Here is a 57671-nt window from a genome sequence, read left to right as displayed (position 1 = left end):
TGGAGTGGCCGAGGCGGCAGCTGGCGCCTGCGGCCAGGATCAACGCCGCATGCACCTGCGCCATCACCTGCCGCCCTCGGCCAATCGCGGAGCTGCCGCCAGCGCATCGCGATGCGCTCGCCGCGGCCTGTCGCCCGCCTGCGCGACCGCGCTCAGCCGCGGCGGCGTCGCACGGCTGGCCTGCAGTTGCGCGGCGATGCTCAGCGCAATCGCCTCCGCGCCGCTGCCTCCCAGGCGCAACCCGATCGGCGAATGCAGGCGCGGCGACAACTGCGCGCGTTGCGTCGGACTCAGCAAACGGAACAGGTCCTCACGCCGCCGCACCGGCCCCAGCAGGCCGAGGAACGGGATCGCGCTGCCAGCGAGCGCATCCAGCGCTTCGCGATCCAGTTCGAAATTGTGGTGCATCACCAGCGCCGCATCGCTGTCGGCGCAGTCGGCCAGCGCGCGTGTCGGCGTGCATTCAAGGGCGCGGTCGGCCAGCGCAGCCAACGCAGCCCAGCGCGGCCGCTGCTCGACCAGGGTGGTCATCCAGCCCAACTGGCGCAGCAAGGGCAGCAGCATGGGGGTTTCCGGGCCGGCACCGAAGACGCTGACCCGCGGCGGTGGCGGCACATGCACTTCGCCGACGCGCGGCGCCGCCGCAGAAACGGTGCGCCACGGCAAGCGCCACCGCAACGGCTGCCCGGCCACGCTGGCGACAAAATCGCCATCGGCCTCCAGCGCCAGGGTCAAGCCACCGCGCCCCTGCAGCCAGGCCTGGGCCAGCCCGTCGAAGCCCGGCAAGGCGAGCAGCGGCAGCAAGGCCAGGTGCAGGCGGCCCCGGCAACCGGCGGACGAACCCGACAGCAGGTCTTCGTCCTCGCGCGTATCGATCTCCATCCACAGCGGCATGCCGGCGACGGCGGCCTCCGCGGCGCACCGCGCGATCTCCGGCTCCAGGCAACCGCCGCTGAGCCAACCCTGCTGCGCACCATCCGGACCGAACAAGGCCATCGCCCCGGCATGCGCGTAGGTGGAGCCTTCGCGGGCCATCGCCACGGCGAGGACCGCGGGCGTGCCGGTGCGGCAGGCGTCGAGGGCGTCATGGAGACAGTGTCGGGTAGCGGACATGCGGCGGCAGGGGCGACGTGAGAAACCCGAGCCTAAGCGGCAGCCTGTGGTCGCGAGGTGACCCTGGTCGCGGTGTGTGGGCGTCGGGTTCGCGACCACGGCAGCGCAAGAGGGCGGCAACCAGTCCACGCCTGCGACCGGCGATGCGCGGCATCCTGCCGAAGTCCGGCGCTGCGCCAGATGCCGTTGGTGCGACATTGCGCCGCCCGCAGGTCACACACCCGCGCCTGCAACGCCCCGCTACAGCAAATGGAAGCGTTCGAAGCGCTGCAACGCCGCGTCGATCGTCGCCTGCAGCGCCGGGCGTCGCGGTTCCAGCCAGGTCCATTGCTGGACCAGCAGGCGACCGGCGCGACGGTCCATCTTCAGGTCGAGCGCGGCGACGATGCGGTCGCCGACCAGCACCGGCAGCGCGAAGTAGCCCAATACCCGCTGCGGCGCCGGCACGTAGGCCTCGAAGCGATGCGTGTAGCCGAAGAACTGCTGCAGCCGCTTGCGCTGGATCACCAGCGGATCGAACGGCGACAGCAACTGCGCCCGCGTCGGATCCGGCGTCGGCGGCGTTCTGTCCAGCAGCTCCGGCTCGGCCCACAGGGCGACGCCCTCCTGGCCCTGCAGATGCACCGGGCGCAGGCGCTTGCGCGCCACTTCCGCGGCGATCAACGCGCGCACCGCCGGCTTGGCGGCGGTCTCGCCATAGCAGACCGAGTCCATGCCGACGATCGCTTGCGCGCGCAGCGCACGCTGCAGCAGGTAGCGCGCGTACTGCGCCTCGCTGACCGGGCGCGGCCGCTGCCGCCAGCCGAAATGCCGCGCGGCCAGCTCATAGGTCTTGAGCATGCCGCTGCGCTGGCTGACCACCAGGTCGCCGCTGAAGAAGCCGTACTGCAACGCGGCCCGCGACGGCTTGCGGCTGCCCCACGGATGGGTCTTCTCGACCAGCACCTCGTCGTCGATGTCGCGGATCGACAACGGTCCCTCGCTGCGGATGCGCCGCAGCAAGCGCGCGTAATCCTGCACATCCACCGTGCCCCTGGCGTCGGCCTGTGCGCGTCGACGCGCCATCTGCGCCACGTACATGCGGTAGTCGGCGACCGGCACGTACGCCAAGGCATGCGTCCAGTACTCGAACAGCGACTTGTCCTGCGATTGCGCCTGCTCCAGGTCCTGTTCGCGGTAGTCGGGAATACGCGTATGCAGCACGTGGTGGTGGCTGCGCGCGATCACGTGGATGGTGTCGATCTGTACATAGCCCAGGTGCGCGGTGGCCTGCCGCACCGCCTCCGCACCACGACCGAATGGCGCCGGCGTGCTCAGCCGCTGCGCGTGCAGCCACAGCGCGCGTGCCCGGGCGGGCCCGAGTGGAACAGAAGCGACGGGAGTGCGCATCGAACGACCTTCCTGGCAACGCGGCAGCGCCCATCAGGATAGCAACCGGATTGCGCAACGCGGACCGCGATGCGTCCATTGCGACGCGTTTCGTCGGCACCCGCCGCGCTTCGTCCGCCGCGGCCGCCACCGGTCCGATCGCGCAGGCGCGGCGACGCCGCGCTGTCGACACTGCGCGCAATCGCCACCGCTGCTCACGCCGCCATGCCCTCGATCGCCGCCATGCCTCGCCATCCCACTCCCGCCGCGCCCCACTTGGCGCAGTCGCACGCCGGGCAAGGCTGGGCAACACGCCTGCTGCGCGGTGCGGCGGCGCTGTGGATGAGCATCGCCATCGGCGGTCAGCTCGCCTTCGCCGCCTACGTCGCCGGCTTCTACGGACGCACCGCGCTAGCCGGCACTCCCGAGCGCTGGAACCAGGTGATGGCGCGTGGTCATGTCGCCGGCGACAGCGTCTTCAATGCGGTGCTGGCGCTGCACCTGGGCCTGGCCGTGGCGATCGTGCTCGGCGGCGCAGTGCAGCTGCTGCAGGCGTTGCGGCGCAAGCGTCCCGCCCTGCATCGCTGGAACGGACGCCTCTACCTGGTCTGCGCCGTCGTCCTCAGCCTGGGCGGGCTGGCGATGATCTGGATCCGCGGCGGCGTCGCCGGCGATCTGGGACAGCATCTGGGCACCAGCACCAATGCGGTATTGATCCTGCTGTGCGTGGCCATGGCCTGGCATCACGCCCGCCGCGGCCAGTGGCCGGCGCATCGGCGCTGGGCGCTGCGCCTGTTCCTGGCGGTCAGCGGCGTGTGGTTCTTCCGGATCGGGTTGATGGGCTGGCTGGCGCTCAATCAGGCGCCGGTCGGCTTCGATCCGGACCGTTTCGTCGGCCCGACGCTGACCGCACTGGCGTTCGCGCAGACATTGCTGCCATTGGCCGTGCTGGAACTGTATCTACGCGCACTCGATAGCCGCCGCAGCGGTCCGCAGTGGCTGGCCGCGGTGGTGCTCGCCGCGATGAGCGCGGCCACCCTGGTCGGCACCCTCGCTGCGGTCATGGGCATGTGGTGGCCAGTGCTGCGGCAAGCCTGAGCGGCTGCCGCGCCGAACGTCGGCGCTCCGGTATGCTCGCAGCCATGTCGCCTCCGTCCCCGCTCTCAACACCGCCGCGCATAGCCGCGCTGCTGACCTGGGCGCGCATCGTGCCGGTGTTCGTGGTCTCCGGGGTGCTTGGTCTGCTGATGAGTCTGAGCTGGGACGCTCCCGTGCCGGTGCTGGTCCGCAGCTTCGTGCTGGGCGCCGCCGCGCTGGGCGCCTACACGCTGTTGGAGCGCTGGCCGCGACGCCTGCCGCGCTGGCTGGCGCGCTGGGTGCTGCAGGTGTTCGGCGTCGCGTTGGCGATCCCGACGACGACCCTGCTGATCTACCTGGGTTCCACCCAGGCCGGTGCGCCGCCGTTCTGGCAGGACCCGGATCGGCTGGCCGGCTTCGCCACGCTGACCATCGTCGGCGTGCTGATCGCGCCATGGATGGCCCTGGCCGCCCTGGTACGGCAGAAGGACGCTCTGGCCCGGCACCAGGCGCTGGCATTCGCGCTGGAGCGCAGCGAACTGGAGCGCGAGGCGCTGGACGCGCGCCTGCAGCTGTTGCAGCGCCAGGTCGCCCCGCATTTTCTGTTCAATACCCTGGCCAACGTACAGGCGCTGATCGATGTCGGTTCGCCGCGGGCCGCGGAGCTGATGCGCAGCCTGATCGCCTACCTGCACGCCGCGGTGCCGCGCCTGCACGAGGCGACCAGCACGCTGGGCGACGAACTGGCGCTGGCCCGCGCTTACCTGGAACTGATGCACATGCGCATGCCCGACCGGCTGCACTACGCCATCGATGCCGAGGACGCCGTGCAGGGAGTGCGCTGCCCGACCCTCGCCGTGCTGACCCTGGTCGAGAACGCGGTCAAGCACGGCATCGACCCGACCGAAGACGGCGGCAGCATCGCCATTCGCGCCTGGCGCAGCGGCGAGCGTTGCCATCTGCGGGTGGAGGACAGCGGCGCCGGCGAGGACCACGGCCGCGGTGGGCTGGGCACCGGGCTGCGCACCTTGCGCGACCGCCTCGCGCTCGGCTTCGGCGACACCGCGCAACTGCAGTTGCGTCCACGCCTGCCGCACGGCACCTGCGCCGATCTCAGCCTGCCGATGACGGCACTGCCCCGATGATCGCGCCCACCGCGCTGATCGCCGACGACGAACCGCTGCTGCGCGAGGCCCTGCGGCGGCAGCTGGCACGTCTGTGGCCCGAGTTGCGGATCGTCGCCGAGGCGCGCAACGGCCGCGAGGCGGTGCGCCTGTTCGAGGAACACGCACCGCAGATCTGCCTGCTCGACATCCAGATGCCGGGCCTGTCCGGGGTGCAGGCCGCGCAGCAGATCGGCCGCCGCGCGCATCTGGTGTTCGTCACCGCCTACACCGACTACGCGGTGCAGGCCTTTGCCGAAGGTGCGCTCGACTACCTGGTCAAGCCGGTGCAGGACGCGCGCCTGGCCGATACCGTCGCACGGCTGCAACAGCGCCTGCAGGCCGCGCAACCGGCGGCCGACCTCACCGAGCAACTGCTGCGCCTGGCTGAGCGGCTGCGCCCACCCGAACGCCCCGTCCCGCTGCGCTGGCTGCAGGCGCAGAGCGGCAGCAGCGTGCGTCTGATCGCCGTGGAGGCCATCGACTACCTGCGCTCGGACAGCAAGTACACCAGCGTGGCCTGGCGCGACCCGGATGGACAGGCATGCACCTCGATCGTGGCCACGCCGCTCAGGGACCTGGCCGCGCAACTGGATCCGGATGACTTCCAGCAGGTGCACCGCGCGGTGGTGGTCAACCGCCGCGCAATCCTGCATGTGGTGCGTGGCGACAACGACACCGCACGGATCCACCTGCGCGGCCGCGCCGAAACGCTGCCGGTCAGCCGCAGCTATCTGCCTTTGTTTCGGGCGATGTAGCGACATCTTCCGCGCCGACCCGGCGCCACACCACGCGTCCAGGTGATGGCGTGCATGCCTGCATTCCGCTTCGCGCGGCCGCGGCGGCACATCGGTTGCACGGACCACGCGGCCGTCGATGTGCTGGAGCAATTCGTAAACGCTTTGCCCAGGCCGGCAGCGCGTTTCGGCTGAAATCCCACGTCATCGCGCCGCGATCGGCACAGTACCGGAACACATGCGAACTGCGTCATTTTCGGGGCGTGCGTTGCGCTTGCGACGGAAATCCAGATGCGGGTAGTTTGCGCCGCGCCTGGCGATCGACCGCAATCCGATCCGATCGCGAACGCCAGCATGCAACGCCTCGATCGGCACTGCGCAGGTGATGCCTGGCATGCATGCGGCAAGCGCCATGGACCGTCCCCCACCTCCCCTGGATCCGCCACATGACACCATTCCGCACACGACCGGCCACTGTCCTGCTGTCGGCACTCGCGCTCGGCCTGGCCGCAGGCAACGCCGCGGCCGCCGCGAGCGCAGCCGACGATCCGCTGTTCCGCTATCAGTGGTACCTGGACAATCAGGGCCAGGACGTCATCGGCGACACCCGGCCCACGCCGGGCATCGACCTGGATGTGGACATCCTGCATGAACTGAACATCCGCGGCGCAGGCACCAGGATCGGCGTGATCGACGGCGGGTTGGACATCCGCCACGAAGACCTGGCCGCCAACATCATTCCCAACGGCTCGCACAATTTCCTGGACGGTTCGCACGATCCCAAGCCGAGCGATGCGGACGACGCGCATGGCACGGCCGTGGCCGGCATCGCCGCCGCGGTGGGCTGGAACGGCAAAGGCGGACGCGGCGTCGCCCCGCAAGCGTCGCTGGCCGGCTTCAACTTCCTGCAGTCGGACCAGAGCGACGACAAGCTTCGCAACGCATGGGGAAACGGCGCTGAGGCCAGGACGTTGGACATATTCAACAACAGCTGGGGCATCGTCTCCAATTTCTATCCCAACGTCTCGGTCGAAGATCAGTACGCCTGGGAGAAACTCATGCGTGCCGGACGCAACGGCAAGGGCGCCATCTACGTCAAGGCGGCCGGCAACGACTTCGACAGCTTCATCTACGCGGACGTGCAGGGCACGCTGGCCGATCATTGCCCGGATCTGCCCAAGCGCTACAACGTCGCCTGCAGCCTGGCCAACGTCGACCCGAAGAACGATCTGATCACCACCATCGTGGTCGGTGCCGTCAATGCGAGAGGCGTGCGCAGCTCGTACTCGTCGCCCGGCTCGGCGGTCTGGGTCAGCGGCTTTGGCGGCGAATACGGGCAGCAGAAGCGCTACCAGCAGTCCCGGTCGGCCCCGACCGCCAGCGACCCCCACTACGATCCGGCGATGGTGACCACCGATCTCAGCGGTTGCGCCGCCGGCTACAACCGCGACGGGGTACCGGTGGAGAACGCACTCGACGGCAGCAAGTCCCCGATCGACGCTTCGTGCAACTACACCGCGGGCATGAACGGCACGTCCTCTGCCACACCAACCGTGGCGGGTGTGACGGCGCTGATGCTCGGTGTGAATCCGCACCTGACCTGGCGCGACGTCAAGTACATCCTGGCCACGACCGCGCGGCAGATCGACAGTGGGCAGCCCAAGGCGCTCTACAACGGCAGCGTGATCGATCCCGGCTGGATCACCAACGCCGCAGGCCATCGCTTCAGCAACTGGTACGGCTTCGGCCTGGTGGATGCGGCCGCGGCCGTGGAAGCGGCCACGCACTTCACGGCGCTGCCGCCGCTGCAGGACACCGACTACCAGGTCTACAGCGGTGCGGCCAGCACCATCGGCGGTGTCGCATCGCCAGCCAGGCTGACCGTCAACATCAAACAACAGATGAAAGTCGAGGCGGTGCAACTGTATTTCGACGGCACCCACAAGGATCCCAGCCGTCTGCGCGTGGTCCTGATCTCCCCGCAGGGCACCCGCAGCTACGTCATGACCCCGTTCTCGGCCTTGAACAAGGACGTCTACACCCAGGGCATGTCGATCCCACTGACCGCCAGCAATGCCTTCCTGGACGAAGCGGCGGCCGGACCCTGGACGCTGGAGGTCGCCGACATGCTCGACGCGCATGGCAAGGAACAACTGCAGCACTTCGAACTCCGCGTGGTGGGCCACTGACATGAAGACCGATACGCTCTTTCTTTTCGCCGCGCTCGCACTGACCGCGGCCGCGCCCGCTTCGGCCCAATACGCCGATGCCCAGGTACTGCACCAGGCGGCAAGCGGCAAACGCTTCCAGGTCGGCCGCAGCACCTACCGTCTGCTGTCCGATGCCACGGTGCGCACCGCGCCGCAGATGGCAGGCAACGGCACGCAACGCGCCCAGGTCGCTGCGGCCGATGGCGGCGGCACCGTCGCCGCCCGGATCGGACCGTATGCCATCGTGGTCGGTGGCAACGCCCGCGCCGGCACCGCAGCAGCGGCATCGTCCCATGCGGTGGACGACGCCGCGCTGCGCGCCGCGGTCGACGAGCGCAGCGGCCAACCGGTAGTGGTCACCGGCAAGCTCAAGCTGTTCGGCACCACACCGGACGTGGCCCGAGCGCTGGCGCGCCGCAGCGGCGGCAACCTGGTGTATGCCTCGGACATCGATGGCAGTGCCATGATCGACTACGGCTCGGCCGACGCGGCGATGGCGGCGTGCAGACAACTGCAGGGAGCGCTTGGCACGCGCGAGGTCTCCATGGAGATCGTGCAGGGCTTCAATCGCGCACTGTGACGTTCATGCGCGCCGCCCAGCCACGCTGGGCGGTCGCGTGCAGCGGACGCCGCGCCCCTGCACAACTAGGCGTCCGTTGAACCAGTGGGCGGGACGCATGGCGCGCCTGGGCCAGCGCGGGCTTCGGCATGCGCCGTGCCCGCCCCGCGACCGCGCACCACAGCAGCACGTCACGGCGGACAGGACGTGCCCGCGTTGCGGTGATAGCAGGCATTGCCGACCGCAACCCATCCCGCTCCGAGCTGGGTCGCGTCCTGCGCGCTCATGTTGCAGGTGTACTGGGTCAGCGTGCCCGCCGCACTGCAGAAGGCGCCGCCCGGCCAGGTCTTGACGCTGGGGTCGTACCAGATCGTGGTGCTGATGGTCTTGCCCTGGGTGATATGCCCCATGTACACCGAGGTCAGCGTCCAGTGGCTCGGATCGCGGTCCAGGTTGATGGGATTGCCCTGCGCATCGCGCACCGGCTTGGTATGCCCCTTGCCGATGACCTGTAGCAGCCTGGGCAGGAAATCGACGTCGTTGGAGGTCGCCGTGCCGGCGAGATTCCACTGCCCGCCCATGTTGCGGATGTCGTCGTCCAGGCAGAACGCGAGGCTGGGCGTGTCTTCGTACCCCTGCGGGCACCACGGCGTGGACGGATCCTGCGCCGGGGTCGCGCCGGTACGGCCCAGGTTGATCTGATAGAACAGGGTCTGGCCCTGCGTATTGCCGAGAATGAAGCTGAAGGCATACCCGGTGTAGCTGGGCGCCGTCCCGCCGCAGCGGACATCGTCCTCGTAGGTCCTGCTCAACCCGACGCGGACACGAATGGCGCCGAGACTGGACAGCGGCGCGCTGGGCGTGAAGCCCAGCAGGGCGTTACTGCCCCAGAACGCCGGATCGGCGGTCACCAGGAACAAATCCTTCTCGCCATCGTACGGGTTCGGATTGCCCGGATCCGAGCCGGCGCACGTGTTGTTCGCCTGCGCCAGTTCGTAGGCGTTGGCGTGACCCGCGTACACCGGGTAGTACTTCACCCGCGCACGCACGCTCTCGGCTTGCCAGCCCTGCCCCGAGCCGCTGACGACCGGCTGCAAGGTGTCCGAATCGTTCGGATTGGCGCCCCATTGCGCCAGGGCATACGCGGTGGGCTGCTGCGGCCCGGACGTCCCGAGGATCTTGCCGTTGTCGTCGTTGAAGATCAGCGACGCGGGCAGCGGTCGCATGAGTTCGGTAGGGGGATCGGCCATCGCCTGCGCGATCGGCAGCAGCGTCGATGACAACATCCAGCACAGCACGCGCACGTTCTTGTCCATGTGCATCCTCCATTGCGCCTGATCCTGCGGCAGGAAGCCGGCACACCGCCGGCACCGCGCGGGACTGCGCCCGCGCCGCGCCATTATCGTCCTGCATCCGGCAACCGGCGGCGCCGAGCGTAGACAAGCGCAGCTGGACCGCTTCGACCGCGTGCAACTGGAAGACATTCGCCGTCTCGCGCATGCAACGCGCCAGCACCAACGACGCCGACCGCCTGCGCAAGTACCTGGCGCGGTTCGGCCTGGACTGGGAGCAGGTGCGCGAGGGCGGGCGCGCCGTGCCTCAGGATTGAGCAAACGCGTCCACCGGCCTCAGGCAATACGGCGCGCGGCGCGGCTCGACAAGAAAGGACCACAACGAGGCAGGCGAACACCACCCGCAGACTGGACCACCCTGCCGGTGGCGCCGCGGCAACGTCCGACCGCTCGCGCGGCGGACACGCTCAGATCAATCGAACGCGCTACCTAGTCGACATGCCAGGCCAGGCAACGCGAGCCTGACTCAGCCCGCGCACTTCGCGCACAGACCGTGCACTTCCAGGGTCTGCGCCTGCGGCTGGAAGCCCAGCGCCTTGGCGCGCTGCTCCAGTTGCGCGACCACGTCGCGGTCCTCCAGTTCCACCGCGCTGTGGCAGCGGTCGCAGATCAGGAACGGCACCGAGTGCTGGGCACTGCTCGGGTGGTGGCAGGCGACGAAGGCGTTGACCGATTCGAGCTTGTGCACGAAGCCGTTGGCCATCAGGAAATCCAGCGCGCGGTACACGGTGGGCGGCGCGTCGGCGCCCACGCCCTTGCCCTCGCGCACCCATTCCAGCAGGTCGTAGGCCTTGACCGGGCGCCCGGCCTCGGCGATCAGCCGCAGCACGTTGGCGCGGATCGGGGTCAGGCGCAGACCGCGCTCGCGGCTCACCCGCTCCACCACCTTGACGAAGTCGGCAGCGTCGTGGACGTGGTGATGCGGCTCGGTGCAGGCGGTCTTCTTGCTGGACATGGCGGTCTCCGGGGAATCAGCTTCCCGCTGGGATCTTGATGAGCGCGGCATCGATACGTTTCAAGGCCTCCTCGCGACCGGCCAGGTAGACGGTCTGCGAGATGTCCGGGCTGACCTGGGTGCCGGTGATGGCCACGCGCAATGGCTGCGCCACCTTGCCCATGCCGATCTCCAGGGCGGCGGCGGTGTCATGCAGCGCGGCGGCGACGCCGTCCAGGCTCCACTGCGGCAACGCGGCCAGCAGTTCCCGGGCCTTGCCCAGCGCCAGTTCGGCGCCCGGCTTGAAATGCTTGGCCACCGCCGCCTCATCGTAGCTGGTCAGCGGGCGATACCAGACCTCGGCCTTCTCGGCCATTTCCTTCAGGGTCTGCACGCGCTCGCGCAGCGCCACCACCACCTCGGCCGCGGCCGGGCCGGCGGCCGGGTCGATGCCGAGCTTGCGCAACTGGAATTCCAGCTGCGGCGCGATCGTGGTCGGGTCGTCGCTCTTGAGGTAGTGCTGGTTGACCCAGCCGAGCTTGGCCATGTCCAGGCGCGCGGCCTTGGAGTTGACGTCCTTGACGTCGAACAGGTCGATCAGCTCCTGGCGTCCGAACAGCTCCTGGTCGCCGTGCGACCAGCCCAGCCGCGCCAGGTAGTTGATCAGCGCATGCGGCAGGTAGCCGGCGTCCTTGTACTGCATCACGTCGGCCGCGCCGGTGCGCTTGGACAGCTTGGCGCCCTGCTCGTCGAGGATCATCGGCATGTGCGCGAACTTCGGCACCGGCGCGCCCAGCGCCTGGTAGATGTTGATCTGCCGTGGGGTGTTGTTGATGTGGTCGTCGCCGCGGATCACCTCGGTGATGCCCATGTCCCAGTCGTCCACCACCACCGCGAAGTTGTAGGTGGGGTAGCCGTCGGGGCGGAAGATCACCATGTCGTCCAGTTCGCTGTTGGCGATCTCGATGCGACCCTTGATCAGGTCGTCGAACGCCACCACGCCCTCGGTCGGGTTCTTGAAGCGGATCACCCGATTGGGATCGTCGCGGTGCGGCAGGTTCAGTTCGCGCGCGGCGCCGTTGTAGCGCGGCTTTTCCTGCCGCGCCATCGCCGCCTCGCGCATCGCGTCCAGTTCCTCGCGGGTCTCGTAGGCGTAGTAGGCCTTGCCCTGCGCCAGCAACTGCTCGGCCACCTCGCGGTAGCGATCCAGGCGCCGGGTCTGGTAGATCGGGCCTTCGTCGTAGTCCAGGCCCAACCACTCCATCGCCTCCAGGATCGCGTCGATCGCCGCCTGGGTGCTGCGCTCGCGGTCGGTGTCCTCGATCCGCAGCACGAATTCGCCGCCGCGGTGGCGCGCCTCCAGCCAGCAGTACAGCGCAGTGCGCGCGCCGCCGATGTGCAGGTAACCGGTGGGACTGGGGGCGAAACGGGTGCGGCAGGCCATGGAACGCTCGAAACGACGGGAATCGGGCGATTTTACCTTGCTGGGGCGGCGCCTGCCTGGCGCCGGGAGTGGGGATTGGGGATTCGGGATTGGTACAAGCGGCGTATCGCCGAGGAAACAGGTCTTGGCAAGCCCGTCGCTGCCGATGACAGGCGCCTGCCCTCTACGCGAAGCCGCTCAGTTCCGCGCGTACCACGGCCGGTGCAAGCTGGCCGCGCCAGTCGCGGTCGTTGGCCACCTGCGCGTTGGCGCGGCTGGCCTCGAGCGTGGCGACATCCAGCTCGGCGATCGCCCAGACCTGCTCGCCGTGGGTCTGCGCGAGAATGCCGTCGGCGGGGAAGCCGGCGTCCATCGGCGCGTACAGCGTCGCCTCGCCGGTGTTCACGTCCAGCGCCGGGCTCCATTCGGCGATGCCGGCGGTCACCGACTGGGCCACGAAGATGCGGTTCTCCAATGCCCGCGCCAGGCACCCCACGCGCACGCGGGTGGCACCGGCCTCGGTGTCGGTGCAACTGGGCACCACCAGCAGGCGTGCGCCGGCCTCGTACTGGGCGCGGACCGGCAACGGGAACTCGCTGTCGTAGCAGACCGCCACGCCGGCGCGCACGCCCTCTGCGTCGAACACCTTCAGCGCCTCGCCGCCGTCGATCAGCCCGGTGGCCTTTTCGAAGCCGGTCAGCTGCAGCTTGTCCTGCCAGCCATGGCCACCATCGGGGGTGAACCAATAGGCGCGATTGCGGTAGCGTCCCTGGCCCAGGTCGAGCAGGAAGCTGCCGGCGACCACGTGCAGGCGATGGCGCCGCGCCAGGTCGGCGAACAAGGCCAGGTACGGCGCATGCAACGCCTGGATCGCAACAAGCGACGCCGGCAGCCGCGATGACACCGCCGGGCCGAAGGTCGCGGCCAGTTCCAGCGACAGGTACTCGGGCAGTACCGCCAACTGCGCGCCGGCCTGCGCGGCCTCGCCGAGCAGCATGGCCTGCTTGTCGGCGAAGGCGGCGAAATTGGCAGGCGCGCCGATCGGATACTTGGCGACGGCGACTTTCATGCGGCAGGCTCCAGCGCGCGGGTCCAGAAACCCAGGGTATGCGGTGTTTCGCCGCGGCCGACCTCGTTCCACGGCAGGTGCATGCGCAACGCCGGCTGCGGCTGGTAGCCGCGCTTGCGCCAGAACGCGTCGTTGCCGCGATAGTCCGGCGGCCGCCGCGGATCGTCGGGTGCCCGCTCCACCGAACAGAATGCGGTCAATTTGAAGCGACCGAGCGCGCGCGCATGCGCCTCGCGCTCGTCGAAGAAGGCGTGGCCGATGCCGCGACCGCGGTACTGCGGCAACAACACCGACTCGCCGAAATAGAACACCTCGGCCGGGTCGATGCCACTGCCGGCGAAGGCCGCGGCGAACGCCTCGGCATCGTCCAGCAGCGGCAACCCGGTGGACGCACCGACCACCTGCTCGCCGTCGCACGCCAGCACGAACACGCTGTCCGGCGAGGCGGCATAAGCGGCCAGGTAGTCGCGCTCGTAGCCCAGGTCGCCGTCGTAGAGGTACGGCCAGTCGCGGAACACCGCGATGCGCAGCTGCGCGACCGCGTCCAGGAACGGCACGATCCCGGCGCCGCGCAGGCGCTGAATGGAGAGCGGAGAGTGCATCCGTGCACTCTACCGCAAGCGTTTCCCTGGCGCTGCCTGCCTGGCGGTGCCCTCGCGTACGCGTCCTTGCCGCTTCCCTGCGTGGGCGTCCTGCCCGTCCTGTGATGTACGCGCTTCCTCGCGCTGCCTGGCTCGCGATGCCCTTGCGCGCATCCTTGCCACGTCTCTCTGCGTAGGCGTCCTGCCCGTCCTGTGATGCGAGCGTTTTCTACCACTGCCTGTCTGCCGGGCGATGCGCTTGCGGATGCGTCCTTGCCGCCTCCCTGCGTGGGCGTCCCGCCCGTCCTGTGAAAGGTGGTGGCGTCCTGCCACCACCAGCGTTCCTGTCGTTGATGACCGATGACGATCCGGTCCCACCGTAGCGGCGATCGATGCGGACGCCCTGCCTCAGCGCCACCAGCGACACAGCAGGGCGGCCTGTGCCGGCAGCACCAGCAAGCGTGCGCGGCCCTGCGCCTCCCAGGTAACGAAGCCCGGCGCGGGCGGGTGCCCGCCCTGCTCCACGTCCATCGCCCAGGCCGGATCGCGGCGTACCGCGCGCCAGGGGCAGTAGCGCCACGGCGCAGCGTCGCCGGGCAAGGCCGCGCGCGCCTGCAGCGCGCTGGCCAGGAACGCCGCCGCGTCGCCGGCCAGGGCGGCGCGGCTGCGCTCGCTCAGGCGCAACCAAAGGGCGCCGCCCCGGTCGGCGGCGGTGACCAGCGCGGCCTGTGCGCTGCGCGCCAGGCTCGCCGGCAAATTGCCGTGATGCAGGCCATGGGTCTCCAGCGCTGCAGGCAGCAGCGCCTGCAGGCGACGATGCAGATGACGGTGCGCGACCATGTCCGGTGCTCCTTCCGACGGCTCAGCGCAGCGAAGCGCCGAGTTCGTACCAGTCGATCCGGCGGGTGATCCACATGATCGCGCCGAGGATGCCGAACAGCAGCAGCGAGCCCATCAGCAAGGCGTTGTCCTCCGAGGCCAACAGGCCGTACAGCGCCCCGTACAACACGGTGAGCATGGCGGCGAAGCCGGCCGCGCGCAGGCGGCTGCGCAACACCCCGGACAGGTAGAAGAACTGCAGCCCGATACAGGCCGCCGCCGAGACCAGATAGGCCTGCCAGAACGGGATGTGCTCGGACAGGCTGAGCAGCAGCAGGAAGAAGATCGCCAGCGCCAGGCCGACCAGCAGGTACTGCAGCGGATGGATCGGCAGGCGCTTGATCAGCTCGAACAGGCCGAAGGCGACGAAGGTCAGCACCACGAACAGCAGGCCGTACTTGCTGGCGCGCTCGGCCTGGGTGTACACGTCCACCGGGTCGACCAGGTCCACACGCAGCGCGTCGAGATCCTGCCCACCGGACGCCAGCTGCGCCTGCGCACCGGTGGCCAGCGACGACAGCGCCCAGTTCGCCTGGAACCCCTGCGCGGTGATGCGGCGCTCGTTGGGCAGGAAGCGGCCGCCGAACAGCGGATGCGGCCATGGCGAATTCAGCGCGATCTGGTTGTCGTCGCCGACCGGCACGATCGACAGCGCCTGGGTGCCGTCGAGCACGAACTCCATCTGCACATCGTGCAGATTGGTGAGCCGCCCCTGCTGCGTATCGGCCAACGCCGGCAGCACCGCGTGCACGCCCTTGGTGATCGTGGCCAGCCCTTCCGAGCCCGGCTGCAGCGGTAGCGCGCGGCCGTCGGCGCGCAGGTTCGGCGTACCGACCAGGCCGCGCACGTCCTGCAGGCCGATCGCCAGGTACGGCGTGCCGTAGCGGCGGCGGTCGGCGGCGGCGTAGTCGAGATCGTCGAACTCGGCCTTGAGTCGCGCATGCCAGCTGTAGACCTGCACCTTGAACAGGCCGATGCGGCGCTGCGACGGCTTCAGTTCGCCTTCGACCTGCAGCCGCCGCGGCGCCTGCAGCACGTAGCCGGTCTCGGTCTGGCGCTGGCTCACGCGTTTGCCGTCGGCATCGAGGACCATCACGTCGCGTTCCTGCGTCCACGGGATCACCCGCAGCGGGCCAAGCAGGCGCTGTTCGCCGGCCTTGCTCTGCGACACCCGCTCCACCGCCTGTTCGCGGTAGTGCTGGCGGTCCTGCACGGTGCCGCGAATCATCAGCAGCGGGATCAGCAACAACAGGATCAATCCGCCGATGGTGGCGAATCGCAGCAGCAGTTTCAGGGATTTCATGGCGGCCTCTCGATTGGGAGGGCGCCAGGATGCGGCCGCTGCGTGGGGAGGGTTTGAGGCGAATTTGAAGTGGGTGTGAAGTGCGGGGATTGGGGATTGGGGATTGGGGATCCGGGATCCGGGATCCGGCGACCGGCAACCTGTCGACGCGGCGCATTGACATTGTGGGAGGGACTTCAGTCCCGACGCGGGAACCCCGGGCGCTTCAACGCACCCTCGCGCCCATCGATCCGGCTCAGGCCAGCGGCAACGCCAGGCCGGCCACCGCGCCGCCGCCGTCGCGGTTGCGCAGGCTGGCGTCGCCACCGTGCAGGCGCGCCACCTCGCGCACGAACGGCAGGCCGAGGCCGGAGCTGCGCTGGCCGGTGGCCGGGCGCGCCAGCGAATAGAAGCGCTCGAATACCCGCTCCAGCGCGTAGTCCGGCACCCCCGGACCTGCGTCCTCCACCGACAGCAGCACGCGCGCATCGGCGCCGCGTTCGACGCGCAGCACGAGGGCCGCGCCCTCCGGCGAGAACGCGATGGCGTTGTCGAGCAGGTTGTGCAGCGCCTGGCGCAGCAGGTAGGGGTCGCCCGACACCACCAGGCTCGGGTCCAGCGCCTGGACCTGCAACTGCAGGCCGCGCGCCTGCAGCTGCGGCGCCAGCGCTTCGGCCAAGTCGGCGCACAGCGGCGCCAGCGCCACCGGCTCGCGCCGCTGCAGCCAGCCGTGCTGCTCCACCTCGGCCAGCGCCAGCAGCTTGTCGATGGTCTCGGTGAGACGCTGCTGCTGTTCGACGATGTTGCGCACGAAGCGCTGCCGCTCCGGCTCCGGCAGCGGCTCCTGCAGCAGTTCCGCGGCACCGCGGATCGCCGCCAGCGGGCTCTTCATCTCGTGGGTCAGCGACTGTACGTACTGCTCGACGTACTGCTTGCCCTCCAGCTTGCGCCGCATCGTCTCCAGCGCCCGGCCGAGATCGCCGATCTCGTCGCGGCGCGGCGGCGGCGGCGGCACCGGTGCACCGGCGCTGACCGCCTGCGCGTAGCGGTTGAGCCGGCCGATCCCGCGCAGCAGGCCCCAGGTCATCAGGATCCCGATCAGCGCGGAGATGCCGATCAGCCAAGCGCCGCGCAGCAGGATGCTGCGCTGGCTGGCAACGATGAACGGCTCGATGCTGCGGTTGGGCTGGGACAGGGTCAGCACGCCGATCAGCCGCCGCGGGTCGGCCGGATCGTAGACCGGCGCGGCCACGTGCATCACGGTGTGGTTGGGGTCGCCGTCGGCCTCGGGACTGGAGCGGGCGCCGTACTCGCCGCGCAGGGTGCGGTACACGTCGTTCCAGCGCGAGTTGTCGCGGCCGATGTCCTGCCCGCGCGAGTCGAACACCACCACGCCCGCCGCATCGGTGATGGTGACGCGGTAGTCGACGCTGTGCTTGGGGAAGCGCCAGACCATCGCGCGCGGATCGCGCCGTTGCGCGGCGCCCAGGTCGCGGGCGAAACGGCCGCTGGCGATGCGTCCGTCCTTCAGGTCCTGCGCGGCCATCTGCGCCAACACGTTGGCTGCGTCCACCAGGGTCGATTCCATCGCCTGGCGCACGCCCGGCTTGACCTCGTTGACGAACACCCGCATCACGAAGAACGCGGCCACCCCGACGATCAGGAAGAAACCCAGGAACAGCTTCAGCCCCAGCCGCACCTCAGGCCTCCAGCGCGTAGCCGAGGCCACGGTGGGTGCGGATCGGGTCGTGGCTGGCGCCGGCCGCGCGCAGCTTGGCGCGCAGGGTCTTGATGTGGGTGTCGACGGTGCGGTCGGCGCTGTCGGCGCTGCTGTCCCAGCCGCGGTCCATCAGTTGCGCGCGGCTGAGGATGGCGCCGGGCCGCTGCAGCAGCGCCGCCAGCAGCGCGTACTCGTAGCGGGTCAGGTCCAGCACTGCGCCGCGCCAGCGGATGCGGCGGCCGTCGCGGTCGATGGCGAAATCGCCGTGCTGCTGCCAACCGGCCTCGGCCTCGCCGATGACGACCGCCGGGCGTCGTAGCCGCGCCCGCACCCGTGCGACCAGTTCGCGCGGCGAGAACGGCTTGGCCATGTAGTCGTCGGCGCCCAGTTCCAGGCCGAGCACGCGGTCGATCTCCTCGTTGCGCGCGGTCAGGAACAGCACCGGCACCTGGCTGAAGCCGCGCAGCGTGCGGCACACCTCGAACCCGCTCACGTCCGGCAGGCCCACGTCCAGCACCACCACGTCGATGCCGCCCTCGCGCACCTGCGCCAGCGCCTCGCGCCCGAGCTGGCAGTGGCGCACCTGGTAGCCCTCGCTGCGCAGCGCGTACAGCACGGTATCGGCGATGGCGGATTCGTCCTCGACCACGAGGACACAGGCGGCGGCAGGCGTGGACATGGCGCGCAGCATAGCGGCCACGCGGGCGCCGCGGCAGTCCGTGCCGCCATTGCCGCATCGGCAATGCTCGGTACGGACTGCGCCGCGCGCAGGTGGGGATCGGGTCAGCCGCGGCTGCCGCCGTGCGCGCCGTGCGCGGCCGACGGCGCCGCCAGCTCCACCCGATTGCGGCCGCCGTGCTTGGCCCGGTACAGCGCGGCATCGGCGCGCGCCAGCAATGCCTGGCTGCTTTCGCCAGCGCCGGCTTCGGCGACGCCGATGCTGACGGTCAGGCGCAGGCCTGGCACGACCGCGTCGAACGACTGCCGCTCCAGCACCTCACGCAACTGGTCCGCCAGCTGGCTCGCCTCGGCGCAGGCCGCGCCGGGCAACAGCGCCAGGAACTCCTCGCCACCGGTCCGGCCGAAGCTGTCGTTCCTGCGCAGGCGCTGGCGCAGGGTCGTGGCGACCAGCCGCAGCACCTGGTCGCCCGCCGCATGGCCGTGCTCGTCGTTGATGCGCTTGAAGTGGTCCACGTCCAGCGCCAGCACCGCCAACGGCATGCGCCCGCCACGCGGCAACGCCGCCAGCGCGGTGTCCAGTTCGCTCAGGACCTGGCGCCGCGAGGCGACGCCGGTGAGGCTGTCGATGCGCACTTCGCGGCGGGCGCCACGCAGGCGCCCGAGGGTCAGGAACAACACCCCGCCAAGCACCGCCAGCAACAGCAGCGCCGCGCCCAGCAGCGCGCGTCGCAGGGTCGCCTCGCGTTCCATCGCCTGCAGCCGATTGCGCTGGGTTTCGGCCTTCTGCGCCAGTTGCAGCGCCGCCAGGTCGCGCTCGCGGCTTTCCGATTCGGCGATCAGGAATTGCGATTGCTCGCGCTGCATGCGCGTGTCAAGTTCCTGCTGCACCCGCATCTGCGCCTCGCGCGCATCCAGTGCCTGGCGCCATGCACCGAGCGCGCGCAAGGCCGTGGCCTTCAGATCCAGCACGTCGCCGAGGCTGCGCAGGTCGCCGTTGGCGCGGTAGCCCTGTTCGGCCTGCTCGGCCAGCGCTAGGGCGGCGCGCGGGTCGCCGCTGCGTTCTGCGATCAGCGCATCCACGTAATCGCGGCGCGCGCGCATCAGTCGCGTGGCACCCATCGCGAGCAGTTGCGCCTCGGCCTGCTGCCGCTGCGCTCGCGCCTGCGGCAGGTCGCCCAGCAGCGCATTGACCCGGGCCGCGCGCAACAGCAACGACGCTTGCGAACCCTCCAGCGGATGCCGGCCATGCAGCTCCGCCGCGCGCAGGTAGGCGGCCAGCGCCGCCGTCAGGTCGCCGCGCTGCTCGGCGATGGCGCCTTCGCGCTCCACCGCCAGCGCCTGCATGTAGCCGCCATCGCCCTGCCTGGCACGCTGCAGGACCTCGGCGACGACTTGGTGCGACAGGTCCGGCAGGCCCATGTCCAGATAGGCGTCGGCGATGCCGATCAGGGTCAGCAGCGCCACCCAGCCAGCATCGCGCTGTGCGTCGAGCCGGCGCAGTTCCTGCAAGGTGCGCAGCGACTGCGCGTAGTGGCCGGCGTCGCGCTCGGCGAAGGCGCGCATGCGCAAGGCTGCCGCGCGCAGGCGCGGGAACCGCTGCGCGTCGGTCAGCGCCAGGATCGTGGTGGCGGGCCGCAGGTAGGCCGGGCGCTGGCCGTCGTTGTACAGCGCATAGGTCTCGCACAGCAGGTACTCCAGGCGCACCTGCACGTGGGCGCGCGCGATCGCGCCGCGCTCGCCGCGTCGCGCCTGCTCCACTGCCGCCGCCGGCCCCTGCGGGAAATGCTGGCAGTCGAAGGCGTCCAGACGCGCGCGCCGCACCGGGTCGCGGGCAGGCAGCAGCGCCTGCAGGCGGGCATGCGCGACACGGTAGGCCTGCTCATCGGCGGCCATGTCCTTGCCGTGCGCGCCGAGATCCTCGATCAGCGCATCGAATGCCGCGGCCTCGGCTGGGCCGGGGGTGGTCGCCTCGGCGCGGGAAGCGCCGAATGCAACGAACGGCAACGCCAGCGCGAGCACACCGAGCAACAAAGAAGAAAGCATGAACATGCAACCGTGGCACTCGCCGGCCGCCCACGCGGCATCGGCATTGCGCACCCGAACGCTCCGACGACGCCTGCGCCCGGATGCACAGGCCCATCGTCCACGCCTTCCGGGTCCTTGCCCGGCAGGCGCCGCGCGGCCGCGCGCGGTCGCCCGGCTAGTGTACCGCGGCCGCGGACGCGCCCCGCCCGGCACCATGCCAGGCGTGGCCGGCTGGCGTGGCGCCCCGTACACTGCGCGGATGAATTACCGCCACGCCTTCCACGCCGGCAACCATGCCGACGTCCTCAAGCACATCGTGCTGCTGGCGCTGCTCGATGCGTTCAAGCGCAAGGACAGCCCATTCTTCGTGCTCGATACGCATGCCGGGCGCGGCCGCTATCTGTTCGCTGCCAACGAGGCGCGCAAGACCGGCGAGGCGGTCGCTGGCGTGCTGCGGCTGATGGGCCAGCCGACCCTGCCCGAGGTGGTGGAGCGCTATCTGCGCGCGGTGCAGGCCGACAATCCCGTGGGTGCGCTGGTCGCGTATCCCGGCTCGCCGCTGCTGGTGGCGCAGGCGCTGCGCGCGCAGGACCGGCTGGCCGCCTGCGAGCTGCAGCCCGAGGAAGCCGCCGAGCTCAAGGCGCTGTTCGCCCACGATCGCCGCGTGCAGGTGCATGCCGGCGACGGCTATGCGGCGATCAAGGCGTTCCTGCCGCCGAAGTCCGGGGCCAACCGGATCGGCCGCGGGCTGGTGCTGATCGACCCGCCCTACGAGGCGCAGGACGCCGAGTACCCGATGATCGTGGCCGCGCTGCGCGAGACCCTGGGCCGCTGGCCGCAGGCGGTGTGCGCGGTGTGGTACCCGATCAAGCAGCGCCGCAGCCTGCAGCCGTTCTTCCGCAAGGCCGCGGCCCTGCCGGTGACGTCGGCGCTGGTTGCCGAGCTGCAGGTGCGCCCGGACGATTCGCCGCTGCGGCTCAACGGCAGCGGCATGCTGCTGCTCAATCCGCCCTGGCAGTTCGAGCAGACCCTGGCGCAGGCGCTGCCGCCGCTGAAAACGCATCTGGGCGAAGCGGGCGCGGCCACGCGCCTGGAGTGGCTCAAGCGCGAAGCATGAGCTGCCGGGACGCAGCAATGGCGCGCAGCACCTCTCGCGCCTGGCGCATGCGCATGCTCAGAAGCAGTCCCAGTGGTAGGCGACGCGGCTGAAATCGCCGCGCCGCAGGTCGTCCGGGTCGATGAAGAAATTGGCGACACCGCTGTCGCCCCACATCATCTCCTCGTCGCTGTCCAACTGCAGCAGCAGGACCTGCCGGTCCTGCAGCGTGCGCGGGTCTTCCTGGGTGAACTCCGGATAGCCGCCAAGCTTGTGCCCGCCGCGGCTCAGCGCATCGAACAGCGCGTCGTCCACCGCATCCTGCGACAACGCGTGGCCGTTGGCGTACGCGGCGGCGACTTCATCCAGCGGCTTTCCGAGCACCTGCTCGAACCTTACATCGCTGCTGCCGATGGTTTCCTCGCTGGTGTCGAACCGCATCGCCCGCGGCCGCGCCGGATCGAACGGCAGCTTCTCGGCGGTCGGCAACGGCACCTGCGCCTGCCGCGCCGATGCCTCCGGCCGCGGCCAGTACACCACGCGGAAATTGCGTTGTTCGCTCAGCGCGGCCAGGTCGCTGCGCGCGCCGCTGAAGTTGGCGCCATAGAAATCGTCGCCGCCGATGAAGAACTGCAGCATGCCCTGGCGCGGGTAGCCGGGCAGCGGCGGCACGCGCGCCAGATCGATCTGCGCCAGCAGTGCCAGCGGCTGGCCATCGGCGCCATGCGGATAGGGCCTGTCCCCGGTCCAGTAGGGACGCCCGCCGACCTTGCTGGCCAGGCGATCGTCCTGCGCCATCGGCTGCAACTGCACCTGCAGCATCGACCGGCGCGTGGCCTGCAGGCGCGCCTGGTACGGGGCCAATGCCTGCGTCGCCAGTTGCTCCGCATCGGCGTCAGGGGCGGCGGTGGCGGTCGTCGGAGTATGGCTGTGCTGCCCGCGCAGCACCCACCAGCGGCCGCCGAGCAGCAGCAACGCCAGCAGCGCGACCAGGCCCAATCCGATCGCCGCCGACACGGCCACGGCATGCGATGTCTTCATCGTCGTGCATTCCCTTGAACGAAGCGCCACTCTAGCAAGACCACCCGAACGGCACATCCGCAGGACGCTGCGTTCACGGGCGCAAGGTTTTGGTAATGCGAGAATCCAGACTTCGTCGAGGATCATACGGCCATGGCTACCCGCAACCGCATGCCTCCGTGGCATGAAACCTTCACCCTGCCCAGTGGGCGCGAGTTGCTGATCCGGCCGATCCGGCCGGAGGACAGCGCCCCGCTGCAGGGCGCCTTCGGCCTGCTCGGGCCGACCGAGATCCGCGAACGTTTCCTGCATTCGACGCAGGAACTGACCGAGGACATGGCGCAACGCCTCACCCATCCCAATCCGAAGTCGGAACTGATCCTGGTCGCGGCCGAGCCGCTGCCGCCGGGCGAGGCCGTGGTCGGCGCGGTGGCGCGCGCCGCGATCCTCCCCGGCACCCGCGAGGCGCAGTACGCGATCCTGGTCAGCAGCTTCGTCTCCGGCCAGGGCCTGGGCCGGCAACTGATGCGCAAGCTGGTCAAGTGGGCGCGCCGCAAGTACCTGGACCGGCTCTACGGCGACGTGCTCGAGCGCAACGTGCCGATGCTGCAACTGGCCGAGTCGCTGGGCTTCCAGCGCATGCCGCATCCGGACAATCCGGACCTGGTGCGGGTGGTGCTGGAACTGGGCAACTGAAAACTCGGGACCCGGGACCCGGGACCCGGAAACGCCAGCGTTCCGCAGGCAACTTCAGCCCCTGCTCTTCCGGGTCCCCGGTCCCGGGCCCCGGGTCCCGACCTTGCTAGACTAGTTGGTCCATGCCGCCCCTTCCCTTCCCCATTCCGCCGCTGCCCAAGTCCGGCCAGCTCCGCGCGCACTGGCGCGCTCCCGCGTCCTCCACCGCACTGGCCTGGCACATCGCCTGCGCCGCGTCCGCGCATCGCGGTCCGTTGCTGGTGGTCGCCCGCGACAACCAGAGCGCACATCAGCTCGAAGCCGACCTGCACAGCCTGCTCGGCGACGATCCGAGCCTGCCGGTGGTGCCGTTCCCGGATTGGGAGACCCTGCCCTACGACCAGTTCAGTCCGCACCCGGACATCGTCAGCCAGCGCCTGGCGGCGCTGCACCGGCTGCCGACGCTGACCCAGGGCATCGTGGTGGTGCCGGTGCAGACGCTGATGCAGCGGGTGGCGCCGCTGCGCTACATCGTCGGCGGCAGCTTCGACCTGCGCGTAGGCCAGCGCCTGGACCTGGATGCGGAGAAGCGCCGGCTGGAGAGCGCCGGCTACCGCAACGTGCCGCAGGTGATGGATCCCGGCGATTTCGCCGTGCGCGGCGGCCTGCTCGACGTGTATCCGATGGGCACCGAGGCGCCGCTGCGCATCGAACTGCTGGACGAGGACATCGACTCGATCCGCGCCTTCGACCCCGAATCGCAGCGCTCGCTGGACCATGTGCAGGCGGTGCACATGCTGCCCGGGCGGGAAGTACCGATGGACGACGTCAGCGTGGAGCGGGTGTTGAGCGCGCTGCGCGAGCGCTTCGACGTGGACACCCGGCGCAGTGCGCTGTACCAGGATCTGAAGGCCGGGCTGGCGCCGTCAGGCATCGAGTACTACCTGCCGCTGTTCTTCCAGGACACGCGCAGCAGTGGCGCACGCGAGACCACCGCCACCCTGTTCGATTATCTGGGCGCGCACGTGCTGCCGCTGATCGCGCCGGGCGTGGGCGCCGCCGCCGATGCGTTCTGGACGCAGACCCAGGCCCGCTACGAGCAGCGCCGCCACGACGTGGAGCGTCCGCTGCTGCCGCCGGAGGAGCTGTACCAGGCGCCGGACGCGTTGCGCGAACGCCTCAATGGGCTGCCGCGCATCGACGTGTGGGCCGCCGACCATCCGCGCATCGACGAGGCGCAGGCACTGGGCGACCAGCCGTTGCCGCCGTTGCCGGTGGCCGCCAAGGACGCCGCGCCGGGCGCGGCGCTGAAGAGCTTCCTCGATCACTATCCAGGCCGGGTGCTGATCGCCGCCGATTCGCCGGGTCGCCGCGAGGCGCTGCTGGAAGTGCTGGCGGCGGCGGAGCTGAAGCCGGAGGTGCTGCCGAACTTCACGGCATTTGTTCCTTCTCCCTCCGGGAGAAGGTGGCGCGAAGCGCCGGATGAGGGTACGGCGCGCGCGCGGTCGGGAACGAAGAAGGCGGGTTCTTCGGCAACTTCCACAGCTGCGCAGACGAACACCCCTAGCGGTCATACCCTCACCCCACCCCCTCTCCCGGAGGGAGAGGGGCTCGACTCCGGCGAGATCGGTGCACGTTTCGCCATTGCCGTTGCGCCGCTGGACGATGGCTTTGCGCTGGAGGAGCCGCGCATCGCGGTGCTGACCGAGCGCCAGCTCTTCCCGGAGCGCGCCAGCCAGCCGCGGCGCAGCCGGCGCGTGGGGCGCGAGCCGGAAGCGATCATCCGCGACCTGGGCGAATTGTCCGAAGGCGCGCCGATCGTGCACGAGGACCATGGCGTCGGCCGCTACCGCGGACTGATCGTGCTCGATGCCGGCGGCATGCCCGGCGAGTTCCTGGAAATCGAATACGCCAAGGGCGACCGCCTGTACGTGCCGGTCGCGCAGTTGCACCTGATCAGCCGCTACTCCGGCGCCTCGGCCGAGACCGCGCCGCTGCATTCGCTGGGCGGCGAGCAATGGACCAAGGCCAAGCGCAAGGCCGCCGAGAAGGTGCGCGACGTGGCCGCGGAACTGCTGGAGATCCAGGCGCGCCGCCAGGCCCGCGCCGGCCTGGCGCTGCAGGTGGACCGCAGCATGTACGAGCCGTTCGCCGCCGGCTTCCCGTTCGAGGAAACCCCCGACCAGTTGGCCGCAATCGACGCCACCCTGCGCGACCTGGCCAGCAGCCAGCCGATGGACCGCGTGGTCTGCGGCGACGTCGGTTTCGGCAAGACCGAGGTGGCGGTGCGCGCGGCCTTCGCCGCGGCCAGCGCCGGCAAGCAGGTGGCGGTGCTGGTGCCGACCACGCTGCTGGCCGAACAGCACTACCGCAACTTCCGCGACCGCTTCGCCGACTACCCGCTCAAGGTCGAGGTACTGTCGCGCTTCAAGAGCAGCAAGGAGATCAAGGCCGAGCTGGAGAAGGTCGCCGCCGGCAGCATCGACGTGATCGTCGGCACCCATCGCCTGCTGCAGCCGGACGTGAAGTTCAAGGACCTGGGCCTGGTCATCGTCGACGAGGAGCAGCGCTTCGGCGTGCGCCAGAAGGAAGCGCTGAAGGCGCTGCGCGCCAACGTGCACCTGCTGACCCTCACCGCCACGCCGATCCCGCGCACCTTGAACATGGCCATGGCCGGGCTGCGCGACCTGTCGATCATCGCCACGCCGCCGCCGAACCGGCTGGCGGTGCAGACCTTCGTCACCCAGTGGGACAACGCGCTGCTGCGCGAAGCCTTCCAGCGCGAGCTGGCGCGCGGCGGCCAGTTGTACTTCCTGCATAACGACGTGGAGAGCATCGGCCGCATGCAGCGCGAGCTGAGCGAGCTGGTACCGGAGGCGCGCATCGGCATCGCCCACGGGCAGATGCCCGAGCGCGAGCTGGAAAAGGTGATGCTCGATTTCCAGAAGCAGCGCTTCAACGTGCTGCTGTCGACCACGATCATCGAATCGGGCATCGACATCCCCAACGCCAACACCATCGTCATCAACCGCGCCGACCGCTTCGGCCTGGCGCAACTGCACCAGTTGCGCGGCCGCGTCGGCCGCTCGCATCACCGCGCCTACGCCTATCTGCTGGTGCCGGACCGGCGCAGCATCACCCCCGACGCGCAGAAGCGGCTGGACGCGATCGCCTCGATGGACGAACTGGGTGCCGGCTTCACCCTGGCCACCCACGACCTGGAGATCCGCGGTGCCGGCGAACTGCTCGGCGAGGACCAGAGCGGGCAGATGGCCGAGGTCGGCTTCAGCCTGTACACCGAACTGCTGGAACGCGCGGTGCGCAGCATCCGCCAGGGCAAGCTGCCGGACCTGGATGCCGGCGAGGAAGTGCGCGGCGCCGAGGTGGAACTGCATGTGCCCGCCCTGATCCCCGACGACTACCTGCCCGACGTGCACACCCGCCTGACCCTGTACAAGCGCATCTCCAGCGCCCGCGACAGCGACGGCCTGCGCGAACTGCAGGTGGAGATGATCGACCGCTTCGGCCTGCTGCCGGATCCGGTGAAGCACCTGTTCGCCATCGCCGAGCTGAAGCTGCAGGCCAACGCGCTGGGCATCCGCAAGCTGGAACTGGGCGAACACGGCGGGCGCCTGGTGTTCGAGGCCAAGCCCGACGTGGATCCGATGACCATCATCCAGATGATCCAGAAGCAGCCCAAGCTGTACGCGATGGACGGCCCGGACAAATTGAAGCTCAAGCTGCCGCTGCCGGAAGCGGCCGACCGCTTCAATGCCGCACGCGGCCTGCTGACCGCGCTGTCGCCACGCTGAGCGACGCGGGCGATTTTGCCCGCGTCTGTTCACGCACCCAGCGGCCGCCGCACACGGGCCGTACTCTTTTCGTTCTGAAGTATCGCCGCCACATGCGGCGGCATACGGCGCCTGCACTTGCGCAACACCTGAACGCAACGGTCTTCACGTGAAGACCGAAGGACGCGCCTTGCGCGGCTTTTTTGACGTCTTCACGCGCCGTTGCCATTGGCACGGCACGTGCAGGAGACAGGGGCCTCGCTGCATCTGAGCCCTTGTGGGATGTGCATCTTGCATTGGTCTGAACAACTCAGGTTTGCGTGCGGCGTGGGAGACAAATGCTTCACGCGCACTAAATATTTCTAAATATTTCCTGTCTGAGCCGATATCGCTCTTACCGAAGCCTGCACGTGCCCTTCATGGGGCGCCACCGGCTTTCCACTCGTCCACTGCCGGAGACCCGCCATGCGCTCGACGCCCCCCGATGAACAGGATCCGCCGCTGCAGCTGCGCGTGGACGGCGACATGACCATCCGCCGTGCGGCCGAACTGAAGCCGCTGCTGCTGCCGGCGCTGGAGCATCCCGGCGGCCTGCGCCTGCAGTTGCAGGAGGTCACCGACATCGATGCCACCGGCGTGCAACTGCTGCTGGCCACCCAGGCCGCGCTGCGCGCGCTGGGGCGGCCGTTCCACCTCGAGGGCTGCAGCACGGCGGTCGGCGATGCGCTGGACCTGCTCGGCCTGGGCGACGCGTTCGAGCGCGTCGGCGACGACACTCTTCACTAATCGGCAGCACGACATGAACATGGATCAATTGCTGCAGACCTTCATCGCCGAGAGCCGCGACCTGCTCGAGGACATGGAGCGCAATCTGCTGGAAGCCGAGCGCGGCGAAGCCGGTCCCGACGCGGTCAACGCGATCTTTCGCGGTGCCCACACCATCAAGGGCTCCGGTGGCCTGTTCGACCTGGCGCAGTTGGTCGGCTTCACCCACGTGGTGGAGAGCGTGCTGGACCTGGTGCGCGAGCATGCCGTCGCGCTGGATTCGGAACTGATCCAACTGATGCTGGCCTGCTGCGATCACATCCGCGCGCTGGTGGAAGCCGCCGCCGGCGCCGAGGCCGACGAAGCCACGCTGACCGCCGCAGGCGCGCCGCTGCTGGAACGCCTGCAGACCTACCTGCAACCTGCCGCTGCGCCGGCCGCAGCCGCGGCCACGCCGGCGGCCCCGGCCGCACCCGCGCAGACCGGCTACTGGCGGATCTCGCTGCAACTGTTCACCGACGCGCTGCGCTTCGGCAACTCGCCGCTGCACCTGATCCGCTGCCTGCGCAGCCTGGGCACGCTGGAAGCAGTGCGTACCCGTCACGAGCGCGTGCCGGCGTTGCCCGAACTGGATCCGGAGGCCTGCTACCTGGGCTTCGACATCCTGTTGCGCAGCGACGCGCAGCAGGCCGCGATCGAGGACATCTTCGAATTCGTGCGCGACGACTGCGACCTGCAGGTGCTGGCAGTGGAGCCGAACGGCGACGCCGCCAACCTGGACTTGCCGCTGCTGGTGGCCGAAGCCGGCAGCCAGGCCAGCGCCGACGACTTCGCCGGGTTCGAGAGCGCCGCCGCCCCGGTGGCCGCGCCAGCCGCGGCCGCAGCGGCCGTCGCCAGCGCCCCGGCCGCGGCAGCGACCACCGCCGCCAACGCGGGCCCTGCCAAGGCCGCAGCTGCACGCGGCGAAGGCGGCTCGATCCGCGTCGACGCCGACAAGCTCGACCGCATGATCGACCTGGTCGGCGAGCTGATCATCGCCGTCGCCAGCACCGGCGCCAATGCGCAACGCACCGGCGATGCGCAGTTGCTGGAATCCACCTCGATCCTCGCCGGCCTGGTCGAGGAAGTGCGCGAAAGCGCGCTGCAGCTGCGCATGGTCAAGATCGGCGGCACCTTCAGCCGCTTCCACCGCGTGGTCCACGACGTCGCCCGCGAACTGGGCAAGGACATCGTGCTGGTGGTCAACGGCGAGGACACCGAGCTGGACAAGTCGGTGGTGGAGAAGATCGCCGATCCGCTGACCCACCTGGTGCGCAACGCCATGGACCACGGCATCGAACCGGCCGAGGTGCGCCAGGCGCGCGGCAAGCCGGTGCGCGGCACGGTGCGGCTCAACGCCTTCCACGATTCCGGCAGCATCGTCATCCAGATCAGCGACGACGGCGGCGGCCTCAACCGCGACCGGATCCTGGCCAAGGCGCTGGAACGCGGCCTGATCGAACCCGGCCGCCTGCTCTCCGACCGCGAAGTGTTCGCGCTGATCTTCGAGCCGGGCTTCTCCACCGCCGAGAAGGTCACCAACCTGTCCGGCCGCGGCGTCGGCATGGACGTGGTCAAGCGCAACATCGCCGCGCTGCGCGGCAGCGTGGACATCAGCAGTCAGCAGGACGTGGGCACCACCATCTCGGTGCGGCTGCCGCTGACCCTGGCGATCATCAACGGCTTCCAGGTCGGGGTCGGCAAGTCGGTGTTCGTGGTGCCGCTGGACGTGGTCGAGGAATGCGTGGAGTTCGCGCCGAACTACCAGAGCGAGTACATCGACCTGCGCGGCAACGTGCTGCCCTACGTACGCCTGCGCTCGCTGTTCGCCATCGCCGGCGCGCCGCCGGCGCGCGAGAGCATCGTGGTGATCCGCCAGGGCTCGCAGCGCTTCGGCCTGGTGGTCGACACCCTGCTCGGCGAGTGGCAGACCGTGATCAAGCCGCTCTCCAAGGTCTTCGCCCAGGTCAAGGGCATCAGCGGCTCCAGCATCCTCGGCAGCGGCGGGGTCGCGCTGATCCTGGACGTGCCGTCGCTGCTCGGCCAGTTGCAACCCGGCGCCGAATCGCTGGCGGCCTGAGCCGCCGCCTCGCCCGCCGTCATTCCTACGTCGCGCCATCAACCAGGAATCTCCGTCATGTCCCAGAACCGGACGCCCCTTACCACCCTGTCGACGGCCGCCATCGTCGCCGTCGCCCTGCCCGCTGCCGCGGCCGTCGCGGCGCTGGCACTGCCGCTGGCCGGCGGCCCCGCATGGATCCTGGTCGCCGTGGCCACGCTGCTCGCCGCAGCGGTGCTGGGCCACGGCGTGCGCGCGGCACAGCATGCGGCCGTGGCCGCGCAGCGCGAACTGGAGCTGGCCCGCACCGGCCTGCAGGCGCTGGCGCTGGGCGAGCTGGACCGCGTGGATGCGGCGGCGGGCGGCAGCGAGATCGGCCAGGCCCTGCTCGCCGCGCAGCGACCGCTGCGGCAGCTGCAGGCCGACGTCGCGCACATGACCAGCGCACATGCCGCCGGCGACTGCGACGTGATGCTGGATGCGGCGCAGGCCAACGGCGCCTACCGGACCGTGGCCGGCGACATCAACCAACTGGTCGGCGCCCACATCGGCGTGTGCAAGCAGGCGATCGACTGCGTCGGCGAGTTCGGCCGCGGCAACTTCGCCGCCCCGCTTGCGGCGTTCCCGGGCAAGAAGGCCTTCATCAACGACACCATCGAGCAGGTGCGGCGCAACATGCTCGGCCTGATTGCCGAGATGCGCCGTGTCTCCGAGCAGCACGAGGCCGGCGAGATCGATGCCAGCATCGACAGCGCGCACTTCCAGGGCGACTTCCGCAGCATGGCCGACGGCATCAACCGCATGGTCGGCAGCCACATCGCGGTCAAGAAGCAGGCGCTGGGCGTGGTCGCCGAGTTCGGCCGCGGCAACTTCGACGCGGCCATGCCGCAGCTGCCCGGCAAGAAGGCCTTCATCAACGAGACCATCGAGCAGGTACGCGGCAACTTCAAGCGCCTGATCGCCGAGATCGCGCGCATGTCCGAGGAGCACGACAAGGGCGACATCGACGTGCAGATCGACTGCAGCCACCTGGACGGCCAGTTCTGCGCCATCGGCAAGGCCATCAACCGCATGGTCGCCGCGCACATCGCGGTCAAGAAGCAGGCGTTGGGCGTGGTCGCCGAGTTCGGCCGCGGCAACTTCGAGGCGCCGATGCCGCAGCTGCCCGGCAAGAAGGCGTTCATCAACGAGATCATCGAGCAGACCCGCGGCAACCTGCGCAGCGTCGGCGACGTGATCAAGGTGATGGGCGCGATGGCCGAGGGCGATCTCAGCCGCCAGGTGCAGGGCCACTACGAGGGCGCCTTCGCCGACATGCAGCGCTACGTCAACGCCACCATCGACAAGCTCACCAGCATCGTCAACGAGGTCAACGGCAACGCCGTCACCCTGGCCAGCGCCGCCGAGGAACTCTCGGCCACGGCGCAGTCGCTGAGCCAGGCGGCCAGCGAGCAGGCCGCCGGCGTGGAGGAGACCAGCGCCTCGCTGGAGCAGATGACCGGCTCGATCGCGCAGAACGCGGAGAACGCCAAGATCACCGACGGCATGGCCAGCAAGGCCTCGCGCGAGGCCGCCGAGAGCGGCGAGGCGGTGCGTGCCACCGTCTCGGCGATGAAGGAGATCGCGCGCAAGATCAGCATCATCGACGACATCGCCTACCAGACCAACCTGCTGGCGCTGAATGCGGCGATCGAGGCCGCACGCGCCGGCGAACATGGCAAGGGCTTCGCCGTGGTCGCCGCGGAAGTGCGCAAGCTGGCCGAGCGCAGCCAGGTGGCCGCGCACGAGATCGGCGATGTCGCCGGCACCAGCGTGACCCTGGCCGAGACCACCGGGCGCCTGCTCGGCGAGATGGAACCGTCGATCCGCCGCACCTCCGACCTGGTGCAGGAGATCACCGCCGCCTCCGAGGAACAGAGCACCGGCGTCGGCCAGATCAACGCCGCCGTGGTTCAGCTCAGCCAGACAACACAGCAATCCGCTGCCAACGCTGAAGAATTGGCCGCCACGGCCGAAGAAATGAGTAGCCAGGCCGAACAGTTGCAAACGCTCATGAGTTTCTTCACCACCGGCGCCGCCACCACTGCGGCGCAGACCCCGCAACCGCGACGTCTGCCGACACCGATGCAGCGCGTGCCCCGCTCGCGCAGTTTCGGCGGCCCCGCCGGCACGGCCCAGGCCGCACGCCTGGAAGAAGCCGCGTTCGTTTCGTTCTGACCCTTCCCCGCACCGGCCGGCCGGCTGGTGCTTCTCTTCCCGTACAGGTATCCGGCATGTCCAACTCCCTTTCGCTGTCCTCCAAGCTGTGGACCGGTTCGGCCATCGCCGTCGTGCTGCCATTGGCCGCCGCCGCGTGCGGGTTCGCCCTCGGCCTGCCCGCCGGGCAGACCCTGGCACTGAGCATCGGCGCCACCGTGCTCGCCGCCGCGGTGCTGGCCTACACGGTCCACGCCATCACCCGTTCGCTGCGGATCGCCACCACCACCCTGGCACGTTTCGCCAACGGCAACTTCGAAGTGGTGATGCCGACCGTGCGCAACGACCAGGCCTGCGAGGTGCTGCTGGCACTGCGCCAGGTGCAGACGGGCGTGCGCCAGATCAACGACGAGATCGTGCGCATGTCGCGCGAGCACGACGCCGGCGACATCGACGTGGTGATCGAGAGCCACCGCTTCGACGGCGAGTTCAAGGTCATCGCCGACGGGATCAACCGCATGGTCGGCGACCACATCGCCACCAAGAAGAAGGCCATGGCCTGCATCGCCGAGTTCGGTCGCGGCAACTTCGAGGCACCGCTGGAGGCGTTCCCGGGCAAGAAGGCCTTCATCAACGAGACCATCGAACAGGTCCGCCGCAACCTGCTGGGGCTGATCGCGCAGATGCGGCACATGTCCGCCCAGCACGACGCCGGCGACATCGACGTGATGATCGAGAGCCACCGCTTCGAAGGCGACTTCCGCAGCATGGCCGATGGCATCAACCGCATGGTCGGCGACCACATCGCCACCAAGAAGAAGGCCATGGCCTGCATCGCCGAGTTCGGCCGCGGCAACTTCGATGCGCCGCTGGAGACCTTCGCCGGCAAGAAGGTGTTCATCAACGACACCATCGAGCAGGTCCGCTCCAACCTGCGCGCGCTGATCCGCGACACCAGCCTGCTCGCCGAGGCGGCCAGCGCCGGCCGCCTCGGCGTGCGCGCCGATGCCAGCCAGCACCATGGCGACTTCCGCCGCATCGTCGACGGCATCAACCTGACCCTGGACGCGCTGATCGGCCCGCTGAACGAGGCCGGCGCGGTGCTCAAGGCGGTCGAGGGCGGCGACCTGACCCGGGTAGCGGACGTGCAGTGCCAGGGCCAGCTGAAGGAACTGTGCGAGAGCATCAATGCCACCGTCGCGCGCCTGGCGCAGGTGGTCAGCGAGGTCAACATCAACGCCGAGGCGCTGGCCAGTGCCTCCGAGCAGGTGAGCGCCACCGCGCAGTCGCTGAGCCAGGCCGCCAGCGAGCAGGCCGCCGGCGTGGAAGAGACCAGCGCTTCGCTGGAGCAGATGACCGCATCCATCGCGCAGAACACCGAGAACGCCAAGGTCACCGACAGCATGGCCGCCAAGGCCGCCCGCGAAGCCAACGAAGGCGGCGATGCGGTGCGCTCGACGGTGACCGCGATGAAGCAGATCGCACAGAAGATCGGCATCATCGACGACATCGCCTACCAGACCAACCTGCTGGCGCTGAACGCGGCGATCGAGGCCGCACGCGCCGGCGAGCACGGCAAGGGTTTCGCCGTGGTCGCCGCCGAAGTGCGCAAGCTGGCCGAGCGCAGCCAGGTGGCGGCGCAGGAGATCGGCCAGGTCGCCGAGTCCAGCGTGGAGCTGGCCGAGAACGCCGGCAAGCTGCTGGACCAGATGGTGCCGTCGATCCGCCGCACCTCCGACCTGGTGCAGGAGATCACCGCCGCCTCCGAGGAACAGACCTCCGGCGTCGGCCAGATCAACGCCGCGGTCGGTCAGCTCAACCAGACCACCCAGCAAGCCGCAGCCAACTCCGAGGAACTGGCCGCCACCGCCGAGGAAATGAGCGGCCAGGCCGAGCAGTTGCAGCAGTTGATGAGTTTCTTCCGCACCAATCAGGCGGTGTCGCCGCGACGTCCGGCCGCGACACCGGCCGCGTCGCGCAAGGCGGCGCCGGCGCGCAAGCGTGGCTTCGGGGAGGTCGGCCTGGCACTGGTGCCCGCGCCGGACGAAGCCCACTTCGACACGTTCTGATATCCACTCCACTTCCACGACATCACATCCAGGGGATCACGATGTTCACGCACATGAAAATCGGCACGCGTATCGGCATCGGCTTCGGCCTGGTGTTGCTGCTGTTGCTGGGAACCGGCATTTTCGCCACGCTGCAAATGGCCCGGATCAATGGCTCCTCCACCGAACTGGCCACCAACTGGATGCCCAGCGTGCGTAACGTCGAGGAGATGAGCGCGAACTTCAACAAGCTGCGTTTGCTCGAGTTGCAGCGGGTCGTCGCCACCAGTCCGGCCGAGATGCAGGACTACGACACGCGCATGATCAAGACGTTGGAGGCGTTCGAGAACAACAGGAAGACCTATATCCCGCTGATCTCCTCGCCCGAGGAGCAGGCGCTGTACACGGATTTCGCCAAGAACTTCGACCGCTATACCGAATTGCACAAGCAGCTGCTGGCGCTCACCGCACAGGGCAAGACCCAGGAGGCGACGGCCGTGCTGAACGGTGAGCAGCGGCAGATCTTCCGCAGCACCGCCGAGGCGATCGACAAGCTGGTCGACCTGAACGTCAAGGGCGGCCAGGACGCCAGTGACAGCGGCGACGAACTCTACGCGTCCGCCCGCACGCTGATCATCGCCACCATCGCGGTGGCGTTGCTGCTGGGCGCGGTGGTGGCGGTGGTCATCGTGCGCCTGCTCACCCGCCTGCTGGGTGGCGAGCCGGCCTATGTGGCCGAGATCGCCAACAAGGTGGCGCAAGGCGACCTCAACCTGGACGTGGCGGTACGCGCCAACGACAACGGCAGCGCGCTGTATGCGATGAGGACCATGGTCGAGCGGCTGAAGCTGGTGATCGACGGCCAGCGCCGCGTGGTCGCCGCCGCCAACTGCGGCGACTTCTCCGAGCGGATCGCGCTGGACGGCCTGGCCGGGTTCCAGCGTGAGATGGGCCAGGGCCTGAACGACTTGGCGACCACCACCGGCGGCAGCATCCAGGACGTGGTGCGGGTGATGGGCGGCCTGGCCGAGGGCGACCTGACCCAGAGCATCGACAAGCACTACGACGGTGCCTACGCCGAGATGAAGAACTACATCAACGACACCATCGCGCGCCTGTCGCAGGTGGTCAGCGAGGTCAACGGCAATGCCGAGTCGCTGGCCAGCGCCTCGGAAGAGGTCAGCGCCACCGCGCAGTCGCTGAGCCAGGCGGCCAGCGAACAGGCCGCCGGCGTGGAAGAGACCAGCGCCTCGCTGGAGCAGATGACCGCGTCGATCTCGCAGAACACCGAGAACGCCAAGATCACCGACGGCATGGCCAGCAAGGCCTCCAGCCAGGCGCTGGACGGCGGCGAGTCGGTGCGGGCGACCGTGCAGGCGATGAAGCAGATCGCGCAGAAGATCGGCATCATCGACGACATCGCCTACCAGACCAACCTGCTGGCGCTGAACGCAGCGATCGAGGCCGCACGCGCCGGCGAACACGGCAAGGGCTTCGCCGTGGTCGCCGCCGAAGTGCGCAAGCTGGCCGAACGCAGCCAGATCGCGGCGCAGGAAATCGGCGACGTCGCCAGCTCCAGCGTGGAACTGGCCGAGAACGCCGGCAAGCTGCTGGACGAAATGGTGCCGTCGATCAAACGCACCTCCGACCTGGTGCAGGAGATCACCGCCGCTTCCGAGGAACAGACCTCCGGCGTCGGCCAGATCAATGCCGCGGTCGGCCAGCTCAACCAGACCACCCAGCAGGCCGCGTCCAATTCCGAGGAACTGGCCGCCACGGCCGAGGAAATGAGCGCGCAGGCCGAGCAGCTGCAACAGCTGATGAGCTTCTTCAAGGTGCACGGCACCCCGCAGGCCAGGACCGCCGCACGCCGTCCTGGCGCCGGGCGCGGCCGCAGCGGGCACGCCGGTGCCAAGCCGATCGCGCGCGTCGCCAACGGCCAGTTGATCCTGGCGGATTCGCTCGACGAAGCCCACTTCGAAACCTTCTGAGACATGGCCATGAACGCTTCCGCTTCGCTCTCCTCCTCCGACGCCGGCGACCTGGCGACGGACCAGTTCCTGACCTTCCTGCTCGGCAAGGAAATGTTCGGCGTCGGCATCCTCGGCATCAAGGAGATCATCGAGTACCGCACGCCGACCGACGTGCCGATGATGCCGCCCGCGTTGCGCGGGGTGATCAACCTGCGCGGCGCGGTGGTGCCGGTGGTGGACCTGCAGCAGCGCTTCGGCCGCGCGCCCAGCGAGATCAGCAAGCGCACCTGCATCGTCATCATCGAGGTGGCCGCCGGCGAAGAGCGCCAGGTGCTCGGCCTGCTGGTGGACGCGGTCAGCGAGGTGCTGGAGATCGCCACCGCCGACATCGCGCCGCCGCCGGCGTTCGGCACCGGCATCCGCCGCGATTTCATCCACGGCATGGGCAAGGTCGGCGAGCGCTTCGTGATCCTGCTCGCCGCCGATGCGGTGCTGGCGCCCCAGGAGTTCGCCAGCATGACCGGCCTCGACGCCCACCTGGAAGAAGGCATCGCGGCCTGATCGGCGTTCGCCGCACAGCGCCCTGCCCTTTCCTCGAAACGGATTTCGCATGCCCACGTCCCCCGACACCGCCGCCCTGCACCACTTCGGCACGGTCCTGGTGGTCGACGACAGCCAGGTCCAGCGCGAACACGCGTTGGCCCTGTGCCTGCGGATGGGCGCGGTGGCGGTGGAAGGCGCGGCCGACGGCCACGCCGCGCTGGCGAGGATCACCCAAGGCGCGCCGCTAGGGCTGTTGATCGTGGACCTGGAAATGCCCGGCATGGACGGCGTGCAGTTGCTCGACGCACTCGCCCGCTGCGGCGTGCGCGCGCCGATCGTGGTCGCCTCGCAGCGCGGCGCGGCCTTGATCGACTCGGTGCTGCAGGTCGGCCGTAGCAATGGCCTGCAGGTGCTGGCGGGACTGGAAAAGCCGCTGCGCGCCGCCCAACTCGCCGCCGCGGTGCGCGCCCATGCGCCGACCGCGCCGGCGCCACGGAACGATGCCGAGGCGCCCGGCGAGGCGACGATGACCGCGATGCTGCGCGAAGCGCTGCAGCGCGGCGAGATCGAGGTGGCCTACCAGCCCAAGGTGGACATGCGCAGCGGCCGGGTCGGCGGCGTGGAAGCGCTGGCGCGCTGGCGCCATCCCAGCGCCGGGCCGATCGCGCCGGACCGCTTCATCGCCGTGGCAGAGCGCGAAGGCCTGATCCACGCGCTCACCGCCTGCGTCGCCGACCAGGCGATGGCACGGCTGGCGGCGTGGAAGCAGGACGGGTTTCAACTGACCCTGGCGCTGAACCTGTCGCCGAGCATGCTGCAGGACCCGAACCTGCTCGACGAACTGCTCGGGCTGCTGCGCAAGCATGGCCTGGCGCCGTCCGACCTGGTGCTGGAAATCACCGAAAGCTCGCTGGTCTGCGGCAGCGCGCTGGGCATGCTGGCGCGGCTGCGGCTGCAGGGTTTCGGCCTGTCGCTGGACGACTACGGCACCGGCTTCTCCTCGCTGCAGCAACTCACCCGCATTCCCTTCACGGAATTGAAGATCGACCGCATCTTCGTCCACGACGCGCATCGCAGCCGCAACCTGCGCACGGTCCTCGAATCGGCGCTGGGCATGGCCCAACGGCTGGGACTGCACACCGTCGCCGAGGGCATCGAAACGGTGGAGGACTGGACCCTGCTGCAGGAGCTGGGCTGCGACTTCGGCCAGGGCTATCTGCTGGCGCGCCCGCTGGGGGGCGGCGCGCTGCATGCCTGGCTGCTGGAGCACCAGCGCCTGCTGCAGGAACACGGCCCCACCGGCAACGCCCACGCCCCCGCTTCCACCCACTGACCGGCCAGGACCATGACCAGCCACGACACCATTACCGAGCAGGAATTCGGCCGGTTCCAGCGTTTCATCTTCGACGCCGCCGGCATCACCATTTCGCCGGCCAAGAAGGCCATGCTGTGCGGACGCCTGGGCAAGCGCCTGAAGGCGCATTCGCTGCAGACCTACACCCAGTACCTCAAGCTGCTGGAAAGCCGCGAGGGCAGCGGCGAGGTGCAGACCGCGATCGACCTGCTGACCACCAACGAAACCTATTTCTTCCGCGAGCCCAAGCACTTCGACCTGCTGCGCAGCGTCGCCGCCGCGCATACCGGCAGCGCGCCGTTCCGCTGCTGGAGCGCGGCCAGTTCCACCGGCGAGGAGGCCTACAGCATGGCCATGGTGCTGGACGACACCCTGCAGGGCCGTCCCTACGAGGTGGTCGGCACCGACATCAGCACCCGCGTGCTGGAGAAGGCGCGGACCGGCCACTACCCGTTGCTGCGCATCGAGCACATGCCGCCGGCCATGCTCAAGCGCTACTGCCTGAAGGGCCGCGGCGAGTACGAAGGCAGCCTGCTGATCGACCGCAAGATCCGCGACCATGTGCGCTTCGTGCACGCCAATCTCAATACCGCCCTGCCCAACCTGGGCCAGTTCGACGTGGTATTCCTGCGCAACGTGATGATCTACTTCAACGGCCAGACCAAGCGCGAAGTGGTGACGCGGGTGCTCGGCACGCTCAAGCGTGGCGGCATCTTCTGCATCGGCCACTCCGAGAGCCTCAACGACGTCAACAGCGACGTGGTGCAGATCGCGCCGTCGGTGTACCGCAAACCATGAAGGCCGACGTGCCAGGAGGGAACCCCGCATGACCACGATCAAGGCCATGGTGATCGACGATTCGGCGGTGGTGCGCCAGGTGCTGGTCGCCGTGCTCAACGACGCGCCCGGCATCGAGGTCATCGCCGCCGCGGCCGATCCGCTGCTGGCGATGGACAAGATGCGCCAGCAGTGGCCGGACGTGATCGTGCTGGACGTGGAGATGCCGAAGATGGACGGCATCACCTTCCTGCGCAAGATCATGAGCGAGCGCCCCACTCCGGTGGTGATCTGCTCCACGCTCACCGAGAAGGGCGCGCGGGTGACCATGGACGCGCTGGCCGCCGGCGCGGTGGCGGTGGTGACCAAGCCCAAGCTCGGCCTCAAGCAGTTCCTCACCGATTCGGCCGAGGAAATGATCGCCACGGTGAAGAGCGCAGCGCGCGCCAACGTCAAGCGCCTGTCGGCGCGGCCGGCCGTGGCCCCGGCAGAGCCGGAGATCAAGCACACCGCCGACGTGATCCTGCCGGCGCAGGGCGGCCGCGCGTTGTCGCAGACCACCGAACGGGTGGTGGCGATCGGCACCTCCACCGGCGGCACCCAGGCGCTGGAGGAAGTGCTGACCGCGCTGCCGCGGGTCAGCCCGGGCATCGTCATCGTCCAGCATATGCCGGAGAAGTTCACCGCCGCCTTTGCCGCGCGCCTGGACACGCTATGCCAGATCTCGGTGAAGGAAGCGGCCAACAACGATCGCGTGGTGCCCGGACGCGCATTGATCGCACCGGGCGGCAAACACATGCTGCTGCGTCGCAGCGGCGCGCAGTACTTCGTCGAAGTGCTGGACGGACCGCCGGTGAACCGACACCGGCCCTCGGTGGACGTGCTGTTCCGTTCCGCCGCGCGCGCCGCCGGCGGCAATGCGCTGGGCATCATCATGACCGGCATGGGCGACGACGGCGCGGTCGGCCTGCTGGAGATGCGCCAGGCCGGCGCGCGTACCGTGGCCCAGGACGAACAGAGCAGCGTGGTGTTCGGCATGCCCAAGGAGGCGATCAAACGCGGCGGCGCGGAGAAGATCCTGCCGCTGGGCGCGATGGCGCGCGAGATCGGCCAGCAGCTGAGCTAACTCGGCCAAAGCGGCTTTGTCCGTAGGAGCGGCTTCAGCCGCGACGGAGCCTTCCCATGGAAGGCCCGTCGCGGCTGAAGCCGCTCCTACGACGCAGGCAGGCTGCGCATTGCCACTGCAGCAGCCGACCGACACCCGCGCACCTGCAAAGAGGTGCGCGGCATGCGCACACGCACCGCACCCGCAAGCTCCCTCAGCCCGAATTGATGTGCTCCTTGCAGTACAGGCGCCGGTACGCGCTGGGGGTCATGCCCAGACGCTGGCGGAACACCCGGCGGAAGTAGCCGCTGTCGCTGAAGCCGGCGCGCTGCGCGACGTCGTCCACCGCGCAGGTGTTGACCAGCAACAGCTTCTCGGCAAACGCGATGCGCTGGCGGTGGATCGCCTCGGTCAGCGTGGTGCCGAAGCTGCGCCGGTAGATGCGGCCCAGATAATCCGGATTGCAGTGCAGTTGCGCGGCCAGCGACGAGGCGGTGAGCGCGGTATGGAACTGCGTGCCGATCAGTTGCTTGGCGCGGTACGCCAGCGCCACTCCCGCGCGCTCGGAGTCGTGCGGATCCGGCCATGCACCGGCCACGCATTGCAGCATCGACAGCACGATCGGCTCCAGCATCGGTAGCGTGCGCCGCTCCTCCTGCTCGGCCAGGAACCAGCGGAACAGGCCGACGAAGCGTTCCGGATCGCGGATCGCGGTGCGCTGCGGCATCGACAGCGCCACCGCGTTGTCCGCCTGCGTCACGCCCGGCTCCAGTTCGAAATGCACCCAGTAGAAGCGCAGGTCGTCCGGGAACTGGCCCAGGCCGGCATGCGCGCGGCCCGGCCACAGCAGCAGCGTCTCGCCGGGGCCGACATGGAAGTCGTTGTCCTGTTCGCGAATCGACAGGATGCCGCGTTCGACGAAGATCAGCTCGTAGGACTGGATCACCCGTGCCGGATGCGCGCCCACCCCGCGGGAAATGAACAGGCCTCCGTTCTGGACCCGGATCGGATAGGCGACGGCGAACTCGAGCATGTCGGAAACGTCTCCCCTTGCGCGCGACACGTTGCACTGCAGCAATCGAATGAAAGCCGCCACACATGTGCGGCCTGGCAATCGTGGTCGGAATCGTACCGGTTTTATACCGCACAGACTCTTGTCGCGGGTGCGCGGCCATGCCACTTTGCGCTGGCGCCGGACCAGGCGCGCCAGGAGCCGCCCCGTTGACCGCGACCGCCATCGGCCCCGCCGCCGCAGACGCCGCACCGGCCACGACCACGCCGCGCCTGTCGCGTCTGGAGAAGTTCGGCTACGGCCTGGGCGATGCCGGCGGCACGGTGGTCACCTGCCTGATCGCCAACTTCCTCACCTTCTTCTACACCGACGTGTTCGGCTTGACCCCGGCACTGGTCGGCACCCTGTTCACCGTGCTGCGCGTGGCCGACGCGGTGTCCGATCCGGTGATGGGCCTGATCGCCGACCGCACCCGCAGCCGCTGGGGCCGCTTCCGCGCCTGGCAACTGTGGATCGCGGTACCGATCGGCGTCGCCTGCGTGCTGACCTTCAGCGCGCCGCAACTGAGCGCCGGCGCCAAGATCGCCTATGCCTTCGCCAGCTATTTCCTGCTGTCGCTGTGCTACACCGCGATCAACGTGCCCTACTGCGCGCTGATCAACAGCATGACCGGCGACCACCGCGACGTGGTCTCGGCGCAATCCTGGCGCTTCGTGCTGTGCGGCATCGCCGGCTTCCTGGTGTCGGTCGGGCTGCCGTGGCTGGTGCGGGAACTGGGCAACGGCGACGCAGCGCGCGGCTACCAGCTTGGCGTGGGTCTGCTGGCGGCGCTGGCGGTGGCGATGTTCCTGGGCTGTTTCTTCGCCGTGCGCGAGCGCGTGCCGGTCAGCCTGCTCGGCGGTGCCGGCATCGGCGCGCACCTGCGCGGCCTGCTGCGCAACGACCAACTGCGGCTGGTGCTGCTGATGTCGTTCCTGCTGATCAACGTGTACAACATCCGCGGCGGCGCCTATCTGTACTTCATCACCTACGTGCTCGGCGGCAGCAGCGGCTACGCCTCGCTGTTCTTCGCGATGGTGGCGCTGGCCACCGTGCTCGGCGCGATCATGGTCAACGCCTTGTGCCGCCGCTTCGACCCGTTGGCGCTGTACCTGCACACCAACCTGGCGCTGGCCGCGTTCGGCGTGGCGCAGTGGTGGCTGCCGACCGGGCCGGCGCAGCAGACGCTGTGGCTGGCGGTGATCTTCGTGCACTGCCTGGTGCTGGGCTTCGCGCTGCCGCTGCACTTCTCGCTGATGGCCTTCGCCGACGACTACGGCGCCTGGAAGAACCGGGTGCGCTCCTCGGGCATCAACTTCGCGTTCAACCTGTTCTGCATCAAGCTCGCCTGGGCCTCGAGCGCGGTGGTGATCAGCGCGCTGTTCGTCTACGCCGGCTACCGCGCCGGAGCCGCGCAGCAGAGTCCCGCCTCGCTGCACGCCATCACCCTGTTGGAAACCCTGATCCCCGCCGGCCTGCACCTGCTGCTGGCCGCGGTGATCCTGCGCTGCCGGCTGCGCCGGCCGCTGCTGGCAAACATCGCTGCCGACCTGGCCGCGCGCCCGGTGCACTGACCTTCCCCACTCTCCAGGATCTCCGTTCCATGCCGCATTCGCCCGTGCCGTCCCCGGAACTGCCGCTCGCCCACCTGCGCATCGCCGACCCGTTCTGGCAGCGCTACCAGCGCCTGGTGCAGGAGGTGGTGCTGCCCTACCAATGGGACGCGCTCAACGACAACGTCGCCGATGCCGAACCCAGCCACGCCATCGAGAACTTCCGCATCGCCGCCGGCCGCAGCGACGGCACCTTCTACGGCATGGTGTTCCAGGACAGCGACGTGGCCAAATGGCTGGAGGCCGTGGCCTACCTGCTGGCGCAGCATCCCGACCCGGCACTGGAGCGCGATGCCGACGCCACCATCGAACTGATCGGCGCCGCGCAGCAGGCCGACGGCTACCTCAATACCTACTTCACGGTGAAGGCGCCGCAGGAACGCTGGAGCAACCTGGCCGAGTGCCACGAGCTGTACTGCGCCGGGCACATGATCGAGGCCGGTGTGGCCTACTTCCAGGCCACCGGCAAGCGCGCCCTGCTCGACATCGTGTGCCGGCTCGCCGATCACATCGACGCCACTTTCGGACCCGGCCCGACGCAGTTGCACGGCTACCCTGGGCATCCGGAGATCGAACTGGCGCTGATGCGCCTGTACGAGGCCACGGGCGAGGCGCGCTACCTGGCCTTGGTGCGCTACTTCGTCGAACAGCGCGGCACCACGCCGCATTACTACGATGAAGAGTACGCCAAGCGCGGCCAGACCTTCTTCTGGGGCGGGCACGGCCCGGCCTGGATGATCCAGGACAAGGCCTACAGCCAGGCGCACCTGCCGGTGGCGCTGCAGGACACCGCGGTCGGCCATGCGGTGCGCTTCGTGTATCTGTACGCGGGCGTGGCGCACCTGGCCCGGCACAGCGGCGATGCCACGCTGCGCGCGGCCTGCGAGCGGCTGTGGGACAACGCCACGCAGCGGCAGATGTACCTGACCGGCGCGATCGGCGCGCAGAGCTACGGCGAAGCGTTCAGCGTCGACTACGACCTGCCCAACGACACCGCCTACAACGAGAGCTGCGCCTCGATCGGGCTGATGATGTTCGCCAATCGCATGCTGCAGCTGGCGCCGGACGGCCGCTACGCCGACGTGATGGAGCGGGCGCTGTACAACACCGTGCTGGGGGGCATGGCCCTGGACGGGCGCCACTTCTTCTACGTCAATCCGCTGGAAGTGCACCCGCCCACGGTGCACGGCAACCACACCTTCGATCACGTCAAGCCGGTGCGCCAGCGCTGGTTCGGCTGCGCCTGCTGCCCGCCCAACATCGCCCGCGTGCTGACCTCGCTCGGCCACTACCTCTACACCCGCCGCGACGACACCCTGTACGTGAACCTCTACGTCGGCAGCGACGCGCTGTTCGAGGTCGGCGGGCAGACCCTGACCCTGCGCCAGCGCGGCGAGTATCCGTGGCAGGACACGATCTCCTTCGACGTGGAGTGCAGCGCACCGGTGGAGGCCGCGCTCGCGCTGCGCCTGCCGGATTGGTGCCAGGCGCCGCACCTGCAACTCAACGGCGAGCCGGTGGCGATCGACGCGCATCGCCAGCATGGCTACTGCGTGCTGCGCCGGCGCTGGCAGTCCGGCGACACCTTGCAGCTGCGCCTGCCGATGCCGCCGATGCGGGTCAGCGGGCACCCGCGCGTGCGTCACCTGGCTGGCAAGGTCGCGGTGCAGCGCGGGCCACTGGTGTACTGCCTGGAGCAGGCCGACAACGGCGCCGACCTGCATCAGCTGCGCCTGCCGGCCAGCGCCACGCTGCAGGCCGTGCCCGGCAGCGGCGCGCTGGACGGCCAGGTGTTGCTGCAAGCCAGCGGCGAACGCCTGCACGGCGACGTCGACGCCGCGACCGCACCGCTGTACAGCTACGATGCGCCGCCGCCGGCACGGCAGCCGCAGACCCTTACCTTCGTGCCCTACTTCGCCTGGGCCAACCGCGGCGAGGGCGAGATGCGGGTGTGGGTGGACGCCAGCGACGGTTGAAGGCAACGCTGCGGGACATCTCCTGTAGGATCGGCTTCAGCCGCGACGGGCGTTCCCGATAAAGGGGGCAAGAGCCGCTCCTACTGGGCAAGCTGCATCCGGTTTAATTGTGGCGGAAGCAGGTCACCGAAGCGACGCCTGCTCGCCGCGCCCCACGGGCCGCGCTGCACGCGCCGCAACGGCCAGCGCACGCTCTAAGCTAGCGCCATGGATGCCTTGGCCACTGCCGCACCGCCATTCGCCCGCCTCGCCCTTGGCGCGCATCGCATCGCCGTGCCGAATGCCTGGCTGCTGGCGTTCGAGGTCGATGCCTTCGACAGCGACGATTTCCAGCGCCATGGCCTGCAGCAGCCGGCGTCGATCGCGCGCAGCGTGCGCAAGCGCCAGGCCGAGTACCTGGCCGGACGGCGCGCGGCACTCGCCGCGCTGCGGGACGCGGGCAGCACGGCTACGGACCTGCCGATCGGTGCCGACCGCGCACCGGCCTGGCCGGACGGCTTCCTCGGCAGCCTCTCGCATACCGACGGCCTGGCGGTCGCCATCGCCCTGCCGGCATCCGCAGGGGCGCGCGGCATTGGCCTGGACGTGGAACGCGTGGTAGCGGAAGACCAGCTCGAGGCGATCCGTAGCGTGGCCCTGGACGCCAGCGACTGCGCCGCCCTGGCTGCGCTCGCCCATGTCCGCGGCTGGCCGTATGCGCTGACCCTGGGCTTCTCGGCGAAGGAGAGTTTCTACAAGGCCGCGGCGGCGACCGTCGGCCGCTTCTTCGATTTCGACGCCTTGCGCATCGAGGGCTGCGACCCGGGCAGCGGCAGCGTGGACACACGGATCGCCACGCCGCTGGCGCCCGCCTTGCCGGCCGGACAAGCGCACCGCCTGCGCTGGGTGGAGGTACAGCCCGACCTGCTGCTCACCAGTTGCGTCTGGTAGCACGTCCCGGCGTTACCACGTGGCCACGCGGATGCAGTGACGCACGCCGCATGCGACACGCCGCGCGTTGCGAACACTCGCACTGCGCCGTGCCTGGTCAGACCACGAAGACGCGCCGCCTGCCGCGGCGCCATACGCTCACAGCGCATCCAGGATCTGCGCGCGCCGGCGTGCGTACTCGGCCGCGTCGATCAGGCCCTGCGTCTTCAACTGCTCCAGCGCGCGCAAGCGCTGCTCGACCGAGGCGGCCGGCGGCAACGGCGGCGGCGCCGCGACCGCCGGCCGGCGCCGCTGCGCGCGGATCGCCAGCCACACCACCACACCGATCAGCAGCGGAAAAGCGAACACGACCAATAGCACGAGCCAGTGCCAGATGCTGAATCCGCCCATTGCGTCCTCCTGCCGAGCGCGTGCCGATCCTGGCGCTTACTTCGCCTTGCCCTGGTTGGCCACCGCTTCGGCCGCCTTCTTCGCCGCTTCCGGATCGCCCAGGTAACGGTAGGACTGCACCTGCAAGCTGTCGTCCAGCTCGAACAGCAGCGGGATGCCGGTGGGGATGTTGAGCTCGAGGATCTCCTCGCGCGACACGTCGTTCAAGTACTTGTACAGCGCGCGCAGCGAGTTGCCGTGGGCGGTGACCAGCACGGTCTGCCCGGTCTTGAGCTGCGGCGCGATGGCGTCGTGCCAGTACGGCAGCACGCGCTCGAGCGTGGTCGCCAGCGACTCGGTGGCCGGCAGCGCGTTGCGGTCCAGGGTGGCGTAGCGACGGTCGTGCAGCGGATGGCCCGGATCCTCGGCGTCCATCGGCGGCGGCGGGATGTCGTAGGAGCGGCGCCAGATCTTGACCTGGTCCTCGCCGTGCTTGGCCGCGGTCTCGGCCTTGTCCAGGCCCTGCAGGCCGCCGTAGTGGCGCTCGTTGAGGCGCCAGCTCTTGTGCACCGGCAGCCAGTCCTGGTCCAACTCCTTCAGCGCGCCCTGCAGGGTGTGGATGGCGCGCTTGAGCACCGAGGTATGGGCGACGTCGAACTGCAGGCCCTCCTCGCGCATCAGCCGGCCGGCGGCCACGGCTTCCTGGCGGCCCTGCTCGGTCAGGTCGACGTCGACCCAGCCGGTGAAGCGGTTATCCAGGTTCCACTGGCTCTGGCCATGGCGCAACAGTACGAGTTTGCGGGTCACTGCGACGGTCTCCGTTGGGGATGCGTGGGTCGTGCGGCCCTGGATTGTAGCTGGTGGCGGGGATTGGGGATTCGGGAGTGGGGATTCGCCAGAGCCGGTTCCCCGCCGATCGCTGGCGACCAGGGCACACCGGGCCGCACGACCTGCTGGAGACCCATGCTGTTACGAATCCCCACTCCCGAATCTCCACTCCCGGCCCCTCCACACCCCAGCCACGAACGCGGCGTCATGATCGGCGCATGGACACTTCTTCGCACTCCGTATTCGGCGATTGGGATGGCAGCATCGTGCAAGCGCGCACGCTGCAGGCGACGCTGGCGCGCCAGGTCAGCCTGCAGGACGATGTCCCCGACCCGCCGCGCTGGCTGGCCGGCTTCGACGTCGGCTTCGAGGACGACGGCCAGGTCACCCGCGCCGCCGCGGTACTGCTCGACGCGCAGACCCTGCAGCCGCACCAGGCCGAGATCGCCCGCGTGCCCACCTCGATGGCCTATGTGCCCGGCCTGCTCAGCTTCCGCGAACTGCCGGCGCTGCTGGCGGCATTGGCGTTGCTGCGGCAGCGCCCGGACCTGGTGTTCGTGGATGGCCAGGGCATCGCCCATCCGCGCCGGCTCGGCATCGCCGCGCACTTCGGCGTGGTCACTGGGCTGCCCAGCATCGGCGTGGCCAAGACCCTGCTCGCCGGCCGCTTCGAAGAGCCAGGAGCCCAGGCCGGCGACCACAGTCCTATCGTGCACCGCGGCGAGATGGTCGGCTGGGCGCTGCGCAGCAAGCTGCGCTGCAATCCGCTGATCGTCTCGCCCGGCCACCGCGTGGCGGTGGACAGCGCGCTGCAGTGGACCCAGCGCTATCTGCGCGGTTACCGCCTGCCGGAGCCGACTCGGCTGGCCGACCGGCTGGCTTCGCGCCGCGGCGAGGTGGTGGTACAGGCCGCCAACACGCAATCGCTGTTCTGAATCGGCGCCGCGGCCGGCGGCTACATCGATCATCGATTGCTGATGACGATGCCGTTGTCGACGATCTGGATGTACATGCCCGCCGGACGCGGCCGCGCGAAGAACGTGATGTTGACACTGGCGATGCCACTGCCGACAGCGCAATCGGCGGTCGCCATGCCGATCGCCGTGTAGCGGATATTGGTGCGCAGGGTTGGGCCGGCGACGCGATGGCCGTTGGCGACCGGATAGCAGCCGGCACCTTGTCCACCGGTGACCAGCAAGGCCTTCGCACCCCACAGATCGTTGATGATCTCGGTAGGCACGTTCATGTTCGGCACGCCTTGCGCCTGCGCCGCGAACACCGCGCCTGCGAGCAGAACCAGGCCAAGGCGCGACCAGGCGGCGCGGCGACAGCGGATGTGCGATGCGACATTCTTCATGTGGGTGCTCCTTCGGGGGAAGAGGGATCGATGCAGCGCCACGTGCCGTGCGCTCGCTCGTGCGAACGGCCACGACGCGCGCCGATTATTCACAGGCCCACCGCTGCGTCGCAGACAAGAAGCGCGCGCAATTCGCACTATGCGATTCCGGGATACCGGCATAACCGCGCGACATAGCGCGCACACATCGGGGATCGGCGCCGCGCATGAGCGCATCCGGGACAGTCCGTCTTGCCGTGGCGCCGCACCGCGGCCGCCGCGCATGCGAAGCTTCGCTTCCGTTTTTGCGACCGCGAGCATCCGCATGCCCACCCTCATCGCCCCCCGCGTCCACGATATCGGCGGCTTCGAAGTGCGTCGCGCCGTCCCCAGCATGCAGGCGCGCAGCGTCGGTCCCTTCGTCTTCATCGACCACATGGGGCCGGCGGTGTTCGAGCCGGGCCATGGCGTGGACGTGCGGCCGCATCCGCACATCGGCCTGGCCACCGTCACCTTCCTGTGGTCCGGCGAGATCGGCCACCGCGATTCGCTCGGCTCCGATCAGGTGATTCGTGCTGGCGACGTCAACTGGATGACCGCTGGCCGCGGCATCTCCCACTCCGAACGCACGCCGACCACGCTGCGCGAGCATGCGCATCCGCTGCACGGCATGCAGACCTGGGTGGCGCTGCCGAAATCGGCGGAAGAGACCGCACCGGCGTTCTACCATCATGCCGCCGCCAGCCTGCCGCAGCAGCGCCGCGACGGCGTGTGGCTGCGGGTGATCGCCGGCCGCGCCTACGGCGAGGAATCGCCGGTGACCGTGTTCGCCGACACCCTCAACGTGGCCCTGGACCTGGATGCGGACGCGGAAATCGACCTGGACGCGCAGCACGCCGAGCGCTCGCTGTACGTCCTTGAAGGCGAAGCGCAACTGGACGGCGTGGACATTCCGGCACGGCACTTGGTCCTGCCTGAGCCCGGCACACGTGGGCGGCTACGCGCCAAGACCCCGCTCAAGGCCATGCTGATGGGCGGCGAACCGCTGGATGGCCCGCGTCACCTGTGGTGGAACTTCGTGTCCAGTTCGGTGGAACGCATCGAGCAGGCCAAGCAGGATTGGCGCGAGGGCCGCTTCGGAATCATTCCGGGCGACGACCAGGAATTCATTCCGTTGCCCGAACCGGGCCGCTGACACCACGGTCGCCGCCAGATCGGGCCGCCAAGGTGCGTGGCCCGCTCGCTCTCGTCCCGCTCCTCGTCGACTGGCACCGCATCCCCGCACACGCCCTGCGTGACGACCGCTGCCGCGGGTGCCGCCACGCCGTACCACGTGTGCGGACATTCCGGAATTCGCATCCCAATTGTCAGCACGGCCCCGCTGGGCTATGGTGCAGATGCGGTCGCGCGCGCGTGGCCGCACACGGGGACACGCACTGCGTCGGGGGATGCACTGCCGGGATCCCGCACAGGATGGCGCTCCCGCAGACGACGCCGCAGGCGTGCGTATGGATCGAACGCGTCGCAGCGCGGCGTATGGGGAACATCGCGAATGAAGACACTCTTGCGCAAGGCGCTGCTGACCGCAGCGGCGGCGTTGCCTGCCGCTGCCGCCATCGCGCAGCAGGCACAGAACTGCCCACCGCTGCCGCCGCAGAGCAAGCTGCAGTGGAGCGAACGCAGCGACAAGGGATTCATCGTCTGCCGCGCCAGCGACGCCGACGGACGTCAGGTGCTGGGCATGATGCTCACCGCACGCGACCCGAACATTCCGCTGCAGCGCACGCTGCGCGAGGAAAAGGGCGCCATCGCCGGCGAGCAGGTGTACTGGTATCGGCCCGACCTCGGCGGCGCCGACCTGCCGGGCCTGGCCTCGCGCCGGATCGCGGTCGCGGAACTGAAGAAGGGCCAGTTTGCGCAGGTGTGGATCGACGCCGCCGACACTCAGGAACTGCAGACCCTGCAGTCGCTGGTGCAGGGCCTGGACATGCGCCAGTCGAGCCTGGCGCTGGAGCGCTGAAGGCGCGGCACAGTGCGCGATGAATTGAGATGTGTCGTAGGAGCAGCTTCAGCCGCGACGGGGCATGACCGCGAACGCCCGTCGCGGCTGAAGCCGCTCCCACGAGAAAACAAACCCGCGCACTAAAACCGCGCGAAGCACGCCCTCAGAAGCGCCCTTCCTGGAAATCCAAGAAGGCCTGCATCAGTTCCTGGCGCGTGTTCATCACGAACGGCCCATGCCGCGCCACCGGCTCGCGCAACGGCCGGCCGGCGACCAGGATCAGCCGCGCGCCCTGCGCGTCGGCCTGCAACTGCAGCAGGTCGCCGCCGCCGAGCACGGCCAGCGTCTGCGCCGGCAGCACGCGCGCCGCCTCGCCCTCGCCCAGCGACGCCTCGCCCTCGAACATGTAGGTAAAGGCGTTGTGCCCGGACGGCAGTTCGAACGCCCAGGACGCGCCTGCGTCCAACGCGATGTCCAGATACAGCGGATCGGTGGCCGGCTGCGCGATCGGGCCGTGCACCTCGCCGACCTGGCCGGCGATCACCTTGACCGTTACCCCCGGCGCCGGCTGCGCCACCGGGATGCGCTCGGGCGCGAATTCCTGGTAGCGCGGCGCAGTCATCTTGTCGCGCGCCGGCAGGTTCACCCACAGTTGGAAGCCGCGCATGCGCCCTTCCTCCTGCTCCGGCATCTCCGAATGCACCAGGCCGCGGCCGGCGGTCATCCACTGCACGCTGCCCGGGGTCAGCAGGCCCTCGTTGCCGTGGTTGTCCTTGTGCCGCATGCGCCCGTCGAGCATGTAGGTGACGGTCTCGAAGCCACGGTGCGGATGGCTGGGGAAGCCGCCGATGTAGTCCTCGGCCCGGTCGGTGCCGAACTCGTCGAGCAGCAGGAACGGATCCAGCTCGGGCAGCGCACCGCCGCCGATGACGCGGGTCAGCTTGACCCCATCGCCGTCGGCGGTGGCGTGGCCGCGGATGGCGCGCAGGATGCGCGCGGGGGCGACGGTGGTGGCAGCGGTCATGGTGGACGATCTCCTGATGAGATCCCCACCATGGGTGCCACCGCCACCGCGGCCAACCGCGACCGGCGCAACCCATCGTTCCATCGACTGCGGCAGTGCAGACTGCTGCTTCCTTCTCCCACCGGGAGAAGGTGCCCCGAAGGGGCGGATGAGGGTACGGGCGCAGCCTCGTGCACTGGCCCACATTGCGGGCTGATTCGCGAGGGCTTCGCCCCGTACCCTCACCCCAACCCCTCTTCCGAAGGGAGAGGGGCTCAAGCGTTCTGCGACGACTCGTTATCTGTTCGAGGCCATGAATTCCCTTCTCCCACCGGGAGAAGGTGCCCCTATGGGGCGGATGAGGGTACGGGCGCAGCCTCATGCATTGCCCATGGTGCGGACCGAGTTCGCGAGGGCTTCGCTCCGTCCCCTCACCCCAACCCCTCTCCCGAGGGGAGAGGGGCTCAAGCGTTCTGCGACGACTCGTTATCTGTTCGAGGCCATGAACTCCCTTCTCCCACCGGGAGAAGGTGCCCCGAAGGGGCGGATGAGGGTACGGGCGCAGCCTCGTGCAGCGTCCCACGCTGCAGGCTGATTCACGAGGGCTTGGCCTCGTACCCTCACCCCAACCCCTCACCCGATGGGAGAGGGGCTCAAGTCGCTGTCACGCGACCGTCCCCATCAAAGTGCGTCACAAGGGCCGTCTACGACCAAAGTACTAGCCCCTCGGCCCTCGCCACCATTGACCCCCCAGGCCATCGGGGCGACCCTTGCGGCAATCTCGTGGGGGAGCGTTCTGCATGAAAGGGTTTTCCAAGCTGGCCTGGGCCGCACTCGCCATCCTGGCGGCGTTCTGCCTCGGCACCATCGCCCTGCGCCGCGGCGAACACATCAATGCGCTGTGGATCGTGGTGGCCGCGGTGTCGATCTACCTGATCGCCTACCGCTTCTACAGCCTGTTCATCGCCGACAAGGTGATGCAGCTCGACCCTACCCGGGCCACGCCGGCGGTGCTCAACAACGACGGCCTGGACTACGTGCCGACCAACAAGCACGTGCTGTTCGGCCACCACTTCGCCGCCATCGCCGGCGCCGGGCCGCTGGTCGGGCCGGTGCTGGCCGCGCAGATGGGCTACCTGCCCGGCCTGCTGTGGCTGGTGGTCGGCGTGGTGGTCGCCGGTGCGGTGCAGGACTTCATGGTGCTGTTCCTGTCCAGCCGCCGCAACGGCCGCTCGCTCGGCGACCTGGTGCGCGAGGAGATGGGCCAGGTGCCCGGCACCATCGCGCTGTTCGGCGCGTTCCTGATCATGATCATCATCCTGGCGGTGCTGGCGATGGTGGTGGTCAAGGCGCTGGCGGAAAGCCCCTGGGGCATGTTCACGGTGATCGCGACCATGCCCATCGCGATCCTGATGGGCGTGTACATGCGCTACATCCGCCCCGGCAAGATCGGCGAGATCTCGGTGGTGGGGCTGATCCTGCTGCTGGCGGCGATCTGGTTCGGCGGCAGGGTCGCCGCCGATCCCACCTGGGGCCCGGCCTTCACCTTCACCGGCACGCAGATCACCTGGATGCTGATCGGCTACGGCTTCGTCGCCTCGGTGCTGCCGGTGTGGTTGCTGCTGGCGCCGCGCGACTACCTGTCCACCTTCCTCAAGATCGGCACCATCATCGCCCTGGCGATCGGCATCCTGGTGGTGATGCCGGAGCTGAAGATGCCGGCGCTGACCCAGTTCGCCGCCAGCGGCGACGGCCCGGTGTGGAAGGGCGGCCTGTTCCCGTTCCTGTTCATCACCATCGCCTGCGGCGCGGTGTCCGGCTTCCATGCGCTGATCTCCTCCGGCACCACGCCCAAGCTGCTCGCCAACGAGTCGCACATGCGCTACATCGGCTACGGCGGCATGCTGATGGAATCGTTCGTGGCGGTGATGGCGCTGGTGGCGGCCTCGATCATCGACCCGGGCGTGTACTTCGCGATGAACAGCCCGGCCGCGGTGATCGGCGCCGACGTCGCCTCCGCCGCGCACCACATCAGCACCACCTGGGGCTTCGCCATCACCCCGGAGCAGTTGACCGCCACCGCGGCGGCGATCGGCGAACCCACCATCCTGCATCGCGCCGGCGGCGCGCCGACGCTGGCGGTGGGCATCGCGCAGATCCTGCACCAGGCCATCCCCAACAGCAGCGACGCGATGATGGCCTTCTGGTACCACTTCGCGATCCTGTTCGAGGCGCTGTTCATCCTCACCGCGGTGGACGCCGGTACCCGCGCTGGCCGCTTCATGCTGCAGGACCTGCTCGGCAACTTCATCCCGGCGCTGAAGAAAACCGAGTCGTGGACCGCCAACATCATCGGCACCGCCGGCTGCGTGGCGCTGTGGGGCTACCTGCTGTACACCGGCGTGGTCGATCCGTTCGGCGGCATCCAGACGCTGTGGCCGCTGTTCGGCATCTCCAACCAGATGCTGGCCGGCATCGCGCTGATGCTGGGCACGGTGGTGCTGTTCAAGATGAAGCGCGACCGCTACGCCTGGGTGACCGCGGTGCCGGCGGTGTGGCTGCTGATCTGCACCACCTACGCCGGCCTGATCAAGATCTTCGACAGCAACCCGTCGCAGGGCTTCCTGGCCCAGGCGCACAAGTTCCAGGACGCCATCGCCAGCGGCACCGTCACCGCGCCGGCCAAGTCGGTGGCGCAGATGCAGCAGATCGTCACCAATGCCTACGTCAACACCGGGCTGACCGTGCTGTTCTTGTTCGTGGTGTTCGCGGTACTGGTCTACGCGGTGAAGACCATTCTTGTCGCGCGCCGCAACCCGCAGCGCAGCGACCGCGAGACCGCGTACGTGGCCTTGCAGCCGCACCAGATGGCGGACCTGTAATGGCTGGCGCACTGGTTCCGGTCGGCCAGTACCAGGCGCACCGCCGGCTGTGGCGGCGCCTGGTGCAGACCGCGCGGCTGTGCTGCGGCATCCCCGACTACGACAACTACGTGCGACACATGCTCGAGAAGCATCCGGACCGCGAGCCGATGGACTACAAGACCTTCTTCCGCGAGCGCCAGGAGGCAAGGTATGGCGGCAAGAGCGGATTCCGGTGTTGTTGAGGGGCTGGGATTTGGGATTGGGGATTGGGGATTCGCGACAGCAGCTTCCCCGCGCACCTCATTCCCTATGACAGCGGCTTTCGCCCCAACGCGGTTTACCGCAAAGAAACGCTGCAACCCCTGAAGCCGCAGCACCGCGGTTTTGTGGGAGGGGCTTCAGCCCCGACGCTTTACCGAGAGAGCGTCAGGGCTGAAGCCTCTCCCACATAAAACCAGCACGACTGCGAGCCTGCGGGAATCGATTCCCGAATCCCCATTCCCGAATCCCGGCTCGTCAGGCCGCCGCAGCCCGCACCATTTCCGCATAGGTCTGCGGCAGCTCGCGCATGTGTTCCATCACCGCGGCCACGCCGAGTTGGCGCAGGGTCGCCGCATGCCCGGCGGGGATATGCGCGGCGCCGGTGAAGCCGATCACGGTCATGCCCGCGGCCAGCGCGGCACTGGCGCCGGTGGCACTGTCCTCGATCACCAGGCAGCGCTCCGGCGCCACGCCCAGCGTCTTCGCCGCCAGCAGATACACGTCCGGCGCGGGCTTGGGCCGCGCCACCATGTCGGCGCTGAAGATGCGATCGCCGACACGCTCATGCAAGCCGGCGCGCGCCACCGAGGCGACCACGCTCTCGCGCATGCTGTTGGAGGCGACCGCCAGCGGCAGCGGCAATGCCAGCAAAACCTCGCGCACGCCGTCGATCGGCTGCACTTCCGCCGCGATCAGCGCTTCGGAGCGCGTGCGGATCTCCTGGTACAAGCCTGGCGGCAGATCCAGCGCGTACTGACGCTGCACGCGCTGCACGATCTCCTGCGCGGTGAGGCCGAAGCTGCCGACGAGGAAGCGTTCCAGTTCGGCGCGCGGCACATAGGCGCCCAGCACATCGAGCATCACCCGGTCGGCCAGCACTTCGCTGTCGACGAGCACGCCGTCGCAATCGCTGATCAACAGGTCGAAGGGGGTCGCCGTCATCGCGCGCTCCTGGAGGGAAACCGCCATTATGCCGCCGTGCGCATGTCCCCCACCTGTGCGAAGGCCTGCAGCGACAACACTGCGACCATCGCGCATGTGCAGATCGCGCACGTGCAGGACGTGCAGGACGTGCGCACTATGCGCCCGCACGCGGCGTGATGCCTGCACGCCCTGCCCGCCCGCAGCCACCGCCGCAGCGTGGCGGCGGCCTGTCGTGCAAGCGTTGGTTTCCGGTTAAACCGCCTGCCACCCATCGGCGTGTCGCCTGCAATCCGCAGACAGCGTCACAAAACTGCCGCCAACCTCCGGCCGTCCGCTGCTAGCATCGGCAACGGCGCCAGGACACGCGCCGTCATCCCAGGACCGCGAACAGGAAAGGAGCCTTGCATGCGTACGCCCGTCCCCGCCCTGATCGCACTCGCGACCTCGCTGTTCTTCTCGGTCAGTTGCGCCGCACAGTCCGGCGCCAAGGAGCATTCCGCCATGTCAGCCTCGCTGCAGGATCATTCGGTCGCCTTCCGCGACCCCGCACTCGCCGACATCGCCGCCGCCATCGCGCGCGGCGATGTCGCCCGCATCGCCGCCCTGGCGCCCAGCACGGACCTGTCCGCGCACGGCGACCAGAACGTCACCCTGCTCGAATGGGCGATCTGGAACGAACAGCCGCGCGCCCTGGCGGCGCTGCTCGATGCCGGTGCCGACCCCTCGCTGCCGGGCATGGACCAGGAAACCGTGGTGCACATGGCGGCCATGGCCAACGACCCGCAGTACCTGCAACTCCTGCTGCAGCACGGCGCCCCGGTCGACCCGGTGAGCGCGCGCGCGCACTGGACGCCGCTGTTCCGCGCCGTGCAGAGCAAGCGCGACGCGCAGATCGAAATGCTGCTCAAGGCCGGCGCCGATCCGAAGCGGGTCGACGCGACCGGCAACTCGTTGCTGCATCTGGCCGCGCAGAGCAGCGCCGGCAATCCGTGGGTTCCGAAGCTGCTGCAGGCCGGGGTCGACCCGAGCCTGCGCAACGCGCAGGGCAAGACCTTCCAGGCGTACTTCTTCAACACGCCCGAGCGCCTGCTCAATGCCAACGCGCAGCAGACCCGCAACGACGTGCGCGCCTGGTTGAGCGCCCACGCCATCCCCTTGGAAGCGACCCGCTGATGCGGTCGGTCGCCACACTCGCACGGAGCCGCGCATGAACCAGAGCGATCTTTCCCCGTCCGATCCGTCCACTTCGTTCTCCGACGCCGTCCGCGGCCAGCAGCCGCAGGCCGTGGACCGGCAACTGCCGCCGCTGCTGCAGGACCTCTACCACACCGCGGCCGAGCGCCACGCTGGCGGCGCCGAGACCTTCGCTGCGCTGCCCGATGGCTGGTCGCGCATGGACGACGCCGCCCTGCAGCGCGCCGGCATCGATCCGAGCCTGCAGCACGACGCCAAGAGCGGCTTCGATGCCGCGTTCTACCGCAACCCGCAGGGCAACGTGGTGCTGGGGTTCTGCGGCACCGACGAACTGAAGGACTGGAAGCACAACATCGGCCAGGGCCTGGGCTTTTCCGACGCGCAGTACGCCTCGGCGATCCAGCTCGGCAGCCAGGCCAAGCAGGCCTTCGGCGAGAACCTGCTGATCTCCGGGCATTCGCTGGGCGGCGGCCTGGCCGCGGCCTCGTCGATGGTCAACGACGTGCCGGCCGTGACCTTCAACGCTGCCGGGGTCAACGACAAGACGCTGGAACGCGAAGGACTGGACGCCGACGCCGCCAAGGCCTATGCCGCCGACGGGCTGATCCGCGGCTATCACGTCAAGAACGAACTGCTGACCTACCTGCAGGAAGACAACCTGCTCACCCGCGGGCTGATGCCGGACGCCGCCGGCCACCAGATCCAGCTGCCCGAACCGGACCCGCTGTCGTTCGGTCAGCGCCTGATCCCGGGCATGATGTTCAAGCATCGCCTGGACTTGCACGGCATCGACTCGGTGATGAAGGCCGAGGATCTGCAGGTGCAAAGTCAGGGTCAGGCGCAATCGGCCGGCCTGTCGACCGGCAGCCGCCTGTTCAACGACGCGGTGGTGCAGTTGGACGGCCAGCGCGACCGGCTCGGCCTGCACGACGACGCGGCTTTCCTCAACACCGCCGCCAGCGTCGCTGCGCATGCCGGCCAGGACGGCCTGCAGCGCATCGACCAGGTCCTGCCCAGTCGAGACGGCGACCGCCTGTTCGCGGTGCAGGGGCAGCCGGAGAACCCGGCGCATCTGCGCAGCCAGGTGCAGACCGCAGCCGCGGCCCATGAGCCGTCGCAGGCCAACGTCGGCCAGTTGCAGCAGCAGAACCTGCAGGCGCCCCCGCAGCAGCAGGAAGAACGGCAGCGCAGCGTGGCGATGCAGTAGTCGCAGCAACGGGCCGCATCGCGGCAGGCGTCCAGGCGGACGCCTGCCGTGACATCCACAACGGACGTGCACGGTAACGCGCTGGCTCTACAGCATCCCCGGCAGCAGCAACCTGGGCAGACCTTCGCGCCCCCCGGACGAGCACCGCGGGACGTTCCATGCGACACGTCTCTCTCCGCCGCGTCTCCCCTCACGAGCACGACGGCCAGCACCTGGCGCGGCCCAGGGGACCGGCGTCCTCCACTGCCAGCGCAACGATACGATCACCTCTGAAGCCATTGCCCGGCAGTAAGTCGATGGCGGATCTCACACGCCAGGACCTGCATGCGCGTCGTCAGGGCGCACTTGGTGCAGATCGCGCAAATCGCGCTCGATCTCGGCCAGGCGCCGATGTTGCGCAGAGCGCTCGAACCAGGCCGGCCAGCGCAGCGATGCCACCACCAGGGCAACCGAGATCGCCAGACCGGCCAGCAGATTCGCCAGCATCACCGCCGGACGC

48 protein-coding genes (2 of these 48 running past the window's edge) are annotated in these 57671 nt (G+C 69.2%); 27 read left to right on the top strand and 21 right to left on the bottom strand.

The genetic code is table 11. The features are described from left to right. The 3 genes from GGR71_RS07525 to GGR71_RS07515 form a co-directional block, all read right to left on the bottom strand. Positions 1-64: the beginning of a nucleotidyltransferase family protein gene (locus tag GGR71_RS07525; RefSeq protein WP_160961516.1), read on the bottom strand. Its footprint begins 542 nt before the window's first position; 64 of the gene's 606 nt are visible here — the first part of the coding sequence; the start codon lies at positions 62-64; the stop codon falls past the left edge of the window. Next, positions 64-1113, bottom strand: coding sequence for an XdhC family protein (locus tag GGR71_RS07520; RefSeq protein ID WP_160961519.1), 1050 nt, complete (start codon positions 1111-1113; stop codon positions 64-66). The genes GGR71_RS07525 and GGR71_RS07520 overlap by 1 nt, the downstream gene beginning before the upstream one ends. Positions 1114-1353: 240 nt before the next feature. Beyond that, a complete protein-coding gene (locus tag GGR71_RS07515; RefSeq protein WP_160961522.1) occupies positions 1354-2502 on the bottom strand; it encodes a winged helix-turn-helix domain-containing protein in 1149 nt (382 codons plus the stop codon). A gap of 222 nt (positions 2503-2724) precedes the next feature. Here GGR71_RS07515 and GGR71_RS07510 point away from each other — a divergent pair, with 222 nt between their 5' ends. The 5 genes from GGR71_RS07510 to GGR71_RS07490 all read left to right on the top strand — a co-directional run bounded on the left by GGR71_RS07510 (position 2725) and on the right by GGR71_RS07490 (position 8248). Continuing rightward, positions 2725-3579 carry a DUF2306 domain-containing protein gene (locus tag GGR71_RS07510; protein ID WP_237474424.1) on the top strand — a complete coding sequence of 285 codons (855 nt, stop codon included), beginning with the start codon at positions 2725-2727 and terminating at the stop codon, positions 3577-3579. 44 nt (positions 3580-3623) lie between these two features. Beyond that, complete coding sequence (locus GGR71_RS07505; RefSeq protein ID WP_202405098.1) at positions 3624-4703, top strand: sensor histidine kinase; 1080 nt, start codon at positions 3624-3626, stop codon at positions 4701-4703. Next, positions 4700-5479: a LytR/AlgR family response regulator transcription factor gene (locus GGR71_RS07500; RefSeq protein ID WP_160961527.1), complete on the top strand. Its 780-nt coding sequence runs from the start codon at positions 4700-4702 to the stop codon at positions 5477-5479. Before GGR71_RS07505 ends, GGR71_RS07500 begins: the two co-directional genes overlap by 4 nt. Before the next feature lie 425 nt (positions 5480-5904). Further along, a complete protein-coding gene (locus GGR71_RS07495; RefSeq protein ID WP_160961529.1) occupies positions 5905-7647 on the top strand; it encodes a S8 family serine peptidase in 1743 nt (580 codons plus the stop codon). A gap of 1 nt (position 7648) precedes the next feature. Further along, positions 7649-8248: a hypothetical protein gene (locus tag GGR71_RS07490; protein WP_160961532.1), complete on the top strand. Its 600-nt coding sequence runs from the start codon at positions 7649-7651 to the stop codon at positions 8246-8248. Between the two features lie 170 nt (positions 8249-8418). Here the strand turns inward: GGR71_RS07490 and GGR71_RS07485 are convergent, their stop codons facing one another. From GGR71_RS07485 to GGR71_RS07440, 10 genes are all read right to left on the bottom strand, one after another. After that, positions 8419-9543 (bottom strand): hypothetical protein, encoded by a 1125-nt coding sequence (locus tag GGR71_RS07485; RefSeq protein WP_160961534.1) that lies wholly within the window; start codon positions 9541-9543, stop codon positions 8419-8421. Positions 9544-10045: 502 nt separating this feature from the next. Continuing rightward, entirely contained in the window at positions 10046-10534 is a 489-nt protein-coding gene (locus GGR71_RS07480; protein WP_010343476.1) for a transcriptional repressor, read from the bottom strand. A gap of 16 nt (positions 10535-10550) precedes the next feature. Continuing rightward, positions 10551-11957 carry a glutamate--tRNA ligase gene (gltX, locus tag GGR71_RS07475; RefSeq protein ID WP_160961536.1) on the bottom strand — a complete coding sequence of 469 codons (1407 nt, stop codon included), beginning with the start codon at positions 11955-11957 and terminating at the stop codon, positions 10551-10553. A gap of 163 nt (positions 11958-12120) precedes the next feature. Beyond that, entirely contained in the window at positions 12121-13005 is an 885-nt protein-coding gene (locus tag GGR71_RS07470) for a carbon-nitrogen hydrolase family protein (protein ID WP_160961538.1), read from the bottom strand. Beyond that, positions 13002-13607 (bottom strand): GNAT family N-acetyltransferase, encoded by a 606-nt coding sequence (locus GGR71_RS07465; protein WP_160961540.1) that lies wholly within the window; start codon positions 13605-13607, stop codon positions 13002-13004. Before GGR71_RS07465 ends, GGR71_RS07470 begins: the two co-directional genes overlap by 4 nt. A gap of 387 nt (positions 13608-13994) precedes the next feature. Next, positions 13995-14426, bottom strand: a complete 432-nt coding sequence (locus tag GGR71_RS07460; protein ID WP_048490779.1) for a hypothetical protein — start codon at positions 14424-14426, stop codon at positions 13995-13997. A gap of 22 nt (positions 14427-14448) precedes the next feature. Continuing rightward, positions 14449-15768: a cell envelope integrity protein CreD gene (creD, locus tag GGR71_RS07455; protein ID WP_160961542.1), complete on the bottom strand. Its 1320-nt coding sequence runs from the start codon at positions 15766-15768 to the stop codon at positions 14449-14451. A 235-nt stretch (positions 15769-16003) separates the two neighbouring features. Further along, positions 16004-17446 carry a two-component system sensor histidine kinase CreC gene (creC, locus tag GGR71_RS07450; RefSeq protein WP_160961545.1) on the bottom strand — a complete coding sequence of 481 codons (1443 nt, stop codon included), beginning with the start codon at positions 17444-17446 and terminating at the stop codon, positions 16004-16006. Between the two features lies 1 nt (position 17447). Further along, positions 17448-18158: a two-component system response regulator CreB gene (gene creB, locus GGR71_RS07445; RefSeq protein ID WP_160961627.1), complete on the bottom strand. Its 711-nt coding sequence runs from the start codon at positions 18156-18158 to the stop codon at positions 17448-17450. Between the two features lie 92 nt (positions 18159-18250). Then, positions 18251-20191 carry a GGDEF domain-containing protein gene (locus GGR71_RS07440; protein WP_160961547.1) on the bottom strand — a complete coding sequence of 647 codons (1941 nt, stop codon included), beginning with the start codon at positions 20189-20191 and terminating at the stop codon, positions 18251-18253. Between the two features lie 241 nt (positions 20192-20432). On the opposite strand from GGR71_RS07440, the gene GGR71_RS07435 reads away from it, so the two are divergent. Continuing rightward, positions 20433-21290 (top strand): 23S rRNA (adenine(2030)-N(6))-methyltransferase RlmJ, encoded by an 858-nt coding sequence (locus GGR71_RS07435; protein WP_160961549.1) that lies wholly within the window; start codon positions 20433-20435, stop codon positions 21288-21290. A gap of 57 nt (positions 21291-21347) precedes the next feature. On the opposite strand, the gene GGR71_RS07430 is transcribed toward GGR71_RS07435, so the two are convergent. Then, positions 21348-22310, bottom strand: a complete 963-nt coding sequence (locus tag GGR71_RS07430; RefSeq protein ID WP_160961552.1) for a YwqG family protein — start codon at positions 22308-22310, stop codon at positions 21348-21350. A 132-nt stretch (positions 22311-22442) separates the two neighbouring features. Here GGR71_RS07430 and GGR71_RS07425 point away from each other — a divergent pair, with 132 nt between their 5' ends. The 11 genes from GGR71_RS07425 (at position 22443) to GGR71_RS07375 (ending at position 39635) form a co-directional block, all read left to right on the top strand. Next, positions 22443-22985 (top strand): GNAT family N-acetyltransferase, encoded by a 543-nt coding sequence (locus GGR71_RS07425; protein ID WP_048490784.1) that lies wholly within the window; start codon positions 22443-22445, stop codon positions 22983-22985. 122 nt (positions 22986-23107) lie between these two features. Continuing rightward, positions 23108-26776, top strand: coding sequence for a transcription-repair coupling factor (mfd, locus tag GGR71_RS07420; RefSeq protein WP_160961554.1), 3669 nt, complete (start codon positions 23108-23110; stop codon positions 26774-26776). Positions 26777-27220: 444 nt separating this feature from the next. After that, complete coding sequence (locus GGR71_RS07415) at positions 27221-27541, top strand: STAS domain-containing protein (RefSeq protein ID WP_048490786.1); 321 nt, start codon at positions 27221-27223, stop codon at positions 27539-27541. A 13-nt stretch (positions 27542-27554) separates the two neighbouring features. Beyond that, the gene (locus GGR71_RS07410; RefSeq protein ID WP_160961556.1) at positions 27555-29639 is read left to right on the top strand and encodes a chemotaxis protein CheA; all 2085 of its coding nucleotides are present in this window, start codon (positions 27555-27557) and stop codon (positions 29637-29639) included. A 57-nt stretch (positions 29640-29696) separates the two neighbouring features. Next, complete coding sequence (locus GGR71_RS07405; protein ID WP_160961558.1) at positions 29697-31835, top strand: methyl-accepting chemotaxis protein; 2139 nt, start codon at positions 29697-29699, stop codon at positions 31833-31835. Between the two features lie 56 nt (positions 31836-31891). Beyond that, positions 31892-33883 (top strand): methyl-accepting chemotaxis protein, encoded by a 1992-nt coding sequence (locus GGR71_RS07400; RefSeq protein ID WP_160961561.1) that lies wholly within the window; start codon positions 31892-31894, stop codon positions 33881-33883. Between the two features lie 53 nt (positions 33884-33936). Continuing rightward, positions 33937-35853: a HAMP domain-containing methyl-accepting chemotaxis protein gene (locus tag GGR71_RS07395; protein WP_456362593.1), complete on the top strand. Its 1917-nt coding sequence runs from the start codon at positions 33937-33939 to the stop codon at positions 35851-35853. A 9-nt stretch (positions 35854-35862) separates the two neighbouring features. Next, complete coding sequence (locus tag GGR71_RS07390) at positions 35863-36396, top strand: chemotaxis protein CheW (protein ID WP_184451775.1); 534 nt, start codon at positions 35863-35865, stop codon at positions 36394-36396. Between the two features lie 49 nt (positions 36397-36445). After that, positions 36446-37711 (top strand): EAL domain-containing response regulator, encoded by a 1266-nt coding sequence (locus GGR71_RS07385; protein WP_160961567.1) that lies wholly within the window; start codon positions 36446-36448, stop codon positions 37709-37711. Between the two features lie 12 nt (positions 37712-37723). After that, positions 37724-38530 carry a CheR family methyltransferase gene (locus GGR71_RS07380; RefSeq protein ID WP_160961570.1) on the top strand — a complete coding sequence of 269 codons (807 nt, stop codon included), beginning with the start codon at positions 37724-37726 and terminating at the stop codon, positions 38528-38530. A gap of 28 nt (positions 38531-38558) precedes the next feature. After that, complete coding sequence (locus tag GGR71_RS07375) at positions 38559-39635, top strand: protein-glutamate methylesterase/protein-glutamine glutaminase (protein WP_048490793.1); 1077 nt, start codon at positions 38559-38561, stop codon at positions 39633-39635. Between the two features lie 193 nt (positions 39636-39828). On the opposite strand, the gene GGR71_RS07370 is transcribed toward GGR71_RS07375, so the two are convergent. Then, positions 39829-40647, bottom strand: coding sequence for a helix-turn-helix transcriptional regulator (locus GGR71_RS07370; protein ID WP_160961572.1), 819 nt, complete (start codon positions 40645-40647; stop codon positions 39829-39831). A 188-nt stretch (positions 40648-40835) separates the two neighbouring features. Between GGR71_RS07370 and GGR71_RS07365 the strand changes: the two genes are divergently transcribed. From GGR71_RS07365 to GGR71_RS07355, 3 genes are all read left to right on the top strand, one after another. Continuing rightward, entirely contained in the window at positions 40836-42239 is a 1404-nt protein-coding gene (locus tag GGR71_RS07365) for an MFS transporter (RefSeq protein WP_160961575.1), read from the top strand. Positions 42240-42268: 29 nt separating this feature from the next. Continuing rightward, on the top strand, positions 42269-44254 hold the full coding sequence (locus tag GGR71_RS07360) for a glycoside hydrolase family 127 protein (RefSeq protein ID WP_160961578.1): 1986 nt from the start codon (positions 42269-42271) through the stop codon (positions 44252-44254). Positions 44255-44461: 207 nt separating this feature from the next. Further along, on the top strand, positions 44462-45184 hold the full coding sequence (locus GGR71_RS07355; RefSeq protein WP_160961581.1) for a 4'-phosphopantetheinyl transferase family protein: 723 nt from the start codon (positions 44462-44464) through the stop codon (positions 45182-45184). 138 nt (positions 45185-45322) lie between these two features. On the opposite strand, the gene GGR71_RS07350 is transcribed toward GGR71_RS07355, so the two are convergent. Beyond that, complete coding sequence (locus GGR71_RS07350; protein WP_160961584.1) at positions 45323-45574, bottom strand: SHOCT domain-containing protein; 252 nt, start codon at positions 45572-45574, stop codon at positions 45323-45325. A 36-nt stretch (positions 45575-45610) separates the two neighbouring features. Further along, a complete protein-coding gene (gene gpmA / locus GGR71_RS07345; RefSeq protein WP_160961586.1) occupies positions 45611-46360 on the bottom strand; it encodes a 2,3-diphosphoglycerate-dependent phosphoglycerate mutase in 750 nt (249 codons plus the stop codon). A gap of 239 nt (positions 46361-46599) precedes the next feature. Between gpmA and nfi the strand changes: the two genes are divergently transcribed. Then, complete coding sequence (gene nfi, locus GGR71_RS07340; RefSeq protein ID WP_160961589.1) at positions 46600-47316, top strand: deoxyribonuclease V; 717 nt, start codon at positions 46600-46602, stop codon at positions 47314-47316. A gap of 29 nt (positions 47317-47345) precedes the next feature. Here the strand turns inward: nfi and GGR71_RS07335 are convergent, their stop codons facing one another. Then, positions 47346-47738, bottom strand: a complete 393-nt coding sequence (locus GGR71_RS07335) for a hypothetical protein (RefSeq protein ID WP_160961592.1) — start codon at positions 47736-47738, stop codon at positions 47346-47348. Between the two features lie 304 nt (positions 47739-48042). Here GGR71_RS07335 and GGR71_RS07330 point away from each other — a divergent pair, with 304 nt between their 5' ends. Further along, positions 48043-48912, top strand: coding sequence for a pirin family protein (locus tag GGR71_RS07330; protein ID WP_160961594.1), 870 nt, complete (start codon positions 48043-48045; stop codon positions 48910-48912). 357 nt (positions 48913-49269) lie between these two features. Further along, entirely contained in the window at positions 49270-49737 is a 468-nt protein-coding gene (locus tag GGR71_RS07325) for a hypothetical protein (RefSeq protein ID WP_160961597.1), read from the top strand. Between the two features lie 145 nt (positions 49738-49882). On the opposite strand, the gene GGR71_RS07320 is transcribed toward GGR71_RS07325, so the two are convergent. Continuing rightward, positions 49883-50743: a pirin family protein gene (locus GGR71_RS07320; RefSeq protein WP_160961599.1), complete on the bottom strand. Its 861-nt coding sequence runs from the start codon at positions 50741-50743 to the stop codon at positions 49883-49885. A 779-nt stretch (positions 50744-51522) separates the two neighbouring features. Here GGR71_RS07320 and GGR71_RS07315 point away from each other — a divergent pair. After that, on the top strand, positions 51523-53604 hold the full coding sequence (locus GGR71_RS07315) for a carbon starvation CstA family protein (protein WP_160961602.1): 2082 nt from the start codon (positions 51523-51525) through the stop codon (positions 53602-53604). After that, positions 53604-53828: a YbdD/YjiX family protein gene (locus GGR71_RS07310; RefSeq protein ID WP_017909376.1), complete on the top strand. Its 225-nt coding sequence runs from the start codon at positions 53604-53606 to the stop codon at positions 53826-53828. The genes GGR71_RS07315 and GGR71_RS07310 overlap by 1 nt, the downstream gene beginning before the upstream one ends. Before the next feature lie 274 nt (positions 53829-54102). On the opposite strand, the gene GGR71_RS07305 is transcribed toward GGR71_RS07310, so the two are convergent. Continuing rightward, on the bottom strand, positions 54103-54789 hold the full coding sequence (locus GGR71_RS07305; RefSeq protein ID WP_160961604.1) for an HAD-IA family hydrolase: 687 nt from the start codon (positions 54787-54789) through the stop codon (positions 54103-54105). A 387-nt stretch (positions 54790-55176) separates the two neighbouring features. Here GGR71_RS07305 and GGR71_RS07300 point away from each other — a divergent pair, with 387 nt between their 5' ends. Both GGR71_RS07300 and GGR71_RS07295 read left to right on the top strand, forming a co-directional pair. Continuing rightward, complete coding sequence (locus tag GGR71_RS07300) at positions 55177-55944, top strand: ankyrin repeat domain-containing protein (protein ID WP_160961607.1); 768 nt, start codon at positions 55177-55179, stop codon at positions 55942-55944. A gap of 34 nt (positions 55945-55978) precedes the next feature. Further along, positions 55979-57172 carry an XVIPCD domain-containing protein gene (locus GGR71_RS07295; protein ID WP_160961609.1) on the top strand — a complete coding sequence of 398 codons (1194 nt, stop codon included), beginning with the start codon at positions 55979-55981 and terminating at the stop codon, positions 57170-57172. Positions 57173-57478: 306 nt separating this feature from the next. Here the strand turns inward: GGR71_RS07295 and GGR71_RS07290 are convergent, their stop codons facing one another. Next, a protein-coding gene (locus GGR71_RS07290) for a hypothetical protein (protein WP_160961612.1) crosses the window boundary here: on the bottom strand, positions 57479-57671 show its final stretch. It continues 464 nt past the right edge of the window; only the last 193 of its 657 coding nucleotides appear in the window; its start codon lies off the right edge, out of view; the stop codon is at positions 57479-57481.

This window comes from Xanthomonas sp. F1 (assembly GCF_014199855.1).
This window is presented reverse-complemented; position numbering and strand designations above follow the sequence as displayed.

Coding starts and splice junctions, on each gene's coding strand:
- GGR71_RS07520 (WP_160961519.1), bottom strand. CDS start 1,113: ATGTCCGCTACCCGACACTGTCTCCATGACGCCCTCGACGCCTGCCGC.
- GGR71_RS07515 (WP_160961522.1), bottom strand. CDS start 2,502: ATGCGCACTCCCGTCGCTTCTGTTCCACTCGGGCCCGCCCGGGCACGC.
- GGR71_RS07510 (WP_237474424.1), top strand. CDS start 2,725: ATGCCTCGCCATCCCACTCCCGCCGCGCCCCACTTGGCGCAGTCGCAC.
- GGR71_RS07505 (WP_202405098.1), top strand. CDS start 3,624: ATGTCGCCTCCGTCCCCGCTCTCAACACCGCCGCGCATAGCCGCGCTG.
- GGR71_RS07500 (WP_160961527.1), top strand. CDS start 4,700: ATGATCGCGCCCACCGCGCTGATCGCCGACGACGAACCGCTGCTGCGC.
- GGR71_RS07495 (WP_160961529.1), top strand. CDS start 5,905: ATGACACCATTCCGCACACGACCGGCCACTGTCCTGCTGTCGGCACTC.
- GGR71_RS07490 (WP_160961532.1), top strand. CDS start 7,649: ATGAAGACCGATACGCTCTTTCTTTTCGCCGCGCTCGCACTGACCGCG.
- GGR71_RS07485 (WP_160961534.1), bottom strand. CDS start 9,543: ATGGACAAGAACGTGCGCGTGCTGTGCTGGATGTTGTCATCGACGCTG.
- GGR71_RS07480 (WP_010343476.1), bottom strand. CDS start 10,534: ATGTCCAGCAAGAAGACCGCCTGCACCGAGCCGCATCACCACGTCCAC.
- gltX (WP_160961536.1), bottom strand. CDS start 11,957: ATGGCCTGCCGCACCCGTTTCGCCCCCAGTCCCACCGGTTACCTGCAC.
- GGR71_RS07470 (WP_160961538.1), bottom strand. CDS start 13,005: ATGAAAGTCGCCGTCGCCAAGTATCCGATCGGCGCGCCTGCCAATTTC.
- GGR71_RS07465 (WP_160961540.1), bottom strand. CDS start 13,607: ATGCACTCTCCGCTCTCCATTCAGCGCCTGCGCGGCGCCGGGATCGTG.
- GGR71_RS07460 (WP_048490779.1), bottom strand. CDS start 14,426: ATGGTCGCGCACCGTCATCTGCATCGTCGCCTGCAGGCGCTGCTGCCT.
- creD (WP_160961542.1), bottom strand. CDS start 15,768: ATGAAATCCCTGAAACTGCTGCTGCGATTCGCCACCATCGGCGGATTG.
- creB (WP_160961627.1), bottom strand. CDS start 18,158: ATGCTGCGCGCCATGTCCACGCCTGCCGCCGCCTGTGTCCTCGTGGTC.
- GGR71_RS07440 (WP_160961547.1), bottom strand. CDS start 20,191: ATGCTTTCTTCTTTGTTGCTCGGTGTGCTCGCGCTGGCGTTGCCGTTC.
- GGR71_RS07435 (WP_160961549.1), top strand. CDS start 20,433: ATGAATTACCGCCACGCCTTCCACGCCGGCAACCATGCCGACGTCCTC.
- GGR71_RS07430 (WP_160961552.1), bottom strand. CDS start 22,310: ATGAAGACATCGCATGCCGTGGCCGTGTCGGCGGCGATCGGATTGGGC.
- GGR71_RS07425 (WP_048490784.1), top strand. CDS start 22,443: ATGGCTACCCGCAACCGCATGCCTCCGTGGCATGAAACCTTCACCCTG.
- mfd (WP_160961554.1), top strand. CDS start 23,108: ATGCCGCCCCTTCCCTTCCCCATTCCGCCGCTGCCCAAGTCCGGCCAG.
- GGR71_RS07415 (WP_048490786.1), top strand. CDS start 27,221: ATGCGCTCGACGCCCCCCGATGAACAGGATCCGCCGCTGCAGCTGCGC.
- GGR71_RS07410 (WP_160961556.1), top strand. CDS start 27,555: ATGAACATGGATCAATTGCTGCAGACCTTCATCGCCGAGAGCCGCGAC.
- GGR71_RS07405 (WP_160961558.1), top strand. CDS start 29,697: ATGTCCCAGAACCGGACGCCCCTTACCACCCTGTCGACGGCCGCCATC.
- GGR71_RS07400 (WP_160961561.1), top strand. CDS start 31,892: ATGTCCAACTCCCTTTCGCTGTCCTCCAAGCTGTGGACCGGTTCGGCC.
- GGR71_RS07395 (WP_456362593.1), top strand. CDS start 33,937: ATGAAAATCGGCACGCGTATCGGCATCGGCTTCGGCCTGGTGTTGCTG.
- GGR71_RS07390 (WP_184451775.1), top strand. CDS start 35,863: ATGAACGCTTCCGCTTCGCTCTCCTCCTCCGACGCCGGCGACCTGGCG.
- GGR71_RS07385 (WP_160961567.1), top strand. CDS start 36,446: ATGCCCACGTCCCCCGACACCGCCGCCCTGCACCACTTCGGCACGGTC.
- GGR71_RS07380 (WP_160961570.1), top strand. CDS start 37,724: ATGACCAGCCACGACACCATTACCGAGCAGGAATTCGGCCGGTTCCAG.
- GGR71_RS07375 (WP_048490793.1), top strand. CDS start 38,559: ATGACCACGATCAAGGCCATGGTGATCGACGATTCGGCGGTGGTGCGC.
- GGR71_RS07370 (WP_160961572.1), bottom strand. CDS start 40,647: ATGCTCGAGTTCGCCGTCGCCTATCCGATCCGGGTCCAGAACGGAGGC.
- GGR71_RS07360 (WP_160961578.1), top strand. CDS start 42,269: ATGCCGCATTCGCCCGTGCCGTCCCCGGAACTGCCGCTCGCCCACCTG.
- GGR71_RS07355 (WP_160961581.1), top strand. CDS start 44,462: ATGGATGCCTTGGCCACTGCCGCACCGCCATTCGCCCGCCTCGCCCTT.
- GGR71_RS07350 (WP_160961584.1), bottom strand. CDS start 45,574: ATGGGCGGATTCAGCATCTGGCACTGGCTCGTGCTATTGGTCGTGTTC.
- nfi (WP_160961589.1), top strand. CDS start 46,600: ATGGACACTTCTTCGCACTCCGTATTCGGCGATTGGGATGGCAGCATC.
- GGR71_RS07335 (WP_160961592.1), bottom strand. CDS start 47,738: ATGAAGAATGTCGCATCGCACATCCGCTGTCGCCGCGCCGCCTGGTCG.
- GGR71_RS07330 (WP_160961594.1), top strand. CDS start 48,043: ATGCCCACCCTCATCGCCCCCCGCGTCCACGATATCGGCGGCTTCGAA.
- GGR71_RS07325 (WP_160961597.1), top strand. CDS start 49,270: ATGAAGACACTCTTGCGCAAGGCGCTGCTGACCGCAGCGGCGGCGTTG.
- GGR71_RS07320 (WP_160961599.1), bottom strand. CDS start 50,743: ATGACCGCTGCCACCACCGTCGCCCCCGCGCGCATCCTGCGCGCCATC.
- GGR71_RS07315 (WP_160961602.1), top strand. CDS start 51,523: ATGAAAGGGTTTTCCAAGCTGGCCTGGGCCGCACTCGCCATCCTGGCG.
- GGR71_RS07310 (WP_017909376.1), top strand. CDS start 53,604: ATGGCTGGCGCACTGGTTCCGGTCGGCCAGTACCAGGCGCACCGCCGG.
- GGR71_RS07305 (WP_160961604.1), bottom strand. CDS start 54,789: ATGACGGCGACCCCCTTCGACCTGTTGATCAGCGATTGCGACGGCGTG.
- GGR71_RS07300 (WP_160961607.1), top strand. CDS start 55,177: ATGCGTACGCCCGTCCCCGCCCTGATCGCACTCGCGACCTCGCTGTTC.
- GGR71_RS07295 (WP_160961609.1), top strand. CDS start 55,979: ATGAACCAGAGCGATCTTTCCCCGTCCGATCCGTCCACTTCGTTCTCC.